This is a genomic window from Phenylobacterium sp. J426 (genome assembly GCF_024699945.1).
Classification (GTDB): domain Bacteria; phylum Pseudomonadota; class Alphaproteobacteria; order Caulobacterales; family Caulobacteraceae; genus Phenylobacterium.
Genome location: NZ_JAJOMY010000003.1, coordinates 56,624 through 109,568 on the forward strand (window position 1 = coordinate 56,624; position 52,945 = coordinate 109,568).

At 67.5% G+C, this 52,945-nt stretch carries 68 protein-coding genes and 5 pseudogenes (1 of these 73 only partly in view); 38 read left to right on the plus strand and 35 right to left on the minus strand.

Going from position 1 to position 52,945, the window contains the following annotated elements; translation table 11 throughout:
- The 8 genes and pseudogenes from virB11 to LRS10_RS23675 form a co-directional block, all read left to right on the plus strand.
- On the plus strand, positions 1–398 hold the end of the coding sequence (gene virB11, locus LRS10_RS23640) for a P-type DNA transfer ATPase VirB11 (protein WP_257839597.1). 610 nt of this gene lie to the left of the window's left edge; the window shows 398 of its 1,008 coding nt (coding positions 611–1,008); the start codon falls outside the window, past its left edge; its stop codon occupies positions 396–398.
- Between the two features lie 58 nt (positions 399–456).
- Positions 457–1,461, plus strand: a pseudogene (locus LRS10_RS23645) (type IV secretory system conjugative DNA transfer family protein); the annotation flags it as partial.
- A gap of 73 nt (positions 1,462–1,534) precedes the next feature.
- The gene (locus tag LRS10_RS23650; RefSeq protein WP_257839598.1) at positions 1,535–2,320 is read left to right on the plus strand and encodes a type IV secretory system conjugative DNA transfer family protein; all 786 of its coding nucleotides are present in this window, start codon (positions 1,535–1,537) and stop codon (positions 2,318–2,320) included.
- Positions 2,260–2,901 (plus strand): annotated as a pseudogene (locus tag LRS10_RS25560) (LPD7 domain-containing protein); the annotation flags it as partial. The gene LRS10_RS23650 and the pseudogene LRS10_RS25560, both read left to right, overlap by 61 nt.
- A gap of 247 nt (positions 2,902–3,148) precedes the next feature.
- Entirely contained in the window at positions 3,149–3,670 is a 522-nt protein-coding gene (locus LRS10_RS23660) for a hypothetical protein (RefSeq protein ID WP_257839600.1), read from the plus strand.
- Positions 3,670–4,119, plus strand: coding sequence for a helix-turn-helix domain-containing protein (locus tag LRS10_RS23665; RefSeq protein WP_257839601.1), 450 nt, complete (start codon positions 3,670–3,672; stop codon positions 4,117–4,119). Before LRS10_RS23660 ends, LRS10_RS23665 begins: the two co-directional genes overlap by 1 nt.
- Positions 4,109–4,600 (plus strand): hypothetical protein, encoded by a 492-nt coding sequence (locus tag LRS10_RS23670; protein ID WP_257839602.1) that lies wholly within the window; start codon positions 4,109–4,111, stop codon positions 4,598–4,600. The genes LRS10_RS23665 and LRS10_RS23670 overlap by 11 nt, the downstream gene beginning before the upstream one ends.
- Before the next feature lie 26 nt (positions 4,601–4,626).
- Complete coding sequence (locus LRS10_RS23675; protein ID WP_257839603.1) at positions 4,627–4,947, plus strand: hypothetical protein; 321 nt, start codon at positions 4,627–4,629, stop codon at positions 4,945–4,947.
- A 174-nt stretch (positions 4,948–5,121) separates the two neighbouring features.
- Here the strand turns inward: LRS10_RS23675 and LRS10_RS23680 are convergent, their stop codons facing one another.
- Both LRS10_RS23680 and LRS10_RS23685 read right to left on the minus strand, forming a co-directional pair.
- Positions 5,122–5,823, minus strand: coding sequence for a relaxase/mobilization nuclease domain-containing protein (locus LRS10_RS23680; protein ID WP_374571462.1), 702 nt, complete (start codon positions 5,821–5,823; stop codon positions 5,122–5,124).
- Positions 5,783–6,697: a MobC family plasmid mobilization relaxosome protein gene (locus LRS10_RS23685; protein ID WP_257839605.1), complete on the minus strand. Its 915-nt coding sequence runs from the start codon at positions 6,695–6,697 to the stop codon at positions 5,783–5,785. Before LRS10_RS23685 ends, LRS10_RS23680 begins: the two co-directional genes overlap by 41 nt.
- Before the next feature lie 484 nt (positions 6,698–7,181).
- Between LRS10_RS23685 and LRS10_RS25565 the strand changes: the two genes are divergently transcribed.
- Entirely contained in the window at positions 7,182–7,400 is a 219-nt protein-coding gene (locus tag LRS10_RS25565) for a MerR family DNA-binding transcriptional regulator (protein ID WP_374571465.1), read from the plus strand.
- Positions 7,313–7,534: a MerR family DNA-binding protein gene (locus LRS10_RS23690; RefSeq protein ID WP_257839606.1), complete on the plus strand. Its 222-nt coding sequence runs from the start codon at positions 7,313–7,315 to the stop codon at positions 7,532–7,534. Before LRS10_RS25565 ends, LRS10_RS23690 begins: the two co-directional genes overlap by 88 nt.
- On the opposite strand, the gene LRS10_RS23695 is transcribed toward LRS10_RS23690, so the two are convergent.
- The 8 genes and pseudogenes from LRS10_RS23695 to LRS10_RS23730 all read right to left on the minus strand — a co-directional run bounded on the left by LRS10_RS23695 (position 7,505) and on the right by LRS10_RS23730 (position 15,095).
- Positions 7,505–8,800 carry a ParB/RepB/Spo0J family partition protein gene (locus LRS10_RS23695; RefSeq protein ID WP_257839607.1) on the minus strand — a complete coding sequence of 432 codons (1,296 nt, stop codon included), beginning with the start codon at positions 8,798–8,800 and terminating at the stop codon, positions 7,505–7,507. The genes LRS10_RS23690 and LRS10_RS23695 overlap by 30 nt on opposite strands.
- Positions 8,801–8,811: 11 nt before the next feature.
- Positions 8,812–9,576, minus strand: a complete 765-nt coding sequence (locus LRS10_RS23700; RefSeq protein WP_257839608.1) for a ParA family protein — start codon at positions 9,574–9,576, stop codon at positions 8,812–8,814.
- The gene (locus tag LRS10_RS23705) at positions 9,573–9,779 is read right to left on the minus strand and encodes a hypothetical protein (protein ID WP_257839609.1); all 207 of its coding nucleotides are present in this window, start codon (positions 9,777–9,779) and stop codon (positions 9,573–9,575) included. The genes LRS10_RS23700 and LRS10_RS23705 overlap by 4 nt, the downstream gene beginning before the upstream one ends.
- Before the next feature lie 83 nt (positions 9,780–9,862).
- Entirely contained in the window at positions 9,863–9,991 is a 129-nt protein-coding gene (locus LRS10_RS23710) for a hypothetical protein (RefSeq protein ID WP_257839610.1), read from the minus strand.
- Positions 9,992–10,056: 65 nt separating this feature from the next.
- The gene (locus tag LRS10_RS23715) at positions 10,057–10,743 is read right to left on the minus strand and encodes an ArdC family protein (protein WP_257839611.1); all 687 of its coding nucleotides are present in this window, start codon (positions 10,741–10,743) and stop codon (positions 10,057–10,059) included.
- A gap of 88 nt (positions 10,744–10,831) precedes the next feature.
- Positions 10,832–11,080, minus strand: a pseudogene (locus LRS10_RS23720) (ArdC-like ssDNA-binding domain-containing protein); the annotation flags it as partial.
- A gap of 368 nt (positions 11,081–11,448) precedes the next feature.
- Positions 11,449–13,506 carry a ParB/RepB/Spo0J family partition protein gene (locus LRS10_RS23725; protein ID WP_257839612.1) on the minus strand — a complete coding sequence of 686 codons (2,058 nt, stop codon included), beginning with the start codon at positions 13,504–13,506 and terminating at the stop codon, positions 11,449–11,451.
- A 482-nt stretch (positions 13,507–13,988) separates the two neighbouring features.
- A complete protein-coding gene (locus LRS10_RS23730) occupies positions 13,989–15,095 on the minus strand; it encodes an IS110 family transposase (protein WP_257835823.1) in 1,107 nt (368 codons plus the stop codon).
- Between the two features lie 174 nt (positions 15,096–15,269).
- Between LRS10_RS23730 and LRS10_RS23735 the strand changes: the two genes are divergently transcribed.
- Positions 15,270–15,476: a hypothetical protein gene (locus tag LRS10_RS23735; protein ID WP_257839613.1), complete on the plus strand. Its 207-nt coding sequence runs from the start codon at positions 15,270–15,272 to the stop codon at positions 15,474–15,476.
- On the opposite strand, the gene LRS10_RS23740 is transcribed toward LRS10_RS23735, so the two are convergent.
- Positions 15,470–15,958, minus strand: coding sequence for a hypothetical protein (locus LRS10_RS23740; RefSeq protein WP_257839614.1), 489 nt, complete (start codon positions 15,956–15,958; stop codon positions 15,470–15,472). The two genes, LRS10_RS23735 and LRS10_RS23740, sit on opposite strands and share 7 nt — an antisense overlap.
- A gap of 166 nt (positions 15,959–16,124) precedes the next feature.
- Between LRS10_RS23740 and LRS10_RS23745 the strand changes: the two genes are divergently transcribed.
- Positions 16,125–16,409, plus strand: coding sequence for a type II toxin-antitoxin system ParD family antitoxin (locus LRS10_RS23745; protein WP_257839615.1), 285 nt, complete (start codon positions 16,125–16,127; stop codon positions 16,407–16,409).
- Positions 16,406–16,777: a type II toxin-antitoxin system RelE/ParE family toxin gene (locus tag LRS10_RS23750; protein ID WP_257839616.1), complete on the plus strand. Its 372-nt coding sequence runs from the start codon at positions 16,406–16,408 to the stop codon at positions 16,775–16,777. The genes LRS10_RS23745 and LRS10_RS23750 overlap by 4 nt, the downstream gene beginning before the upstream one ends.
- A gap of 60 nt (positions 16,778–16,837) precedes the next feature.
- On the opposite strand, the gene LRS10_RS23755 is transcribed toward LRS10_RS23750, so the two are convergent.
- From LRS10_RS23755 to LRS10_RS23795, 9 genes are all read right to left on the minus strand, one after another.
- The gene (locus LRS10_RS23755) at positions 16,838–17,029 is read right to left on the minus strand and encodes a hypothetical protein (protein ID WP_257839617.1); all 192 of its coding nucleotides are present in this window, start codon (positions 17,027–17,029) and stop codon (positions 16,838–16,840) included.
- Between the two features lie 73 nt (positions 17,030–17,102).
- Positions 17,103–17,291 carry a hypothetical protein gene (locus LRS10_RS23760; RefSeq protein ID WP_257839618.1) on the minus strand — a complete coding sequence of 63 codons (189 nt, stop codon included), beginning with the start codon at positions 17,289–17,291 and terminating at the stop codon, positions 17,103–17,105.
- A 72-nt stretch (positions 17,292–17,363) separates the two neighbouring features.
- Positions 17,364–17,615 carry a hypothetical protein gene (locus LRS10_RS23765; RefSeq protein WP_257839619.1) on the minus strand — a complete coding sequence of 84 codons (252 nt, stop codon included), beginning with the start codon at positions 17,613–17,615 and terminating at the stop codon, positions 17,364–17,366.
- Between the two features lie 44 nt (positions 17,616–17,659).
- Positions 17,660–17,821, minus strand: coding sequence for a hypothetical protein (locus LRS10_RS23770; RefSeq protein ID WP_257839620.1), 162 nt, complete (start codon positions 17,819–17,821; stop codon positions 17,660–17,662).
- A gap of 65 nt (positions 17,822–17,886) precedes the next feature.
- Positions 17,887–18,231 (minus strand): single-stranded DNA-binding protein, encoded by a 345-nt coding sequence (locus LRS10_RS23775; RefSeq protein WP_068876520.1) that lies wholly within the window; start codon positions 18,229–18,231, stop codon positions 17,887–17,889.
- 356 nt (positions 18,232–18,587) lie between these two features.
- Complete coding sequence (locus tag LRS10_RS23780; protein WP_257839621.1) at positions 18,588–18,746, minus strand: DUF3768 domain-containing protein; 159 nt, start codon at positions 18,744–18,746, stop codon at positions 18,588–18,590.
- A 658-nt stretch (positions 18,747–19,404) separates the two neighbouring features.
- Positions 19,405–20,856: an IS1182 family transposase gene (locus tag LRS10_RS23785; RefSeq protein ID WP_257839622.1), complete on the minus strand. Its 1,452-nt coding sequence runs from the start codon at positions 20,854–20,856 to the stop codon at positions 19,405–19,407.
- A 491-nt stretch (positions 20,857–21,347) separates the two neighbouring features.
- The gene (locus tag LRS10_RS23790) at positions 21,348–21,599 is read right to left on the minus strand and encodes a GDCCVxC domain-containing (seleno)protein (protein WP_068878768.1); all 252 of its coding nucleotides are present in this window, start codon (positions 21,597–21,599) and stop codon (positions 21,348–21,350) included.
- The gene (locus tag LRS10_RS23795; protein WP_068878769.1) at positions 21,596–22,009 is read right to left on the minus strand and encodes an MFS transporter permease; all 414 of its coding nucleotides are present in this window, start codon (positions 22,007–22,009) and stop codon (positions 21,596–21,598) included. The genes LRS10_RS23790 and LRS10_RS23795 overlap by 4 nt, the downstream gene beginning before the upstream one ends.
- 84 nt (positions 22,010–22,093) lie before the next feature.
- Here LRS10_RS23795 and LRS10_RS23800 point away from each other — a divergent pair, with 84 nt between their 5' ends.
- The 4 genes from LRS10_RS23800 (at position 22,094) to LRS10_RS23815 (ending at position 25,247) form a co-directional block, all read left to right on the plus strand.
- Entirely contained in the window at positions 22,094–22,495 is a 402-nt protein-coding gene (locus tag LRS10_RS23800) for a helix-turn-helix domain-containing protein (RefSeq protein ID WP_257817738.1), read from the plus strand.
- Positions 22,496–22,689: 194 nt separating this feature from the next.
- Positions 22,690–23,397, plus strand: a complete 708-nt coding sequence (locus LRS10_RS23805; RefSeq protein WP_257839623.1) for a hypothetical protein — start codon at positions 22,690–22,692, stop codon at positions 23,395–23,397.
- A gap of 620 nt (positions 23,398–24,017) precedes the next feature.
- Entirely contained in the window at positions 24,018–24,212 is a 195-nt protein-coding gene (locus LRS10_RS23810) for a YdcH family protein (protein WP_257839624.1), read from the plus strand.
- A 57-nt stretch (positions 24,213–24,269) separates the two neighbouring features.
- Complete coding sequence (locus LRS10_RS23815; RefSeq protein ID WP_257839625.1) at positions 24,270–25,247, plus strand: TerC family protein; 978 nt, start codon at positions 24,270–24,272, stop codon at positions 25,245–25,247.
- 118 nt (positions 25,248–25,365) lie between these two features.
- Here the strand turns inward: LRS10_RS23815 and LRS10_RS23820 are convergent, their stop codons facing one another.
- Positions 25,366–25,590, minus strand: a complete 225-nt coding sequence (locus LRS10_RS23820; RefSeq protein ID WP_257839626.1) for a hypothetical protein — start codon at positions 25,588–25,590, stop codon at positions 25,366–25,368.
- 232 nt (positions 25,591–25,822) lie between these two features.
- Between LRS10_RS23820 and LRS10_RS23825 the strand changes: the two genes are divergently transcribed.
- Positions 25,823–26,035, plus strand: coding sequence for a hypothetical protein (locus LRS10_RS23825; RefSeq protein ID WP_257839627.1), 213 nt, complete (start codon positions 25,823–25,825; stop codon positions 26,033–26,035).
- A 152-nt stretch (positions 26,036–26,187) separates the two neighbouring features.
- On the opposite strand, the gene LRS10_RS23830 is transcribed toward LRS10_RS23825, so the two are convergent.
- A complete protein-coding gene (locus LRS10_RS23830) occupies positions 26,188–26,403 on the minus strand; it encodes a hypothetical protein (protein WP_257839628.1) in 216 nt (71 codons plus the stop codon).
- 398 nt (positions 26,404–26,801) lie between these two features.
- Between LRS10_RS23830 and LRS10_RS23835 the strand changes: the two genes are divergently transcribed.
- Positions 26,802–26,996, plus strand: a complete 195-nt coding sequence (locus tag LRS10_RS23835) for a hypothetical protein (RefSeq protein WP_257839629.1) — start codon at positions 26,802–26,804, stop codon at positions 26,994–26,996.
- Here LRS10_RS23835 and LRS10_RS23840 read toward each other — a convergent pair.
- The 10 genes from LRS10_RS23840 to LRS10_RS23885 all read right to left on the minus strand — a co-directional run bounded on the left by LRS10_RS23840 (position 26,963) and on the right by LRS10_RS23885 (position 33,358).
- On the minus strand, positions 26,963–27,676 hold the full coding sequence (locus tag LRS10_RS23840; protein ID WP_257839630.1) for a Crp/Fnr family transcriptional regulator: 714 nt from the start codon (positions 27,674–27,676) through the stop codon (positions 26,963–26,965). The two genes, LRS10_RS23835 and LRS10_RS23840, sit on opposite strands and share 34 nt — an antisense overlap.
- A 352-nt stretch (positions 27,677–28,028) precedes the next feature.
- On the minus strand, positions 28,029–28,526 hold the full coding sequence (locus LRS10_RS23845) for a response regulator (RefSeq protein ID WP_257839631.1): 498 nt from the start codon (positions 28,524–28,526) through the stop codon (positions 28,029–28,031).
- 106 nt (positions 28,527–28,632) lie between these two features.
- A complete protein-coding gene (locus LRS10_RS23850; RefSeq protein ID WP_257839632.1) occupies positions 28,633–28,815 on the minus strand; it encodes a hypothetical protein in 183 nt (60 codons plus the stop codon).
- 215 nt (positions 28,816–29,030) lie between these two features.
- Entirely contained in the window at positions 29,031–29,393 is a 363-nt protein-coding gene (locus LRS10_RS23855; RefSeq protein WP_257839633.1) for a hypothetical protein, read from the minus strand.
- Between the two features lie 84 nt (positions 29,394–29,477).
- Positions 29,478–29,882: a hypothetical protein gene (locus tag LRS10_RS23860; protein ID WP_257839634.1), complete on the minus strand. Its 405-nt coding sequence runs from the start codon at positions 29,880–29,882 to the stop codon at positions 29,478–29,480.
- Positions 29,883–29,890: 8 nt separating this feature from the next.
- Complete coding sequence (locus LRS10_RS23865) at positions 29,891–30,532, minus strand: TniQ family protein (RefSeq protein ID WP_257839635.1); 642 nt, start codon at positions 30,530–30,532, stop codon at positions 29,891–29,893.
- Positions 30,522–31,049: a TniB family NTP-binding protein gene (locus LRS10_RS23870; RefSeq protein WP_374571491.1), complete on the minus strand. Its 528-nt coding sequence runs from the start codon at positions 31,047–31,049 to the stop codon at positions 30,522–30,524. The genes LRS10_RS23865 and LRS10_RS23870 overlap by 11 nt, the downstream gene beginning before the upstream one ends.
- 31 nt (positions 31,050–31,080) lie before the next feature.
- Positions 31,081–31,413, minus strand: coding sequence for a TniB family NTP-binding protein (locus tag LRS10_RS23875; protein WP_257839637.1), 333 nt, complete (start codon positions 31,411–31,413; stop codon positions 31,081–31,083).
- A complete protein-coding gene (locus tag LRS10_RS23880; protein WP_257839638.1) occupies positions 31,413–33,026 on the minus strand; it encodes a Mu transposase C-terminal domain-containing protein in 1,614 nt (537 codons plus the stop codon). Before LRS10_RS23880 ends, LRS10_RS23875 begins: the two co-directional genes overlap by 1 nt.
- Positions 33,023–33,358, minus strand: coding sequence for a hypothetical protein (locus LRS10_RS23885; protein ID WP_257839639.1), 336 nt, complete (start codon positions 33,356–33,358; stop codon positions 33,023–33,025). Before LRS10_RS23885 ends, LRS10_RS23880 begins: the two co-directional genes overlap by 4 nt.
- A gap of 343 nt (positions 33,359–33,701) precedes the next feature.
- Between LRS10_RS23885 and LRS10_RS23890 the strand changes: the two genes are divergently transcribed.
- Positions 33,702–34,316 carry a recombinase family protein gene (locus LRS10_RS23890; protein ID WP_257839640.1) on the plus strand — a complete coding sequence of 205 codons (615 nt, stop codon included), beginning with the start codon at positions 33,702–33,704 and terminating at the stop codon, positions 34,314–34,316.
- 110 nt (positions 34,317–34,426) lie between these two features.
- Here the strand turns inward: LRS10_RS23890 and LRS10_RS23895 are convergent, their stop codons facing one another.
- The gene (locus LRS10_RS23895) at positions 34,427–35,344 is read right to left on the minus strand and encodes a WYL domain-containing protein (protein ID WP_257839641.1); all 918 of its coding nucleotides are present in this window, start codon (positions 35,342–35,344) and stop codon (positions 34,427–34,429) included.
- Positions 35,345–35,448: 104 nt separating this feature from the next.
- On the opposite strand from LRS10_RS23895, the gene LRS10_RS23900 reads away from it, so the two are divergent.
- From LRS10_RS23900 to LRS10_RS23925, 6 genes are read left to right on the plus strand one after another with little or no spacing between them, the layout of a single operon-like run.
- Entirely contained in the window at positions 35,449–35,781 is a 333-nt protein-coding gene (locus LRS10_RS23900; protein ID WP_257839642.1) for a DUF2604 domain-containing protein, read from the plus strand.
- A complete protein-coding gene (locus LRS10_RS23905) occupies positions 35,778–36,323 on the plus strand; it encodes a putative metal-binding protein (RefSeq protein ID WP_257839643.1) in 546 nt (181 codons plus the stop codon). Before LRS10_RS23900 ends, LRS10_RS23905 begins: the two co-directional genes overlap by 4 nt.
- Positions 36,320–36,835: a Mov34/MPN/PAD-1 family protein gene (locus LRS10_RS23910; RefSeq protein WP_257839644.1), complete on the plus strand. Its 516-nt coding sequence runs from the start codon at positions 36,320–36,322 to the stop codon at positions 36,833–36,835. The genes LRS10_RS23905 and LRS10_RS23910 overlap by 4 nt, the downstream gene beginning before the upstream one ends.
- 3 nt (positions 36,836–36,838) lie before the next feature.
- Positions 36,839–37,123, plus strand: coding sequence for an E2 ligase fold family C protein (locus LRS10_RS23915; protein WP_257839645.1), 285 nt, complete (start codon positions 36,839–36,841; stop codon positions 37,121–37,123).
- The gene (locus LRS10_RS23920; protein WP_308238050.1) at positions 37,107–37,910 is read left to right on the plus strand and encodes an E2 ligase fold family C protein; all 804 of its coding nucleotides are present in this window, start codon (positions 37,107–37,109) and stop codon (positions 37,908–37,910) included. The genes LRS10_RS23915 and LRS10_RS23920 overlap by 17 nt, the downstream gene beginning before the upstream one ends.
- The gene (locus LRS10_RS23925; RefSeq protein WP_257839646.1) at positions 37,864–38,400 is read left to right on the plus strand and encodes a hypothetical protein; all 537 of its coding nucleotides are present in this window, start codon (positions 37,864–37,866) and stop codon (positions 38,398–38,400) included. The genes LRS10_RS23920 and LRS10_RS23925 overlap by 47 nt, the downstream gene beginning before the upstream one ends.
- A 50-nt stretch (positions 38,401–38,450) precedes the next feature.
- On the opposite strand, the gene LRS10_RS23930 is transcribed toward LRS10_RS23925, so the two are convergent.
- Positions 38,451–38,903, minus strand: a complete 453-nt coding sequence (locus LRS10_RS23930; RefSeq protein WP_257839647.1) for a hypothetical protein — start codon at positions 38,901–38,903, stop codon at positions 38,451–38,453.
- Positions 38,904–39,141: 238 nt separating this feature from the next.
- On the opposite strand from LRS10_RS23930, the gene LRS10_RS23935 reads away from it, so the two are divergent.
- From LRS10_RS23935 to LRS10_RS23965, 8 genes and pseudogenes are all read left to right on the plus strand, one after another.
- The gene (locus LRS10_RS23935; protein ID WP_257839648.1) at positions 39,142–39,354 is read left to right on the plus strand and encodes a hypothetical protein; all 213 of its coding nucleotides are present in this window, start codon (positions 39,142–39,144) and stop codon (positions 39,352–39,354) included.
- A gap of 28 nt (positions 39,355–39,382) precedes the next feature.
- Positions 39,383–40,111 (plus strand): annotated as a pseudogene (locus LRS10_RS24690) (DNA cytosine methyltransferase); the annotation flags it as partial.
- A gap of 106 nt (positions 40,112–40,217) precedes the next feature.
- The gene (locus tag LRS10_RS24695) at positions 40,218–40,517 is read left to right on the plus strand and encodes a DNA cytosine methyltransferase (RefSeq protein ID WP_308238051.1); all 300 of its coding nucleotides are present in this window, start codon (positions 40,218–40,220) and stop codon (positions 40,515–40,517) included.
- Positions 40,514–41,374 (plus strand): hypothetical protein, encoded by an 861-nt coding sequence (locus LRS10_RS23945; RefSeq protein WP_257839649.1) that lies wholly within the window; start codon positions 40,514–40,516, stop codon positions 41,372–41,374. The genes LRS10_RS24695 and LRS10_RS23945 overlap by 4 nt, the downstream gene beginning before the upstream one ends.
- A complete protein-coding gene (locus LRS10_RS23950) occupies positions 41,367–42,122 on the plus strand; it encodes a GIY-YIG nuclease family protein (protein WP_257839650.1) in 756 nt (251 codons plus the stop codon). The genes LRS10_RS23945 and LRS10_RS23950 overlap by 8 nt, the downstream gene beginning before the upstream one ends.
- A gap of 594 nt (positions 42,123–42,716) precedes the next feature.
- A complete protein-coding gene (locus LRS10_RS25570) occupies positions 42,717–43,037 on the plus strand; it encodes a hemerythrin domain-containing protein (protein ID WP_374571504.1) in 321 nt (106 codons plus the stop codon).
- Complete coding sequence (locus tag LRS10_RS23960) at positions 42,928–43,242, plus strand: hypothetical protein (protein WP_257839652.1); 315 nt, start codon at positions 42,928–42,930, stop codon at positions 43,240–43,242. The genes LRS10_RS25570 and LRS10_RS23960 overlap by 110 nt, the downstream gene beginning before the upstream one ends.
- Entirely contained in the window at positions 43,239–43,988 is a 750-nt protein-coding gene (locus LRS10_RS23965) for a diacylglycerol kinase family protein (protein WP_257839653.1), read from the plus strand. The genes LRS10_RS23960 and LRS10_RS23965 overlap by 4 nt, the downstream gene beginning before the upstream one ends.
- A 658-nt stretch (positions 43,989–44,646) precedes the next feature.
- On the opposite strand, the gene LRS10_RS23970 is transcribed toward LRS10_RS23965, so the two are convergent.
- A complete protein-coding gene (locus LRS10_RS23970; RefSeq protein ID WP_257839654.1) occupies positions 44,647–45,048 on the minus strand; it encodes a Crp/Fnr family transcriptional regulator in 402 nt (133 codons plus the stop codon).
- 876 nt (positions 45,049–45,924) lie between these two features.
- On the opposite strand from LRS10_RS23970, the pseudogene LRS10_RS23975 reads away from it, so the two are divergent.
- From LRS10_RS23975 to LRS10_RS23990, 4 genes and pseudogenes are all read left to right on the plus strand, one after another.
- Positions 45,925–48,591, plus strand: a pseudogene (locus LRS10_RS23975) (CHASE3 domain-containing protein); the annotation flags it as partial.
- A gap of 529 nt (positions 48,592–49,120) precedes the next feature.
- Positions 49,121–49,351, plus strand: coding sequence for a response regulator (locus LRS10_RS23980; RefSeq protein WP_257839682.1), 231 nt, complete (start codon positions 49,121–49,123; stop codon positions 49,349–49,351).
- Between the two features lie 10 nt (positions 49,352–49,361).
- Complete coding sequence (locus LRS10_RS23985) at positions 49,362–50,186, plus strand: protein-glutamate O-methyltransferase CheR (RefSeq protein WP_257839655.1); 825 nt, start codon at positions 49,362–49,364, stop codon at positions 50,184–50,186.
- Entirely contained in the window at positions 50,183–51,934 is a 1,752-nt protein-coding gene (locus tag LRS10_RS23990) for a chemotaxis protein CheB (protein WP_257839656.1), read from the plus strand. The genes LRS10_RS23985 and LRS10_RS23990 overlap by 4 nt, the downstream gene beginning before the upstream one ends.
- Positions 51,935–52,945 lie beyond the last annotated feature (1,011 nt).

Here is a 52,945-nt window from a genome sequence, read left to right on the forward strand (position 1 = left end):
ACCGCAATGTCGTGCACCTCATCTATTCGAAGGATCAGCAAGGCCTCGCAAAGGTCGCCCCGAAGCAGCTCTTGGAGAGCGCCTTGCGCATGCGGCCGGACCGGATCCTGCTGCAGGAGCTGCGGGACGGGACCGCCTTCTTCTACCTGCGCAACGTGAACTCGGGCCATCCCGGGTCCATCACGACGGTGCACGCCGATTCCGCCACCCTCGCCTTCGAGCAACTGACCCTCCTCGTGAAGGAATCCGAGGGCGGCCGCGACCTGGCCCGCGAAGACATTCGCAGCCTCCTCCACCTGCTGGTCGACGTCGTCGTCCAGATGAAGAAGGTCGACGGCCGCTTCCGGATGACGGAGCTCTACTATGACCCGCTTCGCAAGCGCCACGCCGGCCGGTAAGGCCGCCTTCATCGCGGCCGTTACCGCCCTCCTCGTCGCCCTCTGGGCGATGCTGACCATGGTCGGCACGCTGGCGGGGATCGGACGCCTCGGCGCGAACGTGGACTTCACCGCCGTGCCCGGCTGGCTCTGGACCTATCGGACGCATCCCGAGGTGCAGCTTTGGTTCAAGGTCGCCGCCCTGGGCTCCGGCGCCCTCATCCTGGCGCTCGGCGTCGTGGCGGCCGTCCGGATCCGCCGCCCGCTCCACGGCGCGGCGCGCTGGGCCAGCGAGGGCGAGATTGCCCGCGAGGGGCTGCGCGCCAAGAAAGGGATCATCCTTGGCCGCAAAGGCGCTGGCTACCTGACCTTCGGCGGCGCCGAGCATGTGATGCTCTATGCGCCCACCCGCACCGGCAAGGGCGTCGGCGTCGTCATCCCCAACCTCCTGAACTGGCCCGACTCCGTCGTAGTCCTCGACATCAAGAAGGAGAACTGGGAGGCGAGCGCCGGCTTCCGCGCTGCTCACGGCCAGAAGGTCGTGATGTTCGACCCGCTCGACCCGGAAGGCCGCACGGCCCGCTACAACCCCTTGGGCTGGATCGATCGCCGCAACAGCGTCGAGGTCCTGGACGAGCTGCAGAAGCTCGCCACCATGCTCTTCCCCGCCCCCGATAAGTCCGACCCGTTCTGGGCCGAAGCGGCGCGGACCGGGTTCCTCGGCGTGGGCGCCTACGTCGCCGAGACCCCGGACCTGCCCTTCACCATCGGCGAGATCTACCGCCAGCTCACGACCGGCAATCCCAAGGCCAAGTTCCCGGCGCTGATCGACGCCCGCGCCAAGGGCCCGGCCCCGCTTTCGCGCGGCTGCATCAACGCCCTGAACGACTTCTGCGCCTCGTCGGACAACACCTTCGCCGGCGTCCGCCAGACCATCACCTCGCGGATGAACCTCTGGCTCAACCCTCGTGTGGACGCCGCCACCAGCGCCAGCGATTTCGACCTGCGCGAACTGCGCACCAGGCGCACCTCGATCTATCTCGGGGTCACGCCGGACAACATGGCCCGCGTGGCGCCCCTCTATAACCTCTTCTTCCAGCAGCTCGTCGACCTGAACACCCGCGAGCTGCCGGCGAAGGACCGCCACCCCCCTGCAGTTGCTTGTCCTGCTCGACGAATTCGCCCGCCTCGGCCACGCGGCCGTCATCGCCAAGGGCTTCTCCTATGTGGCGGGCTACGGCCTGCGGCTTCTGCCGGTCATCCAGAGCCCGTCGCAGCTGCGGGCGGAGTATGGCCCGGACGTCGCCGACGAGATTATGACCAACTGCGGCGTCGAGGTCGTCTTCACGCCCAAGGAGCTCAAGGTCGCCCAGGACCTCGCCGAGCGCCTGGGCTACTACACCTACGAGGGACGCTCGAAGAGCCGCCCGACCTTCGTCGGCGCCGGCAAGTGGACCACGACGGCCTCCGAACAACGCCGCGCGCTCATGCTCCCCCAGGAGCTGATGCAGATGAGCCGTGACGCCCTGATCGTCCTGCGCGGCGGTATCCCGCCCGTGAGGGGCCGCAAGATCTACTTCTTCAAGAGCGCCGACTTCACCCGGCGCGTCCAGCCTCCGCCCGTTATCCCAGCCTTGCCGGATGTCGGCCGCGGAGGCGCAGCGCCAGCGGGCGAGTCCAGCCGCCTTGACGCGATGGCGGCCGACCTCGCGGCGCTAACCCGTACAGTCGGCGAGATCCACGCCCGCATCGTCCAGCGCCCGCTCACCGAAAGCGAAGCCGCCGGCGAGACGGAGCTGAGCATCGAGGCGATCTCACTCGAGCTGGATTCCGTCGATCTGGGCGACCTTCCGGGCGGCGCCACCGAGGAACAGTCGCAGGAGTGGATCGACCGCTACATCAACTCGGGCCTGCTGCTCGAGACCGAAGCCATCGAACGCTGACCGTAGAGGAGGCCTCCCATGGCCGACGAAACCGACGCTGGCGCCGAACCGACGCCGGCCCCTCCCCGCCCAAGGCCCCCGCGGCGCCCAAGCCTGAGCCGCGGAAGCGCCCCGAAGAGGACGATCGTGATCCCACGGAGAATAGCATCTCCCCGGTCCTGGAACGTGCGCCTAGCCCCGAAGCGCCGCCGACCGCCCAGCGCGCCGGCGCTGAGGCCTCGAAGCCCTCGCCCCGGCCCGCCAACGAGAACCAGCCTGAGCGGTTCTCCGTCGAGCGCGGCGACGTCCCGGACTCGATCAAGCGCCGGTACTATTCCGAGGAGCCGCAGTTCTCGGCCGAGCTCCGCTTCTTCACGGACGCCAAAAGCGACCAGCCGGTGTTCCGGGACGCCGGCGGGAAGCTGACGGCCCGCGACAACAATCCCGAGGTGGTGAGGGATCTTGTCGCCATCGCCGAACACCGCGGCTGGAAGGCGATCGAGGTCCGCGGCGAGGAAGACTTCCGTCGCGCGGTGTGGCTCGAAGCACGCGCCGCCGGCCTGGAGGTCCGCGGCTACAAGCCCACCGAACGCGACCTGCAGGAGCTCGCCCGCCACCAGGACGCCCGCGACGTCAACTCCATCGCCCCCGCACGCGACCGCGCCCGGGCCGCTGACGAGTCACCGGACCAGACGCGCGCGACCGTCGAAGCGCCGGGGGCCGCGGCCAAGCCTTCCAGGATCGACTACGACAAGGGCGTGACGGGCAAGCTGCTCGAGAGCGGCGAAGCGCCCTACAAGCATCGATCCGGCCAGGAGCTCACGCCCTTCGTCCGCGTCGAACAGAAGGATGGCCGCCAGATCGAAGTCTGGGGCGTTGGCCTCCCCGCCGCGCTTCAGCGCTCCGGGCGCCCAGGTCGGCGACGAGATCACCCTGCGTCGCGACGGTGTGGAGCGCGTGTCCCGCACTTTCGAGGTGCGCGACAAGGAGACCGGCGAGATCAATCTTCAGCAGCGCCAAGTGCCCCGCAACCGCTGGACCATAGAGGCCGAGCGGTTCCGCGCCGCCTCGCCGGCCGAAGCCGCGCGAGACCCGGCCCTGCGCGATGCTCAAAGCCGCCTCGCCGTCGTCGCCGCCGTGGTCAAGGACCGCCACCCGGACCCTGCTGTCCAAGAGCGGCTGATCGCAGGCGCGAAGGAGAAGATCGCCGGCCACATCGAGCACGGCGCGCGCTTCGCGCCCGCTCAGGTCCGCGAACCCGTAGCCGACAAAGAGCGGTCGATCCCTGAACGCGCGCCGGCGGCAGAAGCCGTTCGGGGAGCGCAGCCGGAAGTTTCCAAGCCCGGCCCAGAGCGCACGCGGAGCCGTTGATGTCCCACCCCTCGCGGCCCGATGGGCCGACGGGCGAGTTTGTTCGTACAAACTCCCACGGGCCACATCCTTTCGATGTGGCCGTGGGCCGCCGACTCCGCATGGCCCGAAAAGCCCGCAGCTTGAGCCAAGGCCAGCTCGCCGAGAGCATTGGCCTCTCCAGCCATCAGCAGGTGCAGAAGTACGAGCAGGGCGCCAACCGCATCTCGGCCTCGAGCCTCGCCAAGGCGGCGATCTTCCTCGGCGTGCCGATCGACTACTTCTTCGTCGACGTGGAGGGCATGCCCCTGCCCGCCAAAGGCGCGGCCGACCCCATCGCTGAGGAGCTGGCTGCCGACCCCCGCGCCATCGCCCTCTTGCAGGCCTGGCGCAGCCTACCCGCCCCTAAGCGGAACTTCTTCGCCGATCTCATCCGCTCGGCCGCCCAGGAGCCCGGCGATGGCGAATGACCGAGACCTTGCACCGCTGCTCCTCCAGCGCGGCGCTCGCTTCGTCGAGAGCGGCCGTTGGGCGCGCGCCCGCGGCTTCTCAGACGAGCTGGTGCTGTCGCAGCTCTGCTGGGGGCTGGAGTTGGCCCTGAAGGGCTACCTACTGGCCCGGGGCTGTAGCGACGAGCACAACCGCCGCGCCCATCGCCACGATCTCATCAAGGCGAGCCACGCCGCTCAGCAGCTAGGCTTGACCCTCGGGCGCTCGATGGAATGGCTCCTGGCCGACGTGGCGCCCTACGCCCGCCGGCACGCCATTCCTGAGGCGCTGGCCCGCCGCCCGGACCTCCTCGCCCGGCACGACGCCGTGAGCCTTGCTGAAGGTCTCGTTTGCCGCGTGCGCCGCGCCCTCAGGGTCGGCGGCAGCCCCGATACCCCCCTCCCCCACCCTCCTCTTCTACGCCGGCTGAGGCGCCGGGCCGGGCGCGAGGAATCGGCCTAGCCTGCGGCCGATCACGGAGAACCCGCATGACCGAGGCGTCGGACTTCCTACCCAACGCATTCAGCCCTACCGAGGAGCTGGTGGTCGAGAAGGCGCAGTGCCGCGAGTGCGAGACCAAGGTCTTCGAGAATGCCCGAGCCTGGGCCCACAACCACGTCCGTGAGACCGGGCACGTCGGGCTCCTGACCTTCACCTATGACGTCCGAGACGAGAACTGGATGGAACGCCTGGCCTATGAGAGGCAGGCGGAGATCATGCAAGTGAGCCAGGGCGGCTGGCGCAAGGTCATCGAGGAGATTGCAGAGGCCGCGCCACCTCGGCGGCGTAGCCCGCGCGCCAAGCCTTAGCCTTCCCCGGAAAGTCGGCTTCCGCATCGCGCGTGAAGCCGAGCAGCGCCTTATCCTGCGCGGCTTGCGCCGCGCCATAGCCCCGCACGCGCGCCAGGTAGTCGTCACAGGCCGCCTGGAAAGCCGAACGCGTGTCACCCTTCATCCCGCCTCCTCCACGTTTGTACGTCCAAACTAGCGGCCTCGCCCGCGGCCCTTCTCGGGCCCCGGCCGCTCCGGGTCGGCCTGCGGCCTGTTCCGAGCCGCTTGCCGCTCCACCACGATCTGACGCGCCAAGGCCACCTTGCGGCTCACTGGCGGCGGCATCGCACTGACGAACGCCTTCACGTCCTTCGCCAGCGCCTGATCCCTGGGATCGGCCGAAGCGGCGAGCACCTTGGCGGCCGCCTGGTAGGTCGCCCGCACCTGCGCCTGACGCCGCCGCATCTGCTCGTCCCAGGGCTGGGGCTTCGCACCGCCCTGCGCCAGCGCCTCGGCCTCCCGTCGCGCTTCGCGCAGCACCCGAGGCTCGTTCTGGGCCGTGCGTTCGAACCGCTCGCGCGCCTTGCGCACCGCCGTCCGTTCCGGCTTCTGGGTTATCCCTCGAGATCGCCGAGGCGTCGCCTCGGCCTGGATGCCGCGGCCCCCGCAGCTCGCGTGCGATCGCTCGCGCCAGTCGGCCAGGTCTGCCTTTCGGGGATTCAGCCGCTCGCCGTTCACGCCCAGCGCCCGCACGCTCAGATGGATGTGCGGCTGCTCGCCCTTGGCGTCCTGATGGAAGGCGAACACATACGGGAAGGTGTCCCCGAACTCGGCCCGGGCGAAGGCCCGCACCGCGTCTTTCATTCGGTCCGGGTCAGTGCCCACGGGCATGCTGAGCACGACCGACACCGACATGTTGCTGTTGGCTCGGCGGCGGCTGTCCCCCTCCCCCCACCTCGGCCCAGTCGTCCGCCAGCTCCCGCACCGCGCCGCGGCCGTGGATCAGCGCCCCGTCCGACTGCTCAAGATCAAGCTCGCCCTTCCGCGAAATGTATTCCAGGTGCGCAGCCAAGTGCTCGCCGTCCTTCGTCCGGCCGGTGATCTTCACCATCACCTCCGGAGCCTTCTGCACCACCCGGGCGAGCCGCGCCTTGGCGTCCCCGCCCCGGCCGCCGCCCTTCGCAGGCGCGGCGATCACCGGCTCCTTCGGCAAGATCTTTCGCCCGCCCGCCGGCGGCCGCCAGAGCGTGTCGAAGCCGCGGATCGAGCGGAAGTTGCTCACGGCTCGTCCTCCCAATAGTCGAGGTTGCCGCGGAAGGCCCTTGAGGCCCTGCACGTGCGCCCGGATCTCTTCTCGGAACGCCTCGAGCTGCGCGATCTCGGCCGACAGCACAGAGCCCGGCATGACTGCCGTGTTCAGGGCGCGCGTGATCTGGTTGAGGTTCACGCCGATCCGCCGCAGCTCCTCCTGCACACCGTAGAGCGCCAGCTCCTCACGCCGGCCGAACTTCGGTCGGCCGTGAAGCCGCCGCCGCAGGACCGCCAGCGCCCACTCCGTGCGCAAGAGCCCGTCGGCCTCGGCCGCCGTGTCGAGCGCGGCCTGGTCCTCGGCCTTCAGCCGGATTGTCAGCTTGGTCGATGCGCCTCGGGCCGACGCCGGCCGCGTAGGCACGCCCTGCCCCACCGCTTCCGCCACCAGCTCGCGAAGCCGTCTCGACCGGCCGCCGGAGGCGATCGCGTCGAATTTAGCGGCCAGCGCATCGGGGAGCTGGAAGGCGAACATGGCCATGAGGGCAGCGTAGTTTATAAAACTGCCGGCGCAAAGCCTATCCTGCCCTCCCACCCCTACAGACTTCGCCCCATGCCAACACACCTTGGCACGAGTCGGGCTGGGCGCACCCGTCGTTAAGCTTGGATTCCCCCGTTATGGGGCACCATAGGTTGCGAACGCTTCGCAAAACCCTCAAGTAGTCAGCCACCGTAGCAGTACCGAGGACCATGGCGCCGAACCCCCACTGTCACTGGGATGACCTAAGGGGCTTCGCCCCTCGCGCGCGGGACGTGAAGTCTCCGCTTCGCTCCGACCGGCCGGGGGGTATCCCCGACCTTCCTCCCTTCGGTCGTGCAGGCCGGGCGATCCCCCTCCCCCCGGCCGCGTCCCACTTGCTACCCCCAGCCTCGCCGGCGGGCAGGGGTGCAGGGCGGGGCCTGCACCCTGCCTTCCACGAAGGACCTTGCCATTACCGGTAAGGGCACAGCCGGAGACGAACGCCATGCAGATCAGCGAGCTCGCCCGCCGCGCCCAGCTCACCACCCGCCAAGTGCGCCATTACGAACGCGAAGGCCTCATCACCGGCCGGCGCGGCGACAACGGCTATCGCGACTATCCCCCGAGACCGCGGCCGTGGCCCGGCGCATCGGCCACCTGGTCGACCTCGGGTTCACCACGGGCGAGATCCGCACCTTCATCGACCGCATCTCCGAGCCCATGACCAATGCGCCGACGCCCGACGAGCTGCTGCGTCGGCGGGAGCGCCTGACAAGGATCGACGCCACCATAGAGACCCTGCGCGCGACCCGGGCCGAGCTGATGGAGCTATTGGTAAGCGACCACCTGGACGCCTAGACGTCGAAGTAGAGCGTCCGGCCGTCCGGCGAGAGCCACTGCAAGAGGACGTCGTATTTCCAGCTCAGGAGCGCCGCCACGAACCAGAGCGCGCCCAGGACGACGTAGCCCTCCATCGGGTAGGGCGGCTTCAGGAAGAACGCCACGACGAAGAACAGCGCCGTGAGCGCCATGTAGCCCTTGAGGATGACCCTGACGAACGGGCGCAGGAACATAAGCACGAAGAAGACGCCGTACTGAGCGGCCGTCAGACCTCCGCGGACGATCGCATAGCCGATGCTGCGTGCGTTCAACTAGTCGCTCCGGGCCCTCACCAGCCGCACGTTCGCCGCCGGCGTCGGCCTCTATGCTGCCGCCCTCTTCGTACGCGATCAACACCGTCTCAGGATCGGGCCCCGCCTCCAGCAGGAGACGCCCTGCCCGCTTCCCGACCTTCACGTCGAAGCCCGCCAGCGGCCGCGACTTCGTCTGAGACAGGACAGGAGTTTGTACGTCCAAACTCCCCTTCCCCTTGCGACCAGCGCCAGCGGCGGCAGGCGCTCCGAGCGAGCGCTCCGGGACCTCGTCCTGCGCCCTGCCCTTCCCGGCCACAGCAGGGGCCTTCGCGGCCTTCAGCTCGGCCGACAGCGCGCGGGCCTCGGCCGTAGTGATCCCCTCGCCCTTCGCCGCCACCAACGCGGCCGTCCGCTTGGCGTCGCGCTTCCAGGCGCCGGCGAGTTCGTAAAGCGTTCGCACCCCGAGCCTGGGCGCGAGGTCCTGCAACGGCTGCGGCATGTCCTTGACGGCCGCGTACATCGAGATCTGGTCCTTGGGCCGCCCCAGCTTCTCGGCGACCTGCGTCTGCGTCAGGCCAAGATCGAGGAGCCGCTGCACGGCCCCCGCCATTTCAGCCGTGTTCAGGCCCTCGCGCTGATCGTTCTCGATCACCTGGGCGGCAAGGATGTCGGCCTCGCTGGCGTCGCTCGTCGTGATGATCGCCGGGATGGCCTTGAGGCCCGCCAGCAGCGCGGCGCGGTAGCGGCGCGCGCCATAGCGGATCATGTGCCCGCGCTCATCCTTCGGGCGGACCGTGATCGGCTGGAGCAGACTTTTCTCGCGGATCGACGCCGCCAGCGCGTCCAGCTCGCGCTTGTCGAAGGACTGGCGCGGGTTGTTCGGGTCCTCGTAGATGTCGGCGAGCGGCAAGTCCTTCAGCCGCGCGCCCTGGGGCTCGCCGGCCTCCTCGACAAGTCCGCCCACCAGGGCGGCGAAGTTGCTCTCGGCCATAGCGATCCTCTTCAAGCCACGATGGGGGCCGCCATGCGGTCCTTGATGGTGGCGAGCACGCCCCGGAGCTCCCGGGCCGCGTCCTGCGCCGCCGATTTCTTGATGGTCCAGACCGGCGCCTTGGTGCTCAGCGCCTCGGCGTAGCCCTGGCGCTGAGTAATCACGCCCTGGAACATAAGCGAGGTCCCGCCCTGGCTGACGAGCGTCTTCAGGTTCTCGCGCTGACGCGGCGAATTGCTGATAAGTCGCGACGGCAGGAGGCCCAGGAAGCCGATTCGCCGCCCGCCCCGCGCCTGATCCTCCACAAGCTTGACCTGTTTGCGCAGCGTGCCGACGCCTTGCAGCGAATAGTCCTCAAGGTCGATAGGCGAGATCACGTAGTCGGTGACCAGGAGCGCCGCGAAGTTGCGCCCGCCCCAGGTCGGCGGGGTGTCGATGACGCAATAGTCGAACTGGTCCTTGAGCGCCGCGAAGCGCTTGGCCATCGCCGGCACCGCCGTGTTGATGTGCTGCTCGACCGAATGCAGCTTCTCGTCGGCCTTCAGGAGCGTGATGCCGGGAAGGCCCTCGAGCGCCGTGTCCGGCCCAAAGAACAGCGACGAGCTGAGGCCGGCGGTGCGCTCGGCCGCCAGGGTGTAGGAAGCGTTCCCTTGTGGGTCCAGGTCGATGACCAGCACGCGCGCGCCGTGTTCCTCGGCCAGGAACCAGGCCAGGTGCACGGCCAGCATGGTCTTGCCGACGCCGCCCTTCTGGTTGTTGACGACGATCGTCTTCACGATCCCTTTCTCCTACCCGAGTGCGCCGGCCTGCGGTCCGCCAGCTCCGCGTCATCCACCTCGAACCCCGCCGCCTTCAGCGCCCGAAGGACGATCACGCGCAGCGTCACGCCTTCCTTCACCGCCTTGGCGCGGATCTCCTCGCGCAACTGCGTCGGGACCTTCAGGCTCATCATGGTCTCGCCGGCGCCGTTCTCGTCCACGCTCGTTCCTCGCTGATCGTTCGCGCCGCGGCCGACTCAGGCCGCGGCGCGCCGATACAGCATACGCAGAACGTAATGATGTTTCAGCCGTCATCGCCGCGACCCTCCTGATTTTGCCGCCACAGCAGCCAGTCGCCCTCGCTGGGGCGGCCCGGAGCCCGCAGGCATCCGACCAGCGCGAAGGCGAGGACGACGAGGAGGGCGGCGATCATGGCGGGCTCCGGGCGAGTTTGGACGTACAAACAAGGGATGGAGGGGAGGGGAGGGAGGGGGCCGCTCACGCGGCGGCCCCGAGCTGCGCGGCCTCGGCCGTCTGATAGCTTTCCAGGAGGTCCGCCGCCCGCTGGGCGTGGCTCGCGGCCGTGAAGATGAACCGCTTGTCGTCCTTCAGCACCTTCAGCCAGGACGCCAGATAGGCGGCATGGTCCTCGATGTGGTCGGGGCGCAGGCCCAAGAGCGCGCCCACATAGGCCGCGCCGAGCTCGGCCACACATTCTTCCTTCGCATAGCCCTCGTCGCCGAACGCCTTGCGCCCAAAGTCGCGGTCCAGCCGCGACGGATGCCGCGTCCAATGGATCAGCTCATGCGCCAGGGTCGCCGCATGGTGCTCGGCGTCGCGGAAGAGCTCGAACGCCGGCATGTGGATGTCGTCGGCGCTGATCCGGTAGAAGGCGCGGTCGCCGCCGTGCGTCACCTTCGCCGGGATGTTGGCGAAGAACCGATCCGCCGCCTCAAGCCGCTCGGGCAGGGGAGGGGGTTCGGCTTCCGGCGTGCGGTAGCGTTCAGGCAGGCCGTCGATCTGGTCGCAGTTGAACACCGTGTACGCTTTCAGCCACCGCCGCACCTTCGGGCCGTCCGCCTCCCCGCCCTCGTCGCCGCCTTCGGGCTTGTCGTCGCCATGAACGCTCTGACCGGCCTTCACGACCTTGGTCCCGCATTCGCCCTTGCGCACCGCGCCGCTCAAGCTCTGCGCCTGCTGGAAAGTCATCCAGAAGGGGGGAGGAGAAGCCCCGTTCCTGGGCCGAGACCCACAGCATCAGCACATTCACGCCGCGATAGGGCTCGCCGTTGAACCGCAACGGCCGAAGGCTGCATGCCGTGGAGCGCCAGGGCTGTTCCCAAGGGCGGGTCCCGGCCTCCAGGGCGGCCACGATCTTGTCGGTGACGTGCTGGTAGACGTCGAACCGTTCGGCCTCGGCCAGCGCGGCCTTGCGGCTCTTGCCGTTGGGCTTCGACTGAGTTTGGGAGGTGCGGGCTTTGGTCATGGTCTCGGCTCCGTCTCTAGGCTCAGAATACATCATTATGTTTTCCGATCCAATAGATAATGATGTTTTCTTCTCTCGTGTTTGGAAGGGGTTGGCCCTCGCCAACCCGGCTAGGCCGGCGCCAATGAGCCGGGGGTAGCAAGCGGGGTGCGCAGGCGGGGGAGGGGGATCGCCCGGCCTGCACGACCGAAGGGAGGAAGGTTGGGGAGACCCTCGCCTGCGGCCGAAGGCTTCACGCCCCGGGCGCGAGGGGCGACGCCCCTTAGCTCACCTGGAAGAAGACGTGCGGTCCGCAGGGCCGCGCCGCTTCCGGCAGTTTGACGTACAAATCCGCCGCGAGTTTGGATGTACAAACTTCGGGGAAGGGGAGGGCCGGAACGCCGTCGGCGCTCCGGCCGCAAGCCCTACTCGGCGGCCACCGGGAAATCGGCCTCTTCACCAGTATCGGCGTCCGGGTCGTCGAACCCATCGGCCTCGTAGGCCGTGCCGTCGCCGTCCTCACCTTCGGGGCCGTCGCGCTCGTCGTTCTCGTATGCGGGTGCTTCGTCCTCGGGCGCCGGCTCGGGGATCGCGGTCACCGGGCGCAGCATGTCGGGAAGCCAACCCTTGCCCGCCATCCGCTTCTCGGCCTCGGCGGCAAGCGCGGCCTTCTTGAAGCCTGCGATGTTCTCCGCCGCCTGGGCCGTGGACACCTCGGAGACGGCGGTCAGGATCGTGGGCTTGGAGACGCGGGAGAAGAAGCTCTCCGCCGTCGCCTCCCACCATTCGGCCATGTTGAGGTCCAGCGCCTGGGCGAGCTGGTCCGCGGCCCTAAGCCTCGGATTGTCGGCCCGGTCGTGCGGGAGCTTCAGCGCGTTGACGAGCTGCGAGGCGGCGTAGGCGAGAAGGTCTAAAAGCTGATCCTGGCTGCGCTCCATGAGCCACGACCACAAGCCGCCGCTGCCGGTCGGCAGGAGAAGGGTCATCCGCCCGCGCGCCGAGGTGAGCGCCTGTCCGGCCTTCGACGCCGCATAGCCTTGGCAATGCCGTTGGGGATGATTGGTCAGGGTGTCCGCGTCCTGCTCGAAGGTGTGCGGCTTCGAGTAGCTGACGCATCCGTAGTGGGTCTGGATCAGCAGCGCGTGGGTGACCGCCACCAAGGCCACGTCCGGCCGGGTCAGCAGCGCCGCCCGCAGCGCCGCCGTGCGATGAGCCGATAGGTCCAGCACCAGCTTGTCGGATAGCGCGCCTGCCGCCTTCCTTGCCTTGTCCTTCGTCGGGTAGGGATTGCCCCGGCTCCCGCTGTCCGCACCGCCCTCCAGCTTGCGCAGCGCCTTGGTGTCCGCGCCGGGCTTGGCGCAGCCCCGCTCGACGCGAAGTCGCCCGTCCGAGCCCACGGTGACGAACGCCCCGCAAAGCGCCTTCACCTCGTCGGGGTAGTGCTCGCCGCCGGAGCTTTCGAGGTCGGCCAGCCGTTCCTCGATCTGGCTCATACGCTCGGCGCCCTCGTCGGTTTCGCCGTCGCCCTCGGCTTCGAGCTTCTCGTACTCCCCCGTCAGCGCCTCGATCTCGGCCTGGACTTCGGGGCTGGGCGGCAGCGGCGTCGGATAGGCGCGGCCGTACTGCTGCGACAGGGAATAGTCGAAGGACAGCGCCACCTCGACCCAGGCCCAACCTTCGCCGCGCACCTGCTCGGCCTCGATGTCCAGCTTCTCGGCCGCCAGCTTCTCCGACAAAGCCACGTCGCTGATGAAGCCTGCATCGTCCGCCTGGGCGAAGAGGTCCTGCGCGACCACGCCACCTGAGGCCCGGTAGGCGTCGACGCCGACGAATTTCGCCAGCGGGTCCGTTTCGGAATTGACGGCGCCGCCGACGATGCGTTGCTTAAGCTGCCAGGGCGAGCGGCTGTGGGCCGGGAAGTCGAAATAGGCCGCCTCCTGGGCCGCGTGCTCTTCGGTGAGGGTGAAGACCGCCATCTGGTCCAGGGTCAGCTCGTCCTGCCGGAAGAGGTCCATGAGGCGAGGGGAGACGGTCGCGAGCTTCAGCCGCCGCTCCACGATCCGCGGCGAGACGGAGAACCGCTCCGCGATCTCCGCCACGGTCTTGCCGGTCTGGCTGAGCGCATGGAACGCCGCGAACTGGTCGGCCGGATGCGGCGGCACCCGCACGTTGTTCTCGGCGATGCTTTCCTCAAGCGCGCTCGCCTCGTCCTCGCAGACGGCGCAGGGCACGGGGAAGGTCTTCTTGATTGCCTTTCGTTCAGCCAGCGCGTTCAGCGCCCGCCAGCGCCGTCCGCCCACATGGACCTCATAGAGGCCCGTGGGCTTGCCGTCCTCGTCGTGCTGGGCGGTCACCCTGAGGTTCTGCAGGATGGTCTTGGTCGCCCCGATGTGGGCCACCAGATCGTCAATGAAGACCTCGCCCTGGCGCATGTTGCGGGGCGACAGAACCAGCTTGTTCAGGGGGATAGCTTGGACGTTCATCGTCTTGTCTCCGGTTAAGAGCAGGGGATGCCTTGCGCATCACCCCTGCCCGCCGGCGAGGCTGGGGGTAGCAAGCGGGGGGCGGCCGAGGGGGAGGGGGATCACCCGGCCTGCACGACCGAAGGGAGGAAGGTCGGGGACACCCCCTCGGACGGTCGCAGCGGAGCGGAGACTTCATCCCCGGCGCGCGAGGGGCGAAGCCCCTACGATGTCCTTTTGCAAGTGGGTAGACGTGCGAACCCCCTCCGCGCCGCAGGCGCGGAGATCCCGGTTGTCGGAGTCCTGTTGGGTCGAGGGCGGGATGGCGAAGGCGACGGTCGATCAAACTACGATGCGCGGGTTGGGTACCGCATGAACGCGTGTCGTCGCGGGCAGCCTCGTACTAAGCACGGGCGTCAGCCGATGGCTGGCCCAAGGGGCTCTCGAGGATCACCCTGACCTCCACCCCGCCCCCGGCCGAACAGGCCGGCGGGGCTACGCGCTCAAGGCGCCGCCGGCTTGACCTGCTGTCCGATCGCCCAGACGAAGCCCGCCAGTTCGCGGGCGATGGCGGTCACCACCACGGTGGGCCTCTTCCCCGAACGAGTGAGCTTGCGGTACCGCTCGCAGAGCCGGACCTGCGCCTTCCAGGCGATGTCGCGCACCGGCTTCGGCAGGCGCACCAGCACCTCAACCTTCTCGCCGGCGACGCGCGGCGGATAGCGGTAGCTCCAGGCCGCCTCCACGAGCATGCGTCGGGCCTCGCTGTTGCCGGTCTTGGTGATGCCGCCGCGGTAGACGTGATCGCCGCTGGATCGCTCGGACGGAACCAGGCCGAGATAAGCCATCAGCTGGCTCGGGCTCTCGAAGCGGCCGAGGTCGCCGATGCCGGCCACAAAGGTGACGGCTGAGATCATCTCCAGGCCCCGCAGGCCGCGCAGCGCCTGCACCACCGGCCCCATCGACCAGGTGGGCAGCAACGCTTCGATCCGGGCGACGAGCTGGTCGCGCCGATCCTGGGCGGTGAAGATCGCCTCGACGTAGTCCTGGAAGACGATCTGGTGCACCGGCTGCTCGAACACCTGCTCGGCAAGCCAGACCCGGTGGCGTTGCGTCCACGGCTTGCCCTTCGGGTAGATCCGGCCATGTCGCAGCAGGAACGACAGGAGCTGCTGGCGGGCTCTCATCAGGGCTCCGACCGCGGCCAGCCGGGCCCGCACCAGGTCGCGCATGGCCTCGTGAACCGGGTCCGGAACCCAGACGCGCGTCAGGTCGCCCGAGCGGTGCAGGATGGCCAGCTTCTGGGAGTCGCGCCGATCCGTCTTCACCCGGTCGCCCGGCTTGCGCGGGATCAGCGACGGCGCGACCACCATGCAGCCGTGGCCGAGCTCGATGAGCTGCCGGTAGATGACGTAGCCGCAGCCACCGGCCTCGTAGCAGAACTCCAGCGGGCTGCCGTCCTTGGCCAAGCGCCTGGCCAGCTTGCCGACGTCCGTCGGCGTGTTGGGGATCTCGCCGAGAAAGCGCACCGCGCCGTCGCGGCCCTCCTCGGCGATGCTGACCGCAATGCTGAGCTTATGAACGTCTAGACCGATGTAGACCGTGCCCATGCCTTCCTCCGATGGTGCTGCATCGGATCAGGATGCGGCGCCTGACGGCCAGCCGGGTCCAGCGCCGGCGGGAAGGACATACGGACTTAGCCTCCACCCCGCTAAGGACCTTGGCCGGCGCCAAACGCCGGCCGCGATCCTGAGCGAGGCTGCGCCGACAAGACGGAGGCGAGCATGCCCAAGGCCCTGACCGTCGAGCTCCACGACGCCCGCCTGGCCCAGGTGGATCACCTGGCCGCGAAGCTGCAGATGTCGCCGGAGGAAGTCGTAAGCCTCGCGCTCAACCTGGTCATCGGCGAGTGGAAGGAACAATGGCCCGAGCTGGAGGCGTTCGAGCCGCCTGGAGGGTCAGCCGCAGCGCCGGGCTGCGCGCGTCACTGACCGGCCAGCGGCCCCAGCATCCGCACCAGGTCGTCGTAACCGCCCTGCAGCAGGGCGTAGGAGGCTCCCTCGCTGTCGTGCGGGCCGATGATCCGTATGCCCATCTGCACCTTGGCGAGCGCGTCCGAAAGTGTCGTGCAGGGCAGCCGCGAAATCCGTTCGGACGCGGCCTCGGCCGTCTCCCACAGGCCCGGCACACGCCGGTCGATGCCGATCATCTCAAGGGCGCCGGCGTCGCCAGCCGCCGCAGCGGCGCGATAATCGAGCGAACCGGTGCGGCGCTGGAGGGCCGTCTCCAGGTCTGACCAGCGCCGCGTCAGGAGGGCGATCAGATCTCGCTCGCCGTTCCAGGCCTTTGCCAGCTGCGCCACGCTCCGCGGCCCGGCCCCGGCCGCGGCCCCGGCGATCGCCGGTGTCGCCGCGGCGGCCGTGAGGAGGGCTCGGCGGGAAGCTGGAAGGCGAGGGCGGCGTGCGTCGGCCATGGTGATGACTCCATCTGCCGATGAAGAATACGTCATTATGTTTTCTCGTCCAGAACATAATGATGTTTTACGGTGTCACGTCAGCGGCTCGCGGCCACGCCGAAGCCGACGAATTGCCAAAGATTGGCAGTCCCCCTATCCTCGAAGGATCAGGAGCTTCGACGTCATGCCCACGCGCCACATCAACCTGACCGACCACCTGGACAGCTTCGTCGAGGTCGCGGTCGGGTCCGGCCGATATCAGAACGCCAGCGAGGTCGTGCGCGAGGGCCTGCGCTTGTTGGAGCGCCAGCAACAAGAAGACGAACAGAAGCTCGAGGCGCTGCGCGCGGCCGTGCGGGTCGGCGAAGACGCCTATGCGCGCGGCGAGTTCGTCGAACTCGCGGGCGACGAGATCGGTCCCTACATCGCTAGCCTGGGGCGCACCGCCCGTCAGCGGAAGCGTGCGTGACGCGGAAGGTCCGGCTGACTCCGGCGGCCGAACAGGACATCGCAGACCTTCTGGATCGGAGCGCCGATCAGTTCGGCGACGCCGGCCGTGAGCGCTATGAACACCTGCTCGGGACCGCGCTCCGCGCCCTGGCCGAAGGCCATCCCAACGGCAGCCGCGAACGCCCGGAGCTCGGTCCTGGTCTCTTCGCCTACCACCTTCGCCACAGCCGCGGCAGGGCCCGGCAAGGCGGGGGCCGGGCCGTGGGCCGACCGCGACACTTCCTCATCTATCGTCACCCGTCCCACGACCTGGTCCTGGTCCTGCGCGTCCTCTACGACGCGATGGACCTCGCACGTCATGTCGAAGATGATCCGCGCGGGCCATGACGGTGAGGGCGTAGAGCGCCTAGCGCGGGCGTCTGCATGTGTTTGGCCCGCGCGCTTCGTCTAACGCGGCGCGAACCCCGCGTCCGCCAGCGCGGACCGCAGCGTGATCCAAGCTTCGTAGATCAGGTCCGCTTCCCGCTCATCACCGGCATGGCGTCGCGCCGTGTCCCGGTCGGCACGCTTGACGAACTGCGCCAGCGCCAAGGCCTCGTCGGGGTTCAGGGTCAGCGAGAGGTTCACCGGCTCTGGCATGTGGGCTCCTTGGGTCCAGCTTCATCGTGCGCGCCGGGCGCCGTCAAGCGCATCCGACAACGGCCGCCCGGCGTCAGACGGGCCGGGCGAGCTGGACGAGTTCGCCCGCCGAGCGCGCCAGCGCGCGGCCGTGGGGAGTCTGGTCGCCGCCGGTGCGGGCGATCTGTTGGGCGAGCTGGGCCACGAAGGCCGAGAGCGCCGGTGCGGTCTCCAGGAGCGGCCGGGCGAAGTCCAGCGCCTCGCGCGTGACCTCGTCGGCCATGGCGGGGGGACTGAAGCGCGGCGGCCAGGATCAGTTCGACCGCCTCGATCTGCCGTTCGGTGAGCGCGTCGGTCATTGTTCGATCACCCCTTCGATAGGATCGAGCGCGATGCGCGCCACCACGAAGATGTCGATCAAGAGCTGCGCGGGGTTCGGCTCGCTCTGAGGGTCGGCCATGAACCGGACGGTGAGCTCCTCGATGTGCTGCAGCGTCTCCAGCATGGACGCCGAATTGGCCACAAGGTCCCGGGCTTGGGCGGCGGCTTCCTGGAACTCGTCGTCATCGGCGCGGCGGTGCTCCGTCGCCTCGTCGATCTCGCGCACGAGGCGCGCAACCGCGTCACGAGCGGGCCGGGGATCCAACGCCGTCATCCGCGTGCGCCCCTGGGGCGGCAGACCAGGCGGCGCACTCGCACCTTACAATCGAAGCTGTCCACCAGCACCCATCGGCCACGTCGGCCGCGCTCGTAGACATTGACGGTCGGCTCTCGGGTCTGGTCCACCCGCAGGCCCTCGAAGGTTCTGCGCACCGCGCGCCTCCGCTTGAGGAAGAGGGGAGGCGGCGCGCGACAAGCGCGCCGCCGGCTCAAGCGCCCTACTCGGCGAGCGGGCTGTGGAACTCGATCTCCGCGTTGCGATCCAGCACGATCTCGGCCTGGGTGCGGTCGGTCTGCTCGCCGTCCTTGCGCCACTTGCGGTAGGTCATCCGCCCGCTCAGCGCCACGGTGCGGCCCTTCTTGGCGTTCCGCTCCAGCATGTCCACCAGCCCCTCCGAGAAGGCGACCACGCGGTGCCAGGTCACGTCATCGACCCATTCGCCGGAGCTGTTGCGATAGCCGTCATTGGTGGCGACCGAGAATGCGGCGACCTTGGCGCCGGCGTTCGTGCTGCGGATTTCGACGTCGCCGCCGATGTTTCCCACAAGGCTGATGCGGTTCATTGGGTGACTCCTTCAGGGGTTTCCGACAGTCAGAAGAATACGTCATTATGTTTTTCTCGACCAGAAGATAATGATGTTTACGCGCAGAAATTGTGTGGGGCGTTTGGCGTTTGTATGTCCAAACTCGGCCGCAGCGCCTCCGCTGACGACGCCCATGGCGTGCTGTCTGGTCGCTTTGGGGCCGCCGACGAAGGCGCACTGGAAAGCGCATCCTAAGCGCGAGCGGGGAGGGCGGCTTCGCCGCCCCAGAACCCCACCGGGCGCGCCGCTCAGCGCGGCTCCGGCGTCCGGCTCCTGCTTGTTGGGGAGCCGATCCGGCCGCCGGTCCCCGTGGATTTCTGGGAAACCGGCCACCCTCAATACTCAGAGGCGAGCAAGAGGGTCAGCACGCGCCGGGTGAGTTCGGCGCTCCACTTGACCGGCGAGTGTTCGTCCCGTTCGGGGTGGTAGTAGTCGATCTTCCAGAACAACCGCTCGCCCCACAGGGTGAAGGCCCCGAAGTCGCGCTCCCCCATAGGGATCGTTGTCCTCGCTGAAGTCACTGAAGCCGGCGACCGCTTCCACCAGCGCGCGCCGTTTCTCAGGATCGTCGCCGACCAGCACCGCCACGCCGTGCGTCGTGAACCAGGCGGCGTTGACGGATTGAGGGTCGGTGCGGGCGAGGTCGTTCAGGCGGGCGGTCTCGGCCGCTCGCTCGTCGTCGTTTCGGAACATGGCGGTTCTCCTTCGGGGGGCCGATGCGTCGCGCATCGCCCCTGCCTGCCGGCGAGGCTGGGGGTAGCAGAGGGATGACCGGGGCCGGGGAGGGGGATCACCCGGCCTGCACGCCCGAAGGGAGGAAGGTTGGGGAGACCCCGGGCCGGGTCTTCCCGGCGCGAGGGGCGAAGCCCCTTAGACCCATCTGCAACAGGTCCGGTTCCTAATACCCGATACCCGCGACGGGTCGCTGCCGACGCGGCAGAAGCGGCCAAGCTCGTTATGGACCGCAGAGCCTTCCTTAGCAGACCGCCGACGAACGCAAGTCAGGAAAGGGGAGGGGCGCCTCCGTCCCGTTCCGCGGGTCCGCGCTTGGCGCGATGGAGGCCCCCCAACCACGAAATGGGGGCGTTGCGGGGCAGGCTGTGCCAAAACTCGCCGGCCGCCCTGGCGTGGACGCCGCATCGAGCCGGCCGTTTAGGCCGACGGTGTCAGGCGCGCCGGACCGAAGACATTCACCGCGTGGATGATGTTGAAGGCCAGGATGGAGAGCGCTGCCTCTGCCTTTACTGCTCTGAGGCCGCGGGTAAGGAACCGACCACCTCCCGACATTCGCTTGATCGTGCCGAACGGGTGCTCAACCGTGCATCGGCGCGTCACCATCAGGCTTGGATTGGCGTAGATCCTCGCCTCCATGCGATCGAGCGCCGCCTGGTCGAACAGGCGATGGATCGTCCGTTGGGCGCCCGCTGTGCATCTCGGCTTCAGGCGGCAGTCCCTGCAGGCGGTCGTTCGATATCGGATGGCGCGATTGCGGGTGTGTTTGCCGGAGGGCTTCATCGTCTGACCCGCCGGGCAGCGGATGGTGTCTGACGCCTCATCAAATGCGAACTGGGTCGGCCGAAAGAAGTCGGTGTTCATCGCGCCGCGCTTGATCGGCGCCGCGACCTCGATTCGATCGTGCTCGCACGCCGCTATCGCCTGGGCGTTCGAGTAGCCGCCGTCCGCCAGAACAGTCAGGCGGTCGACCTGCAGCACTTCCATCGTCGCCAGCGACATTGGGTGCAGGAGTTGGCTGTCGTTCGCTTCGTTGGCGACGTCGTGGTGGACGATCAGACCGCTATCTACGTCCACGACGCTTTGCATGTTGTAGTAGGGCATCTTGGGTGAGTGGGCGTAGCCCATCGGCCTCGCGTCGGGCTCGCCGAAGACCAGCACCTTTTCGGCGCGTTCCACCAAGATTTCTTGCCGGCGCGCCAGCCGATCCTTCCGCCGGCTCAACGCGGCGATCGCGTCAGTGAAGGCCTGCCGGTGAACCGGTTGGTCGTCGAAGCCCTGGGTCACGGCTTCGTCCATGGCGTCGAGCCGGTCCAAGTAGTAGGCGATCTCCTTCTCGGTATGTGCGACGTCGCGAGCCAGCCGCTCGGCGCCGGCGATGTTCTTCGGGCTGGCGACGGCCCGCATCTTCGTCCCGTCCAGCGCCACCATCCGGCCGGTGATGAGCCCGCCGTCGAGGCAGAACTGGATGAATGCCGCGCTCGCCGCAACGATGGCCTCGGGGTTGTCGTGCCGGAAGGCGGCGATGGTGCGATAGTCCGGCGCGAGCTGCTTCATGAGCCACAGCGCTTCAAGGTCGCGGATGCAGGCCCGCTCGAGGTGCCTGGAAGAGCGAACCTGGTTGAGATAGCCCCAGACATACAGCCGAAGCATGTCCCCGGGATGGTAGCCGGGCCGGCCGGTCGCCGCCGCGACGGTGCGAGCAAAGCCGAGTTCTGCGAGGTCGAGACTACCAACGAACGCGTCGACAACTCGCACCAGGGATTCGGGAGCGACATAGTCATCGATGCAGGGAGGCAGCAGGCTTACCTGTGTCCGATCTGTTCCTTCCAAGAAGCTCACGAGAACCCTCACGGCAGTTTCGTAGCTCATTGATTCTACTGTGATTTGGTCGCCAATTCCACTTGGCAAGGCCGAGGTCCACTCGGCGGCAGGTTTCGACGCGGGGCCTGACGGCGGGAGCGTAGCGGGTATTCAGCCGATTGGTCGCTATGGCCGCCCGAACTTGCCCCATAGACGCTCGCTGCCCCACCAGAGGACCACGAAGCCTATGAGGGTTGCGCCCCCGAGGAAGCTCCAACCGTGTGGGCCAAACGGTGCCCGCGCCTGCGGCGTAGGCGACCACCAAGCCTGCCATCGCCAGGAGGTAGGGGCCCGTCACGCGGCAGTGGATGCGGCCGCACCGCCGGGCGTTCAGCAGACAGGCGAAGCCCATCCAGACCAGCATGCCCGCCCAGACGGCTGCGCGAAGCGTGGGCTCCAGCAGGAGGGCTGCGAGCATCGCTGCGCCGGGGAGCGCCCAGAGCGCGATGAAGGCGCGCGTGTCGCTGGCCCAATCTTTGGCACCGCCAACCGCGTCGCACTTACCCATCGCGGCCGCCGCTGCAGCAGGCGGCGGCCCCACCGCTGGCCCCTGCTTCTTGGATGGGCGGACAGGGCACGTCCGCGTAAGAGCAGAAGACGCAGCAGTCGCCCGGCTTGGGCTTGAGGACGACGCCGCAGCCCTGGCAGTCGTAGAAGTACTGGCAGGCGTCGGTCGGCATGGTCTCGGTCGCCTGGTGGCCGCAGTGCGGACAGGTGAGCGTAGAGCGGAGCTCAATCTGCACGTCGCTCATCCGCGGGCGCTCCGGATCAGCGCCAGGGCCCAGGGCTCGACGATAGGCTGCCAGATCAGAGCAAGCAGAACGAGGACGGTGGCCGCACCGAGCATGGCGATCCCCAGCCGTGATGGCGCAGCGCAGCTGCTATCGACCCGGCACGTCCGCGCCCGGCGCCAGGTGACGACCCAGCCCACGCTGATCAAGGCCAGCGCCCCGAGCGTAAACCAGGTGCGCTGACCGGCGACCCAGCCCAGACCGCCCAGCCCAAGGCCAGCCAGCGCCAACGACATCGGTAGGACGCAGCATGCGGCCCAGGCGAAGACCGCTCCGGCCGCAGCGGCGACCGCCGCCCAGTTCAAGGCGGTCTCGGCGGGCTTGCCGCCCTGTCCTTCCCGTCGGACTCGAAGCCCGCTGCTTGCCGTCACGCCGTCGTCTCCTGGTGCAATGACGACTAGGATGCCATCTGTAGCGACTACAGACTCAAGCCCTAATCGAAAGCCGCGCTCCCCATGGCCGACCAGGCGATCCAGATCGGCGAGCTCTCACGCCGCACGGGCTGCAACATCGAGACGATCCGCTACTACGAGCGGATCGGCCTGATGCCGGCCCCGCCCCGGCGCGGCCGCTATCGCAGCTACGGTGGCGACGACGTGGGCCGCCTGGGCTTCGTGCGTCGGGCGCGGGAGCTGGGCTTCACGCTGGACGAGGTTCGCGCGTTGCTGGCGCTCGCCGCCGGCGGCCAGGCGTCCTGCGCGGAGGTCAGGGATCTCGCGGCCTCGCACCTGCAGGACGTGCGTGCGCGCATCGCCGACCTCAAGCGAATGGAGCGGGTCCTCGCCGGCTCGGTACGGGCCTGCGAGGCCGGTCAGGACCCAGGCTGCCCGCTGATCCACGCGCTGTACGCCGCGTAAGCGACGGCGACGCGGCCGGCGCCGCTCGCCATCGGTTTTTGCACAGCCTGGGGGGCGCCCCCCGCAGAGGGGGTAGGCGGAGACGCCCGTGGCTCCGTCTCAGGGGGAGGCTTCCCCCTAAAATCGCCGAATCCGGCATACCTTCAGCGCCGTCCATTTGCGATATGAACCCATTCGGCCGCGGGGGAAGCACGATGTTCGAACTTGAGTCCGGCGTGGCCGCCGTCACGCTGGCGGATCCCGTCTGGCGCGGCCAACGCATCGTTTGGAAGGACCCCGCCACCTGGCGTCCGATCCTCAAGGGCTGGCTTGCGGCCCGTGCGCGCCCGGACGGGCTGCAGCGGCTGGCCGCCGTAGGAGAGCAGGACCTCTGCTGGGACGACAGCGATTGGCTCGACCTTCTCGCCGAGGAATTGACCACGTCGGTCGAGGCCGTCCAGGCGGAGCTGGCGAACGCTTTCGACGGCGTATCCTTACGCACCTACCACGGTTGTCGGGTTCCCGACGCGGGCGTGTTTTACCGCGAAGGGCTGAAGATCAACGATCCGGAGGCGCTGGCGGAGCAAGCCCGTCGCATCGTCGCCGGATCGGACGATCTCGCGTGGATGCGCCCCGACCTCGAGCAGATGATCGCCGAGTTCGACGACCGAAATCGGGACGAGGGGCGCGTTTACCTGTGCGCGGACGACCGGCCGCAGCTCGACGATATCGGGCATTACCTGCTCTATGGCAGCGAGTGGATTCAATGCCTGTTGGGCTGGGGGCGCCCATCGGGCGCTGCGCCAATACAGCGTTCCCACCATGGTAGAGGTAGATCTGCCTTTCCGATGGGCGACCTGGGCCACGCGGGAGGCGTTCGCACGCCATCTGCTGCAGGAGTGGACGCGGCTGACCGCCAATGAACCGTCCTGGTCGCCGGCGTTGGACTTCTCCATCGTGCTCCACATCGATGTGCCCGCGACCTGCATCGTCGGCCATTACCATCCGTCGGAGCTGAAGGACCCATTCCACGGCAAGCTTCGCCGTCTCACTGCGAATGTGCGATGCCCGGCCTGCGCAGATCAGGCACACGCCGCTCAGCCTGGATAAGTTATTGTAATTGCTAGGATATTTCCGATAAGATATATTGGGCGCGAACCGCGTGTAGCCGAATTCTACGCTCCGGCTGTCGCTGACTCAATAAGCTGCGACTCCGGCCTTGATTGGCGGTTCTCGCCGCTTTTCGGCGCAGATTGCGGCTTCCTGACTCCAAATCTGCGACGAGCCAGCCACTCAGCATCTCGCGGGGTCGGCGCCTCTTGTCGCTTGGCGAGATGGATCGAGGCTCCCGCTCATTCCGCCGTCTTGTCGGCCGCCTCTTGCGGAACCGGATTCGGGCGCCAATGTGTAGCTCGCGGGACCGGGCCCCTCTGACGATCGATGGCGATCGTGATGTCGGACCGCACAGGTGCGCCTGGGGTCCGTGTCGCTCTCCCCCAAGCCCCCATGGGCCCCGGGCGCGCCTCCAAACGGAGGAGCACACATGATCGACCACAAAGTCTGGCGCTTGCGGAACCGGCATCGGGAGCTGGAGCGGATGATCCGCGACGAACAGCGCAGGCCCGAGCCGAACGCGGCGCTCATCCAGGACCTGAAGCGGCGCAAGCTGCAGGTGAAGGACGAGCTGTTCATGGCCGAAGCCGGTCTCGTGCCGGCCTCCATCCGCCCCAGCTACTGACGAAAGCCCGGGAGGCGCGCCCGCGCGGCGCGTCCTCCCTTCGCTCCCGGATCCAAGATGTTCGACCCCCTCTCGGCGGCCGTGCTCGGCCAGCCGCTTTGGATGTGGCTGGCGTTCGCCGGCCTCGTCGTCACCCTGCTCGCCCTCGACCTGGGCGTGCTCCACCGCGACAACCACGAGATCGGGGTGCGCGAGAGCCTGCTGCTCTCGGGCGGCTACCTGGCGCTCGGCCTGGGCTTCGGCGCCTGGGTGTGGAGCCAACTCGGCGCGCAGGCCGGCGTCGAGTACGTCACCGGCTTCCTGATCGAGAAGAGCCTGGCGCTCGACAACGTCTTCGTCATCGCGACGATCTTCGCGGCCTTCGCCGTGCCCCGCGCCTACCAGCACCGCGTGCTGTTCTGGGGCGTGCTGGGGGTGATCGTGCTGCGCGGCGTGATGATCGGCTTCGGCGCGGCGCTGGTCGCCAGTTTCTCGTGGGTGCTGTGGATCTTTGCCGCCTTCCTGATCGTGATGGGGGTGAAGATGTTCTTCGCCGACGGGACGCCCAAGGACCCGCACGAGAGCCCCGTCTATCGCTGGCTGGCCGGGCATATCCGGCTGACCGACCGCTTCCATGGCCATCGCTTCTTCGTGAAGCAGCCCGGCCGCGACGGGCAGCTGGTCTGGTTCGCGACACCACTATTCATGGCGCTGGTTATGGTGGAGCTGGCGGACGTGGTGTTCGCGGTGGACTCGGTGCCCGCGATCTTCTCGATCACCACCGACCCCTACATCGTGTACACCTCCAACATCTTCGCGATCCTGGGCCTGCGGGCGCTGTACTTCGCCCTGGCGGCGGTGGTGGCGCGGTTCGCCTATCTGAAGCAGGCGCTGGCGGCGCTCTTGGTATTCATCGGCGGCAAGGTGTTCTTCGCCGAAGCCATGGGCTGGGAGAAGTTCCCGGCGCCCGTCTCGCTGGCCGTCACCGCGGCGCTGCTGGCGAGCGGCATCGGCTGGTCGCTGTGGAAGACGCGCGGACCAGGTGTCCGCCACTGAGTATTGTCCGCCGCGCAGTAACACCGGGCTCCGAACTCTGACGCACGTGCGAGAGCGGACCCTCGCAGGTCCGCTCTCAACCTAAGCGGAAGTGGGCTTCGCCTCCCCCGCGTGTGACCTAGTTCAGCTTCCGCTCCTCCGCATCACGGAACGGTTTGCTTGGCGCGGCCGGCTCCCCATCGAATATCCAGACCTGGCGGTCAGCCTGCCATAGCTCGGCAGCCTGGCCCTCGCGCTGAGCTTCGGCCCACGCCATCGCCTCGCGATCATTCTCGGCTTCGAACGCATCGCTTCCGGCAAAACGCCCCGCGGCGTCGACCAAGTACAAGCGGTAGGCGGACACAGATTACCTCCGTCGAAGAAGGGCGGCTCCCGCTGGCGCGCCCTCACTTTGGGGCAGCTATCACCGGCGGCAGGGTGCGGTTGTCAGGAACCCGACAGCGTGATGGCGACATCGAAGCCGCACCCCAAACCGTCCGAGGGCTCGGCCGCCGCCAAGCTTCCTTCTGTCGCTGTCGAGCCCCGTGCGGGCCCCGCGCGCCCGACCTATATTGCTGACTTTCGGGGGATTTCCGATGCGGACGTTTAGAGCCTATCTTCTTGATCCCTCTGGCCGGATCACCTGGGGCGAGTGGATCGAAGCCCGGGATCTTCCCGAAGCGGAGGCGAAGGCGCGCGAACTGTGCGATGCCGGCTCGCCGATCGTCGAATTGTGGGAGGGCGTGAAACCGCTGTCCCAGGTGCCGTGTAACGAAGACGCTCCGCCACGGCGGCTGGTCAACTCCTAAGCTCTCCGGTCCGGCCGTCTGCGCGACGCCCGATTGCGGCCGCCGCCAGCGAACCTCGTGAGATCATCGCGCCCTTCCCTTGCCGGAACGGGCAGCGCGTGCGGCGCCTCCGCTGGCCTTCGCCTGGTTGAACGCGTCCGCCGTCTCGCCGGTTAATTGGCCAGCTTCAGTTCGAAGATCCGCACCAATCTGTCCCCGCGCCACAGCTCCCGGCGTTGGGCGCTGTCCTTGTGCTGCACCAACGCGATCGCGGCGTCGTCATCTAGCGCTTCGATGTCTTCACGCGCTTGGATACGACCAGAGAGCGTCGTGTAATAGAGCCGATAGAGCTTTTGCGGGCCGGTCTGCGGAGCTCTATCTCCGCTCAAGACGTCTCCAGCTCACCACGCGGGCGAACGACCGCTTCCGCAGGCGTGACTTCGCCGATCCGGTCCCCATCGAGCCAAACCTCGGCGGAGGCGCAGCTCGGATGCTGATGGAGCCATCTTGCGGCCGCGCTCAGGGCGCCCTCACGGTCCGGGGCCGCGATGAAGTGAACGACCGGGATGGCGCCATCCTGCCGGACGCCGCAGACGGTATAGAGTTGTTCGTCCCGCAAGTTCGCCATGAACTCACTTTACCCAGTCTCGACCCATCTTGTTGTCGTGTTGCCGACAAGGTGGCCACTCTTCCCGCGGCATTCAGCCTTCCCTGGCCTATCAAAACGCAACAATTGTGGGGAGGTGGTCGTTCAACCCGCGCCTGATGCAATGGAAGGGACCTGCCGATGGCGGACACACGGGCCTATGACAAGCCGCTCGAGGTCGAGGTGGTGGATGGGGAGGTTGTCGTCCGCGCCACAGATGGGCCGATGGGCATTTCTCTCACGCCTGACGCGGCTGCGGCGACCGCCCAGGAACTCGCGCGGGCTGCCGACCTCGCAGCCGATCACGCCTCGCAGACGGGCGCGTTTCGGGACTGAATCTCTCGCCGTGAAAAGGCGAGCGTTTCGCGACAGCTGCAGGCGGCCTCTTCCAGTCGTTCATAGTCGACAACTTCAAGCGGACCGCGGCCGCTGCGGATGAGGCCGGCGCGCTGAAGCGCCGAGACCGACGCCGCGATGGTTGTGCGCTGCACGCCCAGCAATTGGGCCAGAGCTTCCTGCGTGATGGGCAACTGTAACGAGCGGCTCTTGTCGCAGGCGTCCACCAGGGTCCGCGCCAATCGATTGTCGACGGTATGGAGCGCGTTGCAGGCGACATTCTGGCGCGCCTCCGCCAAGAGCGTCTCCATGTATTTGTGAACGGCGGTCCTCAGGCCGGGGCTCGCCTCGTGCAGGGCGCGGTATACGGCTGCGGGGCATTGCCACACCTTGCCGCCGATCTGCACCATAGCGCGGCAATGGTTCTGCCGGCTGCCGCAGGCTTCGAATATGCCGACGGCGCCTTCAGCGCCCAATAGGGCGACGTTGACCCCCTCGCCTGCGACCGTCTCCACTCCCAGCACCAGCACCGCGGTGAGTGGAAACTGCACAAGTTCGACGTCTTCACCTGAGCGTTGCAGCACCTGCCCGCGCTCGAGCTGGGCCGCAGCGCCCCGCCCCCTGAACTGCTCCCAGACTTTCGCTTCCACGCTCGCGAGCAGCGCGTTCGATGTCGGCATGATTGGTACGATCGTCCCACTCTGACGCCGCCCCCGGCGCTTTTGGGTAGCTCTACCCCCGTCGGGCGAACGGCGCTGTAGTCTTCCCGACAGCGTTTGATCATCTGACGATTTCGCGTCGTTCTTTCCAAGGTCCGCGGAGAGAAAACGATGTTCTTCCGCCCTTAGGGCGCAACGCCCAACCGTGGGGGAAGGTTGGTGTCGGCCTGGATGTCAGCAACGGCCATGAGGCGGCAGCTGGCGGACCCAGGGCCGGTTGTCTGGAGGGGATCCCCGCGCCAGGCACGCGACGCCGAGCTCTGGCTCAGGCGTTTGGACGGCGATCTCTAGGCATATCTTCGCGGAACTGACCCTAGCTGGCGCCGTTTTCGCCGACGAGCGCGTGAAGCTCCGTTGCGAGTTGCGCAACGGTGAAAGGCTTCTCGACGAACTTCGCCGCGGGCACGCCGTTGGCCTCGACCAACGCGCCGCTGGTCTCACCGCTCACGAACACCACTGGTAACCCCGGTTCGATGGTCCTTCCGAACCGCGCCACATCGAAGCCGGTGACGCCTCGGCCGAGGTTCACGTCGACGATCATGCAGGTGAAGTCTTGCCCGCCACGAAGGACGGCGAAGGCTTCATCGTCCCTCTGGACGCAGACAGGTTCGAAGCTCTCGGCTTCGAGTATATCGGAGAGCAGCTCGCAGACGTGCTGCTCGTCGTCGACAACGAGGATGGCGTGTCGGGATGGGGAATCGGTGCGGGCTCGGTCATCAAGAGGCGGCGGATCAGATGAGGCACAAACAGCCCGCCCCAGAGCTATGTTCCTGCTGTAGGCCGCCGGATGCGGTCCGGCAAGGTCCTCCATATCGGGAAGCCGGCGGCGGCGGGCCGGGTGCTTCCGTCCGCTGTGGCGGCGCCCACCATGGCAAACGCATTCCGCGACGACGGAGATGACCGCTGCCGCAGGCGACCTACTTCGGGTTCCGTTCGCTCCGACGCTGCCTTGCTTGCTCGACTTGCAAGAGCGGCTTCTGTGTTGCGAGGCTACGCCAGATTTCAGCGATCTTCAGGAAGTCAGCACGCTCTGAAGCATTGCGCGCGAACTTCGCCAGCCGCTCTGCCTCTTCAGCACGCTCAAGATACTCGTTCTGCATTGCGCTCCCCCTGCTCGGGGTGAGCAGCACGTGACTGTTTGCACGTTAAAGTCGGATCAGGCCGTATAGTGCGGTGATCGTCCTACAGCCATCCCTAGCCACGCGAGAGGGGCCAACCCCGCGCTATTGCTCAGGATGCTCACCAACGCTTTCGAAGCACGGTCAGTTGCCGGCGCCTTTGAGCGCCCCTGCATTGTCGATGTTCCCAAGTACTCTCAGGCAGCGCGCGCGATGTGCGCTTCGCCCATGTGGATCAGGATTGCGGTGTAGACGATGTCGCTGATCACCATGTCGCGTTCGTCCGCCAATTCCCGGACGCGGCCGACGACAGGCTGCACCAGCGCGAGCGTCACGGACGGCGAAGATGTCGGACCGGTCAGCAGGTACTTCCGGAAGCCGTCAGCCTCTTCGTCCAGGAACCGCTCAAGGACGGCAGCGTAGTGGTCGGCCACGGTCTTGCCGGCGAGCCTGGCCTCGCCTTTCATACGCTTGTGCGCCCAGCGGGGCAGACGCATCGACAGGTTCGTCCGCTGGACGTACTGCGGGGCCGCGTCGCTCTGGCCGATCTCGTGTTCCATCGATCCCATCGACCTCCAACTCGCAAATCAGAGAATCGCCCATGGCGGACTCCCCGTCCAGTCGGTTGTCAACGCGAGGATTCGTCATGCAAAGCCGGAGAACGCCGCGACAGTGGCGGCGGCCCGCCACCGGGCCTCGCTGTGAGGCGACCAATGCTCCGCCCGAGCGCCCATGAGGTGGAACGACGTCACGGGCAACGCCAGCGCGACCAGGATGAGCGGATCGAGCGAGGCGTACGTGAGGGCGCGTTGGCGCGCCTTGGGCACGCTGAGCCTGGCGCACTCTTCCACCCATTGGGCCAGCGCGGGATCGGGTGTGGGCGGACAGCCGGGCGCGCCCACGATCCTCATGGCCGCGCGAACGTGGGAGAGCCGAGCCGGGGTGGAAATCTCGTAGGCGGCTGCGGTTGGCAGTTCGGGTGAGCCGCCGCGCGTGGAGACCTGCCCCCACCGCATTTCCAGGCCCGAGATCAGAGGTCCCCGCCCCATGCAGATGTTCATCTGGGTGCAAGGGCGTCGACCACGTCGAGCACTTCGAGGGTCCAGACGCGGAGGAGGTCCTGCGCAGCGGGCGAGCGCGACCCGATCAGCGCGGCGGCCGCTTCGCCGAGACGCAGCTCCTCCGGCTGCATGCGGGCGATGTTCAGGTCCAGGGGTTCGGAAGCGTGGGTCCAGCCCTCATTCGTCGGGTCGCCGACTAGATCCACGCCGGCTTGGCCGTGGGGCACGAGGGGCTCCCGATGCGTCGGACAGCAGGTCGCCAAAGGGTGTGTCCAGTTCACCCGCACGTGGGGCGGGCGCTCCATCGCCGCGTCTTCTTCCAGGCAGGACCGACAGACAGTCCAAGGGAGCGGGACCGGCATCCCTGCCGGCGCGGCCGATCTGAGGAACGCTGGGTGCACCATCCCCTCTAGGTCGGCGATGCTGCGGCCCGTGCGCGCCGCGACATGGGCGAGCACGACCCGATCCGGGTTGCGATCAGGCTCGTGGATCGACACCCCTATCTCCCAGCCGACCTCGTGCAGGGAGAGCAGCTGTCGATGCGCGATCCGCACCAGCCAGGACGACAGCACCTCGCCGGGCACGGGCTCTACAAGCGGAAGGGCCAGGGTCGGCGCAATGGGAGCCTCAAAGCCCATGTTCCACCTGCTCGCGCTGAGCCACGATCTGTTCGAGCAGGCCGATCATGATGCATTCGGTTCCTGTCCGGATGGCCTCCTTCGCGGCCTTCTCCAGGAGCGCGAACATCGCGCCCATGTTGCCGGCGAGCACATGGAGGGTGTTCATTAGGGCCTTGTCGACCTTGGTTGGCTTGCGGAGCGGCAGGTGCGCCACGCGCTCTCGGACGAGCTCGACGACCCACCGCTCCTTCTTTGCCCACCGAGGCAGGCCGACGATCTCGAAGCGTTGTGCGAGGTGCTCGTCGGCCTTGATCAGCGCCCTCGCCTCGCCGCTGCCAAAGCCCGCGACCGCGATTGACAGCTCGTTCGACAGGTACTTCAGGGTGTTCAGCACGACCTGCTGGGCGGCCGGCCGTTGATCGAGGATGTGCTGCATCTCGTCGATGATCAGCAGACGTACGGTGCGGGCCTCCATGTGGCGGACCACCATGGCGCGCAGGCGCGGGACGGTGACGTCCGGCATCGGCGCCTGCATGCCGCGTAGGATCTCCAGGTAGAGCCGCTTTTCATCGACGGTCGGCGGGCGCCTGGATGGCCACAACCGAGCCCGGCTCGATCTCCTGCCGCGCCTCCTCCTCCAGATAGAGGTCGAGGAAACGGCGGATGATCCGGGTTTTGCCGCTGTTGGGCGGCGCGTAGACCAGAAGGGAGGGCATGCGGACCCGTTTGGGCATCCGCACCAGCTCCAGAAGCCGGTCCACGACCGCCTCGCCGGGCGGATACGGCAGCCAGGCATCCGATTCGATCGCCCGCAGACGGTCTGCATCATCAGCCGTGGCGAGGTGGCGGATGCTGGGGTCTAGGTGGTCGAAAGCCCCGCAAGTGTCGATCTGGGCCATCAGAACGCTCCTCCCCAGCTGTCGTTGGTCTCGGCGGGCGGCTGTGTGGCCTTGCGCGCGTCGGCGAGCCGCTCCTGCATGCGCCGGGCGCGCTGCGAGGTCTTGGCGCTGGCGGCGAGCTCGGCTTCGATCTCCGCCATGGCGCGCCGGGCCAGAAGGCCCTGCGCGGGCCCGCGTTCCCCACGCGTCGCGCGCGCCATCGCACGGTAGAGCGCCAAGGTGGGCGCGCGCCCTGGTTCGTGTGCGAACCGGTAAGGGGCGATGACGTAGCGGCCATGCTCCAGTCGCACCCAGACCTTGGACAGGTCGCGGGGGTCGAACTTGACCTCCACCTTCCCTTTGCGCTCAGCGTAGGCGAGCTTCAGCTCCTCACAGGCATAGTCCTGCCCGAACAAGCGGATGCCGTGGCGGGTGATCTGACGAACAGAGGACGGCAGCATGTCGAGCCGGAAGGCCTCCGGGTCATCGGGCATGCGCGGCGTCTTGCCGGCCGTCGCCTCCTCCCAGGCCTGCAGCGGCGTCTTGCCGAGCGCGGAGTGGACCGTGTTGTGGTAGACGCCGAGGATCTGCTTGGCGAACCAGTCGTCGAGCTCGGCCAGGGTGAGCCTCGCCGAACCTACGCTGTCGTAGTCGCCGCGGGCGCTCGGGCTTGAGTGGGTTGCGCCGGGCAGCATGCGGCAGGCGCCCATCATGGTCCCGATCATCCGCTCGATGTGGCCGCCCCAATGCGGGCGGCCGGCGGGCCTCAGGAAAGTCTCGACGCCCTGGTTCTTCAGGCCGCGTACGAAGACGTCGGCGCGGAACTCCGCCGCCCGGTCGCTGTGGACCAGCCGCGGAAGGCCGCGTGCCGGCCAGGGGTAGCCGTAGCCGCGGGCGCTGAGCCAGGGACCCTTGTCGGCCACAGCGAAGGAGATGGCGATCGCCGCGCGCAGCAACGAAGGCGGCTCGAGCGAGACGTAGTAGCCAACGATCATTCGAGTGGCGACGTCGAAGACCAGCGTCAGCCAGGCGCGCCCGATGGGCTTGCGATGCTGGCTGTCGACAATGATCACGTCAGCCAAGGTGTGGTCGATCTCGAACACCGCCCAAGGCTCGGTCACCAGGAAGCGGCCATGGCGGGGCGTCGCAGCTTCCGCCGCCTTGCGCCCGTAGCGACGGGCTTCGACCTTGGCGCGCTTGAGCTTGTGCAGGCGGCGGATCACCGCTGCCCGGGCGGGTGGCGCAAGGCCTTCGGCTTCGCAGTCGGCGGCGATCTTGCCGACGGTGTCGAGCATCGAGGGCTTCGCCGGGGTGAGATAGTAGTGCAGCAGGCGCTGCAGGATGATCGTCTCGACGCGCGGGTGCAGACGCGAGCGTCCTTTCGGGAAGCCGCGCTTGTGCTGGGCCAGCGCCCGCACGGTGACCTCCCCTGCTCCGCTGACCCGCCGCAGATCGCGGTAGATGGTCGCGCGGTGGACGCCTGCCACTTCGGCGGCGAAGTCGATGTCGACCGATCTGCGGTCCGGCATCGTCACCAGGTCCTGGATGGCCTGGGCTCGCCCGGCGAGTTCGTCGAAGCGCTGCTGCGAGATCGTGTCGATGGGCGCCACACGGGCTTCGTCGCCTGCGGTCATGGCGCGCCCTCGCCTTGCGCCTGCTCCTCGGGGAAGAACAGGGAGAAGCCGACGATCTGGCGGGTGCGCTCATCAATGGCGGTGATCAGCCAGCCCCGCCGGCTGGCATCTGCGGTGTAATCCATCGGCTCGACGTCGATGCGGATCGGCAGCTCGTCTTCGGCGTCCGCATCAGGCGCGGCCCCTCCGCTGTACGGCGGCTGCGCGACGACCTCGTCGAGCAGTTGCGAGACGGCTTCGAAGAGTTCGGGAGACAGGTCCTCGATCTGCCCGATCGGAGGATCTTCGGCGCGGGAAATGTCGGCTTCGATGTTTGGGAAATGCGTGGTCATCGGCTTGCCCTTCTGTGGACTGCCGATGAGCTGGACTCCGAACCGTCAACTTCGCAACTGGCGAACTGCCAGCAAGCAAGTCGCCAACCGCCTGCCCAATTAACAGCAGTTTCTAGATAGAACAAATACTTATACAGGACCGCCAGTATCACTTTGTTGTGAGATAATGGATTCTTGTCTTTTGACAGCTCGCGGGCGGTGGCGGCTGTCACTATCCGCACCGAACACAACCTGATGCGACACTGATTTCGATACGTTCTATAGTGACAGCCTGGCGTCGCCGCTATGGCCAACTGTCACGTGTCACGAAGACGATCGTTTGTGAGACACCTGGAGAACGCGGATGCTGGTCGGCTACATGCGGGTCTCGAAGTCGGACGGCTCGCAGACGCTCAATCTCCAGCAGGACGCCCTGCGGCTCGCCGGCGTTGACGACCGCGCCATCTATGACGACCTGGCCTCCGGTCGGGCCGACGACCGACCCGGACTGCACGCCTGCCTCAAGGCCCTGCGCCCCGGCGACACCCTGGTGATCTGGAAGCTCGACAGGCTCGGGCGCAACCTGCGCCACCTGATCAACACCGTGCAGGACCTCGCGGCGAAGGATGTGGGCCTACGGGTGCTCACCGGCCACGGCGCCGCCATCGACACCACCACGGCGCCCGGCAAGCTGGTGTTCGCGATCTTCGCGGCCTTGGCGGAGTTCGAGCGGGAGCTGATCTCCGAGCGGACGCGGGCCGGCATCGCGGCCGCGCGGGCGCGCGGGCGCTCAGGCGGCCGCAAGTCGAAGATGACCGCCGCCAAGGTCCGGCTCGCGCAGGCCGCCATGGGCAAGCCCGAGACAAGCGTCGCGGCGCTTTGCCGCGAACTCGGCGTCAGCCGCCAAACGCTCTATCGTCACGTCGGACCGAACGGCGAACTGCGCAAGGATGGCCATCAGGCGCTGAGCCGCAACTGACCTCACACGATGCGCCTGCCGCGGGGCTCGTCGAACGCGGTTCACCCCATTCGTCGCCATGAACGTCGGGCGAACGTAACGTGGCCGAGTCAGCAGCCCCCCCTAGCGGGTCAGTTCACCAGATTCTGGCTTGCCTGCGCGATGAGCGCGGCCGCCGCTTCTTGCACCTCAGCGCGACGGGCCAGAACCTCGGGACGGTTCAGCAACACCAACTGCAACCGCTTTGGCGGAAGGTCGGACGTCTGGATGTCGAGATTGAGCTGGCTTTCGAGATAGTACGAGGAGCAGATCGAGGTGGTGACGTTCAGCCTTCCCTGCCGCATCAGGTAGTCACGTTCGATCGCTTGGCGCATCGGCGCCGAAAGTTCCGGGTTGACGCCAAGCTTGAGGGTCACCTGCTCCGTCCACTCCAGGTCCCATTCCGGAGAGACGCTGGTACGGACCGGCTCGTCGACCTGCGAGAGACGCCCAATAACGAAGTCGCGGAAGCTGGATGTTCGAAGGCAGAATGCCCGGACGTGCCAGCGCTGCCCATCGAAGCCGAGCGCGTGTGGTGCGATCGTGCGCACGCTGGGCGCCTCGTCCGAGAACGACAGATAAGACGTGGCGAGCTGCAGGCGGCCGTGGATGCATCTGATCAGCTGACGCAGAAGATCCGGGTCGTAGTGCCTACGAAGGCGCGGCGGCCCCGCGAACGCCGGCGCTCGGCCAATCCAGGACTCGCCCGCAGCAAGGCCGCCCGTCTCGATGGAGCGAAGCTGCGCGAGGTAGGCATCCGCCGAGATGTCGCCGAACGCGGGCTTGAAGTCAGCGCCCGCGACATAGGTCTTCGCCACCTTGTCGTACGCCAGATTGCCCGGTGCGACCTCGTTGTAGCGCGCAATGTCCTGGGAGGCTTGCGGCTGGCTGATCCCAAAGAACTCCATGAGGGCTGCGCGATTAATCCGCCCCTCCCAGTACAGGCGAAGCTCGATGAATCTCAGGCGGCGCTGGACGCTCCAGCTCAGCCGGCTGTGATCCGCATCCATGTGAGGCCTTTCTGTCGCACGTATAGTCTCTTGACCCATTCAGTTAGACAACCCATATAGTTTATAAACCCATAAGGGCTGGGTGCTTTTCAGGAGACTCTTACGTGAGCACGAACGAAACAACGGCGAAGGAGAAGCCGGACAGCGACAAGGGCGGTCCCGGCAGCGGCCATGGCGGCGGCCAGGACAAGAAGGTGGACCTGCTGATCATCGTCAGCGGCGATGAGGTCGAGGTGAAGGCGAAGCTCGACGATGAACTGAGCGAGGTGGTCGAGACGGCTCTCAAGAAGACCGAGCACAAGGGTCGCCCGGTGACCGACTGGGATTTGCGCACGGAAAGCGGCGAAGTCCTGGACCTCAACCGCACTGTCAGGTCCTACAGCCTGCAGGACGGCGCTATTCTGTCCCTGACGCTGAAGGCCGGGGTCGCTGGGTGAACGACCAGGTCGTCGATCCAGCCGTCTCTCGGGCCAAGTTCGAGCGCGAGCTTGAGCAGTTCCGCCGACTTGAGGCCATGCACCGCCAACGCGGCTGGTGGCTCATGTCGGCGGAATTCCCGATCGTGCAGATCGCCTTCTTCGTTCCTAATGTCCGTCCGGCCACGGTGGCTGTCTGCGCCAGGTTCGATTTCACCAACTATGACTTGTGGCCGCCGTCGGTGACCTTCGTGGACTTCCATACCGGCAAGCCGCTCACCCACGAGGAGGTCGGCCTGCAGTTCCATCGAGCGCTCCCGGACGGCACCGTGGCGGCCATGCTGCAGGGGCATCCGGGCAAGCCGGCGTTCCTGTGCCTGCCAGGCGTACGCGAGTACCACGAGCACCCCGCTCACACGGGCGACAGCTGGCTGCTGCACCGCGGCCGCGGCGAAGGGGGATTGCTGTTCCTGGTCGACAAGATTTCCACCTACGGGTCAGAGCCCGCTGTTCTGCAGGTGCAGATGCGGGTCGGCCTCCAGCAGGGATATGCGCCGCTTTGACCGTTAGCCTGACCATAGTTGAGCGCGTCGTAGCGCCGCGCAGCGTCATCGAGGAGACCCAAGCTCACCTGCGCTCCGCCGGCGTGATGGGGTTGGAGGGCATGGCCCTCTGGGCGGGCGCGCTCGAAGACAATGTTTTCCACATCCGCGCGGCGATCGTTCCGCAGCAGCAGGGCCACCGAACAGAACACGGGTTGGCTGTCTCAGTGCCCGGCGCCGAACTCCACCGCATCAACATGTGGTTGCACCGCAACCGGATGCGGCTGATCGCCCAAATCCACAGTCACCCGACCGAAGCCTTCCACAGCGACACGGACGACCGCTACGCCATCGCGACGGCCTTGGGCTCGCTGTCCATCGTGGTGCCCGACTTCGCTGTCCGGCCCTTCAGGCTCGACGACTGCGCCGCCTACCGCCTTTCACCGCGCCCCTGGTGGCACTTCTCCGACCAACCTCACTGGCGCGCTCTCGGCTACCCCGAGCTTTCCCGCACGCTTCAGATCGCGGCCTGAGCCGTGGCGATCGCGAACTTCTTCGATCGCACGCTCTTGAGCGCCGCTCAGGCGCTGCAGGGTTTCAACCCGCAAGAGATCCGCACCCGGCTCGCAGGACTGGCCGTGGAGCTAGCCTTCGATGCGTCGGCGACAACCCGCGCTGAAGGCCGGGCAGCGCTGGACATGGCAGCTCGGCTGCTGGCGCGCCTGTATCCCACCTTGCGGCTCACCCCGTTAGGACTCGGCGGCCGCGGCGCACGGCACTGTTCTGGCCGGGCTGGCCAGGGCGATCAACCCGAGCATTGATCTGCCCAAGACGGGGCGCTCCGCCGTCACCCTGGTCTTCGGCGACACGGCTGTGCGCCGGCGCAATCCAGTCATTTATGCGGGATCAGATGGGTGGCTGGCCAAGGCGTCCGAGAACGGTCCGCAAGGGATCGGCGAAACGGACCTGCCCTATGGTGCGGGAGCGGCGGCGTGTCTGGCCGCTGCAAACGTCTTCCGGGCACTCTTCGCCGACGCCCTTCCCAATCCTCGACTCGACAGCGATGCGGTGCTGTCGACATTCGACTTCTCGACCGGCGCTACGGCCACCCAGGGTCCGGCGACGACGGGCCTGGATCTCGGAGGCGCCCCGATTGTCGGCCTCGGCGCTATCGGCAACGGTGTGATCTGGGCGCTGGCGCGTGACCCCGGCCCGGTTGGCGCCGTGCATTTGGTCGACCACGAGGCGGTGGAACTGACCAATCTCCAGCGCTACGTGCTCAGCACACAGGCGGATGTCGGCCGCGTGAAAGTGGAAGTCGCGCGAACCGCCTTGCTGGCAGGCGCCAGCCGACTCGAACCACTGACGTTCCTGACGCGCTGGGACGACTATGTGGTCGGGCGTGGCCATCCCTCCTTCGACCGCGTGGTGGTCGGCCTCGACTCGGCGGCGGATCGCATCGCGGTGCAGGCTGCCCTTCCCCGACGGGGTTCTGAACGCCTGGACCCAGGCGGGCGATCTGGGCGTCTCGCGCCACGACTTCCTTGGCGAGGACGCCTGCTTGGCCTGCCTCTACATGCCGACCCAGGCCGCCCCGAACCGGGATGAAGAGATCGCGACGGCGCTCGCGCTTCCTCTCGAGCAACCCATCCTGCTCGATATCCGCGAGCGGCTTGTGAATGGGCAGCCAGTGGGTGAGCCGTTCGTGCGGCAGGCCGCCGAGCGGCTCGGTGTCGCCCCGGAGGTGCTCCTGCCGTTCGCCCAGGAGCCGCTGAACCAGTTCTACGCCAAGGCCGTCTGTGGCGGGCAGGTCCTGCGTCCGACTGCTCGGCCACCCGTCGAAGCCCCCCTCGCGTTCCAGTCCGCCATGGCGGGCGTGCTGCTGGCCGCAGACTTCGTGGTGGAGTCTGGCGGCCTTCGGCAGGTCGCGCTGCCGACGAAGACGACGCTGGATCTTACCCGGCCGCTCGGCCGGCGGCTCGGCGTAAGGATCCGCAAGGCCGACGCGGCAGCTCCTGCGCGCTGCCTCTGCCAAGACGCGGATTTCCGCGCGGCCTACGAACGTCGCTATGGCGCCACCAAGCCGGATGAGGCCTGAAATCTGGCTCGTGTGTTTCGTCCGCGCCAAGCCGGCCGGCGACATGCCGGCTAGCGGCTCCGGTCTCGTCCGAACTGGCGAGCCGGATCTGGCGAATGTTCTCGCAGCGCGAATTCCGCAAAGCGATGGAGATCGTAGTCTGTGCGCCCAAAGAGCCGCACCAATCCCCCCTCGATCATGTCAACGCCCGCCCCTGCTTTCCTAGCCAGGTTCAGAACGGCGTGCGCCAACTCGCGCGGCAAGTAGAGCACCACAAGAGGAAAGGCCTCCGCGTGCCGCCCACCGAAGCCTCCGGCGTTGCAGCTGCTCACCGGAAGCGCGCCCAGCGCTGATAGCGCCAGCACTGCGGAAATGACGCCCACATCGAGGCCCCAAAGGTCGTCCTCCGGGAGCTCGGCGTCCTCGAGTTCCTCCGCGTAAGCTTCAGCCTCTTCATCAAGGTCGTCGGCCTTGGCGAACCGATCGAAAAGCGCGCGCTCGCGCTGCACGGCATCAGCGACCACGCCCCAGGAGACGCCGCGGAGGTCGCGGTACTGCTGGTTGCCCTGCAGCCCAATCTCCTCCCCTGATCGGCCTCGGTCTCGCTAATGGTGGCGAGCGCATCGAGGTCGAGCTCTTGATCGTCAGGCGCATGGTAGGTGCGACCGGCTCTCATCGTAGTCCCAGCTTGACTATGAACCCCGGATATGGAACAAAACCGCAACCCTCGACCGGGCGCCGATATGGCGCCACTCTGGCGTCATGAGCTTCGATTCGAAAACCAGCAACGTTCGGCCACTGGACCGCATCAACCTGCGCTTGTCAGCCGCAACGTTCGCCGCTGTAGATGAATGTCGCGCGGCACGGCCCGGCTCGGTGTCTCGAAACACTTGGATCGCCGAGGCGATCGAAGAGAAGCTCGCGCGGGACGCGAGCGCCGGAGCGCAAGCAGAAGGCCAGCGCCGCAATGCCTAGCTTCTATGAGTTCTTCGCCGGCGGAGGCATGGCCCGCGCCGGGCTGGGCGATGGTTGGACGTGTTTGTTCGCGAACGACTTCGACTACAAGAAGGGCCTCACCTATCAGGACAACTGGGGCACCGGCGGCGAACTGAAGATCGGGGATGTCGGCAAGCTGAAAGCCTCCGAGTTGCCGGGCACGGCGGACCTCGTGTGGGGCTCGTTCCCATGCCAGGACCTGTCGCTCGCCGGCGGCGGCGCCGGCCTGAAGGGCGAACGCTCGGGGACCTTCTACCCGTTTTGGAAGGTGGTGAAGGCCCTGATCGCCGAAGACCGCGCGCCTAAGATCATCGCGCTCGAGAATGTTTGCGGGACCCTCACCTCCCACGGCGGCAAGGACTTCGAAGCCATCTGCAAGACCTTCGCCGACGCGGGCTATCGGTACGGCGCCTTGGTGATCAACGCCGCACTTTTCGTGCCGCAGTCGCGCCCGCGCCTGTTTGTCGTCGGCGTGCACAGGGACGTCGAGATCGATCCTGCCCTGATCTCCAGTGGCCCGGTCGAGCCCTTCCACACCGCGGGCCTGCGTCGCGCCTTCGAGCGTGTTGGGAAGCCGGCGCTTAAGAACATGATCTGGTGGAACGTGCCGCCTCCGCCCCGGCGCAACAACACGTTCGCCGACCTGATCGAAGAGAATCCCACCAGCGTCGCTTGGCATACCGCCGCCGAGACCCGGCAGCTCCTGGCGATGATGTCGTCGGTGAACCACGACAAGGTCACGGCCGCCAAGCGCGCGGGCCGCAAGATGGTCGGCGGCGTCTACAAGCGCACGCGCCACGACGAGAATGGGGACAAGGTCCAGCGCGCCGAGGTCCGCTTCGATGACGTCGCCGGCTGCCTGCGTACGCCTGCCGGGGGGGTCGAGCCGCCAGGTCATTATCGTCGTCGACGGCGAGAACGTTCGCAGCCGCCTGATTTCCGCGCGCGAGACAGCTCGCCTGATGGGGCTGCCGGACGAGTACCGGCTGCCAAAGAACTACAACGAGGCCTATCACCTAACCGGCGATGGCGTGGCGGTGGACGTCGTCCGCCACTTGGCGCATCACATCTTCGAGCCGCTGCTGGGCATCGGCCAGGAGGCGACCTGCGCCGAGGCTGACGACGAGGCGGCTGCCGCGTGAGCGTCATCCCCTGCGAACAGGATGTGCGGCTTCGCGCCGAAATCGACCGTTTCGCAGACGCGCTGAAGACCCAGGCCCATCTGCTCGGCGAGCACGGTCTCGATGAGGCGAGCTTCTACGACTCGCCGATCTTCCGCGGCGCGATCGAGAAGCTACGCGGTGAGTTCTCCGCCACGCTCCGCGGCAAGCGCGAGTTCATCCAGCACGTCCTCAATCATCTGGAGGACGGCGGGTTCATCCAAGGCTGGGACAAGGCCAAGCGCGGCGCACGGAACGACTACTACGTGCGGCTTAACAGCGGCCGGACGGCGGTGATCGACCAGAAGGGCTGCCTTGATGGCGCCAACACCAACATCTTCGAGAGGCCGCCCGAGGCCGACGAGTTCGTCACCTGGAGCCTGTGCACCAACACCGGCGCCGATCCGCGGCGCAACGCCTGGTCCGGCATCCACACACGCCTAAGCGCCGAGATGCTCAGCCGCAATCAGCGGGTGGACGGCGTGGTGATCTGGGACATGATCTGCGGCACCTTCGGCCGCCCCTGCCCCAAGCTCCAACGAACTGACATGACGGGTCGCATGACGATCGTCGGCCCATTCCGCACGCCACCGCCCTGCGTCTACGTCCTGCCCGCGCAAATTCCTTCCCCGCGAGTTCCGCACGCGGCCGCCCAGGGCCTGGACAGCGTCGAGTTGCTCAGCGCCTTCCACCGAGCCTTCCGGGGCCTTGCCGACGAGGTTCACTACGTCGACTTCGACGTTCGAGAGAGCGGAGAGGATCTGTTGCGGCGGACCACGATCCGGCGCGCCGGCATAGTCCAGCACGCTTCGGAGTGGACGGCCAACCGGCGTGTCTAGCTCTGAGCCCAGCCTGTTCGGAAGCAATCCGGATCACGTCCGCCGCCCGCCGTTCGAGACGGACGATCTGCGCAGCAACCTTCAACGCTTCTTGGACTCGCCCTTCGAAGGCGATCCTTCGGGCGCTCGTCCGCCGGTCGGCAACTATCGATGGGGCGTCTACGCCTTCTTCGACTACGACGGCGAGCCGATCTATGTCGGCCAGACGAACGAGCAGCTACGCACCCGCATCCGTCGCCACCTGACAAATCAGCGGACTGACGCGGTCGCCATGTCAGTGCTGGACCCGTTCGAGGTGTTCGAGATCGAGGTCTGGCCCCTGCCACAGTTTCAGACGGTTAGCGCCAAGGACAAGGTGTCGGCCCAGCCGGCTAAGGCCCACCTGGACGGCTTAGAGCGGCTGATCACCGCTCAGGCGATCGCGAACTCTCGCTTCAAGGCCATCCTGAACGAGAAGGACCCGCCGCCCGGAGCCTTGCAGGTTGAGGCGCCGCCATCTTTCCGGGACCGCATTGTCTCGCCTCGCGTCCATGAGCTGCGGGCTCATCCCGACTTCCGCATTGCGCGGCGCGCCCTGATCATCTCGCGCCTGGCGCAGGTGATCTCCGAGCGCCAGGTCAAGGGCGGACTGCGGCGCGTACTCCTCACCCAAGCGAAGCGCCTCCAATGGCTGGCTGGCCGCCGGTATGAGGCGACGGGTGGGGCTGCCTCCGTACCAACAGAGGCCGAGCCGGAGGATGAAGAATGAGCGACGGCCGCTAAGCCGCGGTGCTAACATTCTTCTCCCGGGATTGAACACCGGAGCCAATCTGCCGCTGAAGCCATCAGGCGAACGTCACTTAGACGCAGCGTGAGCGGTGATCTCGCAGTCCAGTTCCTTGATGAGGTACTTGCCCCGCTCCAGAGTAACGAGGTTGGTGGCGGTGAGCCCCCAATTGACCCCTGATCGCAGAGTCGCCCCGCTCCGCTGACACCTCGCGTCCGCCGAAGACCTGGTGGGCGATCGATGCCAGCAGCCGCAGCAGGCCACGAGAAGGCCGGCCCAGTACTTCCAGCCGAGGAATACGGATCTCGAAGCCTGCGCCGCCACGGAGCCGCCTCCCGTCTTCACGTCGGAACGAGCCGAGCGGTTCCTTCGCCCGGCCCAGCCAAATCCGGAGGCGAATGCAACTGAAGTCCGCGTTGGCGACGATGCCAACTCCTGCGAGCCAGGGCAGACCCTTTGCATCGCGTGCGATCCAACGCAGCCGCCGCAGGGTCCGGCGCGCCGCCAGGTCCCGCGGTCGCACCGGGAACGCCGCGGCCAAGCGCCCGTTCCTTCGCAGACTGGTTGGAGGGCAAGATGGCCAAATCAGACAAACCCGATGCGATCGCGCTTCTGAAGGCGGATCACCGCAAGGTGGAGGAACTGTTCGCCGAGTTTGAAGGCGCCAAGGGCGATGGCAAGAAGCGCAAGCTCGCTGAGCAGATCTGCCTCGAGCTGACCGTCCACACCAAGATTGAAGAGGACATCTTCTATCCCGCCTGCAAGGGCAAGATTGAAGAGGACCTGCTTGGGGGAGGCCTATGTCGAGCACGACAGCGCCAAGGTGCTCATCGCCGAAATCGAAGCCGGCGGTCCGGACGACGAATTCTACGACGCCAAGGTGAAGGTGCTCTCTGAGATGATCGAGCACCACGTCGAGGAAGAGGAGAAGCGTTCGGAGGGGATGTTCGCGCAGGCCCGCGCGGCCGGCCTGGATATGGACGCGCTCGGCGAGGCCATGGCCTCCCGTAAGACCGAACTGATGGCCGAGTACAAAGCCACCGGACTTCCCACGCCTGAGACGCCCACCCTCGACAACACGAGCCTCGGGCCCACGGCGTGAGCGAACCTGGCGGAGAGGACGCAGAGGGCCCGGACCTGCGGTCCCGCACAATCGGCCTCCTTCTGAACACCGCCAGCGGTAGCTGCCGGGCCGAGTCACGTCAGGAACTGGAGGAAATTCTCTCCCAGGCGGGATTGCAGGCCTCGCACACCTGGTGCGGCGGCGGCGAGGAAATCCAGGCCGCACTGGCGGCTGTCCACAGCGGCGAGGTCGACCTGCTCGTTGTCCTCGGAGGGGATGGGACAATCCGCGCAGCGGCCGAAGCGTGCGCCAATCGCCAGGCGCTCCTGATCCCATTGCCCGGCGGCACCATGAACATGCTGCCCCGCGCCCTCTATGGCGACGCCAGCTGGCAAGAGGCTCTGCGCGCAACGCTGGCCGCACCACGTTTGCGGCCCGTCCATGGCGGCAAGGTTGGAGACGACCGCTTCTTCATCGCGGCGATCCTCGGCGCGCCATCCTTGTGGGCGGAGGCGCGCGAGGCCGTTCGCGAGGGAGACATCTCCGAGGCCGCTCGCCGCAGCGTGGAAGCCCTGTCGCATGCGTTCTCGGAAAAGGTCCGTTACGAAGTCGACGGGCGCAATCACGGGGCCGTCGAGGCGGTGTCGCTCCTGTGTCCGCTGAATTCGGCGGCGCTCCCCGACGAGGAAGAGGTGTTCGAGGTGGCGGCCATCGACCCCGGCGGCCCTCTGGATGCGGTGCGGATGGCGCTGACCAGGGATCCTGCGGAGCTGGCGCGAGGATGAGGCCGTGCGGTGCAGCCGAGGGCGCTCCGTTGAACTTCACTCGGACGAACCGATCCCGGCGATCCTAGATGGCGAGACCTTCTCGTTTGGCTTGAGCGTGAAAGTCGAGTTCGCGGCCCGCTCCATCGCCGCCGTCGTTCCTGACCGTCCAGGTGCTGCAAGGCCTGTAGCCTGACGCTCTACTCACAAGCGACCCTCCGAGCGTAAGACGTCCTGATGCTCGGGCGGCGGAAGCGGTGAATAAATGGGGTGTAAAGCTAGGGGCTGCGCGCCTGGTGGGACGCCGGCTGCCCATTCAGGGCCTGCCAGGGCTCTCCAGCCTTGTGGATGCCGATCTCTGGGGTCGCCATCGTAGCGGTCATCCGCCGCGCGATCGCCATCCCCCTGGGCGCCGGTTGCGATCGTGCGATGGCCAGGGGCCCAATACGCCGCGCTGGATCGGCATCGCGAACGCCTCGGAGCTGAGCGCCGCGTAGTTTTACGCCGATGTCCGAAGCCTCCGGATCGCCTAGCGTCCGAGGCGAGCCTACGGCGTGCGGCGAGAGCCAGCCGAGGCTCCGACCCCGCGCCGTTCCCGCGATGGCGCGGGGTCCCTCTGCGGCGCGCCCGCACTGCCCGAGGCCGCGCGTCCCCGTCTTGCCCGACGCGCGGGAGGACGTCACCGCGCAAACGTGAAATGGGCAGACGTAAAATGGGACGTGGCGGCCAAGCGTTCAGGGTCAAGCAGGGTCACGTAGCCGAGCCGCAGGGCGATCAGTCCGTCGCGCCGCAACTGCTGCAGGACGCGTTCGGTATGGGGGATGCTGAGGCCGAGGACGTCGGACAGCATGGCCTGGGTCAAGGGCAGTAAGATTGTGGCCCCGGCCGTCAGGCCGCCCCGCCCCGCCCTCTCATGCAGGTCGAGCAGCAGATGGCCCACGCGCTCGAGGGCGGTGAGGCGGCCCAACCGCAGGATCTGATGGCTGGCCCACCGGCGATCCTCCCGGGCCGACTGGCGCAGGAGGGCGGCCAGACCGGCGTCAAGGCCGGTGCTGCCGTCGAGATCGGTGGCGTCGCCCAAGGGCGACGCGCACACCCGTGTAACGGCCAACAGCTCCCCCGCCCCGCCATCGTCAACGTGCAGCGCGCCGCAAAGATCGCCCGGGGCGTAGAGGCGCAGGACCTGCCGACGTCCATCGGATAAGGTGATCGCCTGCGCCGCCCATCCGAACGTGAGCCGCCAGAGGCGATCGCCAGCTGCATCGGATGCCCCGATGACCTCCCCGACCTGATAGTGAACGTCGGGCGCAGGCGAAAAAAGCGCGCTCCGGTGCGTTCTCGATCTTCACCGGCGCGCTCCTGGCTCCGCGCCTGTGTAGCTGAAGCGGATCTCCGTCGTCCGCCACAAAGGTTAAGCGGTCGAAGAGCCCCCGGCCGACCCTCACCTGGTCGAGCAGGCAGCCCGCCGAGGCCGCCAGTGCGATCTGGCCGTTGTTGGTCGTCATGTGCCTCGCCCAGCGGAGGGAACCGGCTCCAGTCCCGGCGGTGGAATTGCCACTGCGGGCGTCTGGGCCGCAGCGTCGGAAGCTGGCCCATCGGAGCTCGACCAACTTCGATGGGCCATTTTCCGACTCGCGATGGCCATGGCGATATCCGAGACGACAAGTTCCAGCTCCGAGTGCTGATCCTCGTCCCCCCACGCGCACAGCTGGCCCGTGAAGGCGTGAAGACCTCCATCAGATCGCGAGAGCCCAACAGTCGCCTCGGCAAGGCCCTCGATGACGAGCGCTTCACGCGCTGCGCCGGACCGGTTCAAGGCGCTGACGCCTCGGTCCAGCCATCCGGTTCCCAGTGAGGGGTTGCGGCGCGTGCGCCAAGCCGATCCGCTGGTCGGCGCTTGATCGCAGGGCGGCACAGCCGCTAGGCAGATCGCCTCCTCCCGCTCCACAGGATCCTCATGCCGCAGCCTCGCTCCCGCCCGGCGCAAGCTCATCGCTCGGCCGCTGACATCTGGACCGGGCTGGGCCTTGCGGCCGCCCTCATCTTCTTCGTCGTCAGCGGCGCTCTGGCCTACGCCAACATCCAGACGCTGCGCGCGAACAACGCGAAGATCACCCAGACCCACGACGTGATCGTGGCGCTCGACGCCATCCTGTCGACGCTGCTGGACGCGGAGACGGGGCAGCGGGGCTATCTGCTCACCGGCGAGGAGCCGTACCTGGCGCCTTACCAGCGCGCCACCTCGGAGGTCGGGAAACGCGTGGACGCGCTTGCCGGTCTGACGCGTGACAACCCGGTGCAGCAGACAAACGCTGCGCAACTGCGCCTGCATGTGAACGCAAAGCTGCACGAACTGCGCAGGGCCATCGACGCGCGCCGGACAGGCGGCCCCTCGGAGGCGCTCGCCATCGTGGCCTCGGACCGGGGCAAGGCCGAGATGGATGCAATCCGCAGCCGCGTGCAGGTCATGCGCGCTGAAGAGAGCCGGCTGCGTCAACTGCGGCTGGCGGAGATGGGGGCCGCTTCGACCGCCGCGGTTATCAGCGGGATCGTCTCCGCCCTCGTCGGCGCGGGGCTCGCGGTGGCCGTCGCCCTGCTCGTCCGGCGCAACGTCCAGGCCCGGGCGCGCCAGGAGTGGCTGCAGTCGGGCCAGGTGGGACTGACGGATGCGATGATGGGCGACAAGTCGGTCGAGGAACTTTCCGACGCCATCCTCGCGTTCCTGAGCCGCTACCTCGGCTTCCAGGCCGGCGCGCTGTTCAAGGGCGACGCCGGCGGCTTCGTGCGGACCGCGACGCTGGGCGTGCCCGCCGACGCCGACGTGCCCCTCGCCTTCAAACCCAAGGAAGGCCTTCTGGGCCAGGTCGCCGCAGACCCGCGCGCCATCGTGCTGGCGGACATTCCCGATGGCTACCTCACGCTGGGCTCGGCCTTCGGACAGGACAAGCCGCGCCACCTGATCATCCTGCCGACCCTGGCCGATGGCGTGGTCAACGGTGTGATGGAACTGGGTTTCCTGCGCGAGGTGGACCCGCTGACCCGGCAGCTCCTCGACCAATCCGCCGCCGCCATGGGGGTGGCGCTGCGCTCGGCCAAGTACCGCAACGAGCTCCAGAACGCGCTCGAGGAGACGCAGCGACAGGCCGAGGAGCTGCAGGTGCAGAGCGAAGAGCTCCGCGTCTCCAACGAAGAGCTCGAGGAACAGGGTCGTGCGCTGAAGGAGTCCCAGGTCCGTCTGGAACAGCAGCAGGTCGAACTCGAACAGACCAACAGCCAACTCGAAGAGCAGGCCCAGACCCTGGAAACGCAGCGCGGGCAGTTGGAGCGGGTGGCGGCCGACCTGCGCCAGAAGGCCGGCGAGCTCGAGCAGGCGAGCCGCTACAAGTCCGACTTCCTGGCCAACATGAGCCACGAGCTTCGCACGCCCCTCAACTCGCTGCTCATTCTGTCAAAATTGCTGGCGGACAACCCGGAGGGAAACCTGTCGGACACCCAGGTGGAATACGCCCGGACGATCGAGTCGTCGGGCAACGACCTCCTGCTGCTGATCAACGACATCCTGGACCTGTCGAAGATCGAGGCCGGCCACTTGCGTATCCAGCCGGAAAGCGTCCCGCTGCGCCGGCTGGCCGCTGACCTGAAGCAGGTGTTCGCGCCGGTGGCCGAGGCGCAGGGCCTCGGGTTCGAAATCGAGATCGGCGAAGGCGTTGCGCCGACCTTGGAGACCGACCGCCAGCGCTTGGAGCAGATCCTCAAGAACCTGCTCTCCAACGCCTTCAAGTTCACCGAGGCGGGCCGGGTGAAGCTTGCGGTCGCCGCGTCCGGCGCAGACCGCGTGGCGTTCGCCGTGACGGACACCGGCATCGGCATCTCGCCGGAACAGCAGGCGAGCATCTTCGAAGCCTTCCGACAGGCCGACGGCACGATCAGCCGCCGGTACGGCGGTACCGGCCTCGGTCTCTCCATCTCCCGGGAACTGACCCGCCTGCTCGGCGGCGAGATCCGGCTCGAGAGCGAACCCGGGGTCGGCAGCACCTTCACCTTGACCCTCCCGCTCGTGCACGACGCCGCCGGGATCGCGGTCCCTGCGCCTGAGTTGGCGCCGGCGGGCGCCCCGGACCCTGCGCCCGCCCCGCCTCAGCGCCGCACGCCCGTCACGGCGGACCTCGAGGACGACCGCGACGCCTTGACGACGGCCCGGCGCCTGCTGCTGGTGATCGAGGACGATCCCGCCTTCGCCGCCATCGTCCGGGACCTGTCACGGGAGCTGGGGTTCCAGTGCATCGTCGCGAACACCGCGCAACAGGCCTTGAACCTAGCGCGACAGCACCCGCCGAACGCCATCGTGCTCGACGTCGGGCTGCCGGACCAGTCGGGCCTCACCGTCCTCGATCGCCTCAAGCAGGACGACCAAACCCGGCACATCCCCATCCACGTCGTCTCGGCCGCCGATCACACCCAGACGGCGCTCGCCCTGGGCGCGGTCGGCTATCTGGTGAAGCCGGTCCGCCGCGAGCAGCTCGCCGACGTGCTGCGGGGCTTGGAATCGAAACTGACCCGCGGGGTGCGGCGCGTGCTCGTCGTGGAGGACGACCCCGTGCAGCGCGAGGCGGTGCGCGCCCTGCTGTCGTCGAGCGACGTGGAGACGGTGGGCGTCGGCACGGCCGCCGACTGCCTGGCGCAGCTGAAGGGCGAGACCTTCGACTGCATGGTGCTCGATCTCACGCTGCCGGACGCGTCCGGCTACTCGCTCCTGGAAACCCTCAGCGAGGGGGAGCACGCCTTCCCGCCCGTCATCGTCTACACCGGCCACGACCTTTCCCCCGATGAGGAACAGCGGCTGCGCCGCTATTCCAACTCGATCATCATCAAGGGCGCGAAGTCCCCGGAACGCCTGCTCGACGAGGTGTCGCTCTTCCTCCACCAGGTCGTCGCCGAGCTGCCGCCCGAGCAGCAGAAGATGATCCGCAAGGCGCGCAGCCGGGATGCGGTGCTGGAAGGCCGGCGGATCCTGATCGTCGAGGACGACGTACGGAACGTCTTCTCCCTCACAGGCATCCTCGAACCGCGCGGCGCAGTGGTCCAGATCGCGCGGAACGGGCAGGGAGGCGATCGAGGCGCTGCGGGAGGCCGACGCCAATCCCGCCCGCGCCGTGGACCTTGTGCTGATGGACGTGATGATGCCGGTGAAGGACGGGCTCGCGGCCACCCAGGAGATCCGCGGCGATCCCCGCTGGCGCGATTTGCCCATCGTGATGCTCACCGCCAAGGCGATGCCGGACGACCAAGCGCGCTGCCTTGCCGCGGGCGCGAACGACTACATAGCCAAGCCCATAGACGTGGACAAGCTCCTCTCGCTGGTCCGGGTGTGGATGCCGCGATGAGCTGCCGCCGATGACCGACAGCGTCGAGGACCTGGAGATCCAGCTGCTGCTGGAGGCGCTCTACGGCCGCTATCACTACGACTTCCGGAACTACGCCCGCGCCTCGATCAAGCGCCGGATCACCCAGGCCCGCCAGAACCTGGGCTTCGCGAGCGTCTCGGCCCTGCAGGCCAGCCTGCTGCACGATCCGGCCACCCTCGGGCGGCTGCTCGGCTATCTCACCGTCCAGGTGAGCGAGATGTTCCGTGACCCGTCCTACTTCCGCGCCCTGCGCGAGAAGGTCCTGCCCCACCTGCGCACCTATCCCTCGCTGAAGGTCTGGGTGGCGGGCTGCAGCCACGGTGAGGAGCTCTATTCGCTGGCGGTCCTCTTCCATGAGGAAGGCCTGCACGATCGGACGCTGTTCTACGCCACCGACATCAACCCCGAGGCGCTCCGCGCGGCCGAGGCCGGCGTCTACCCGCTCGACCAGATGCGCAAGTTCACCGAGAATCATCAGAAGTCGGGCGCGAAGACCTCCCTTTCGGACTACTATGTCGCCGACTACGGCCGCGCGATCTTCGACAAGACGCTCCGCAGCCAAGTCGTCTTCTCGGACCACAGCCTGGCGACCGACGCCGTCTTTGCTGAGATGCACCTGATTTCCTGCCGAAACGTCCTCATCTACTTCGACCGTCCGCTGCAGGACCGGGTGCTGGGCCTCTTCCGGGACTCCCTGGCGCGGCAGGGCTTCCTGGGCCTGGGGGCCAAGGAAAGCCTCCGCTTCTCCACTCATGCCGAAGCCTTCGCCGCGTTCGTCGGGGAGGAGAAAATTTACCGGAAGCGCGAGCCATGAATTCCCCCTGCCACCGGGCGGTAGCGATCGGCGGATCGGCGGGGGCGGTGCAAGCCCTGCTGCAGATCCTTCCCGCCCTGCCGCCCACCTTCCCCGCCCCCGTCCTCGTCGTGGTGCATGTGCCGCCCGACCGGGAGAATGCGCTTGTGCCCCTGCTCGCCGACCGTTGCCGCCTTGAGGTCAAGGAGGCCGAGGACAAGGAGCCGGCGCGTCCAGGCGTGGTGTATTTCGCGCCTTCGGACTATCACCTTCTTGTGGAGGCGGATGGTTCGCTCTCCCTGTCGTCGGACGAGCTCGTGCGCCACTCCCGCCCCTCCATCGACGTGCTGTTCGAAAGCGCCGCCGACGCGCTCGGTCCCGGGCTCGCCGCCATCGTGCTCACAGGGGCCAACGAAGATGGCGCCCACGGCCTCCGCGCCGTCGTCGACGCCGGCGGGACGGCGATCCTGGAGGATCCCGCAACGGCGGCGGCGCCCCACGATGCCGCAGGCCGCACGCCAGGCTGCGCCGGAAGCCGCAGTCATGGGCCTCACGGGCATCGCCGCCTATCTGTTGAACCTGAGAACACCATGACCGCCGCAGACGAGCCGATCAACATCCTGCTCGTCGACGACCTCGACGAGAACCTGCTGGCCCTCGAGGCGCTGCTGCAGCAAGAGGGGCTGTCCTGCCTGAAGGCCCGGTCCGGCGAGGCGGCGCTGGAGATGCTGCTCGTCCAGGACGTCGCCCTGGCGCTGCTGGACGTGCAGATGCCGGGCATGGACGGTTTCCAGCTGGCCGAACTCATGCGCGGCGCCGAGCGTTCGCGGCACATCCCGATCATCTTCGTGACAGCCGGCAGCGCCGATGGCCAGCGCCGCTTTCGCGGCTATGAGGCCGGAGCGGTCGACTTCATCCAGAAGCCGATCGAGGCCGACGTGCTGCGCAGCAAGGCCAACGTCTTCTTCGACCTCTATCGGCAGCGGCGCCAGATCATCGCCCAGCGCGACGCCCTGGAGGCCTCCGCCGAGCGACTGAGGACGGTCAACCGTCACAAGAACGAATTCCTGGCCGTGCTCGGCCACGAGCTCCGCAACCCCATCATGGCGTTGACCGCCGGCCTGCACTTCCTGAAGCGCCGCAAAGACCCGGAAGCGGCCGCCGAGATCCAGGCCCAGATGGAGCGGCAGGTGGCGCACCTCACGCGCCTCGTCGACGACCTCCTGGACATCTCACGGATCGACCAGGGCAAGCTCGCGCTGAAGCGCGAGCCGGTGTCGCTGCAGACCATCCTCGACTTCGCCGTGGAGGCGAGCCGTCCGCAGATCGATGCCGCAGGCCATACGCTCGCCATCGAGACGCTCGATACGCCCACCTCGGTGCATGGCGACAGAACCCGGCTCGCCCAGGTCGTCAGCAACCTGCTCAACAACGCGGCCAAGTACACGCCCGCCGGCGGACGCCTCGCTCTGGGCGTCCGGGTCGCCGATGGCGTCGCCGAGATCGAGATCTCCGACAACGGCATCGGCATCCCTGAGGCCATGCAGGCGGAGATCTTCGAACTCTTCGCCCAGGTGAAGAGCCCCACGGAACGCGCGCAGGAAGGCCTCGGCATTGGCCTCGCCCTCGTCAAGGAGCTCGTGGAACTCCACGGCGGCACGGTCCGGCTGAAGCACAGCGCGCCCGGTCAAGGCAGCACCTTCGCCGTGCGCCTGCCCGTGCTCGTCGCCCCGATCGAAGAGCGGGCGGCGGCCGACGTCGAAGCCTGACGGCGGCTCCGCAGACCGCGTCCAGCCAGGACCGCCCGCTTTCGGGGTGCGCGACGCCATGTCGCCATGCGCCCTCTCGTAGGGCAGGCTGACGGCGGACGGCGGACAGGGCTGTCCGACGTCAAACCCTCGCGCCGCGCTTCGCTTCGGCTCACCTGGAGATTGTTAACGCTCTTCGGTCATGGCGCGTATCGCACGCAGCTCCATGAGCTTGCACCGGCGGCGGGTTCCGGAACGGGCCGAGCGGTCCTTCGCTCGGCCCACCAACCCGGAAGCCAATGCGGCTGATCGCCTTGGCGATGATGCCAAACCCTCGCGGGCCAGGGCGAGCCCTTTGCATCGGCCAGATTTTGCCGGACCGATCGCCGTCCCGCAAGGGCGGCAGGCGGCTAAGGTTCACGCGTCTGCGTGAGGCCCCAAGCTTGGCTTCACCTGGCGCCCCCTCCGCCAGAACCACGGAGCGCCGAAAAAGCCTGTATCGTCGTGGAGTCGACCCTCTTCGGGCTGGAGGTGACATAAGGACGTCAACGCGATGACGACAGACCACCCCCGCCCCAACTTGGAGGCGTGCCTTCGGAAGGCCGCCGAGTACGAGCATTTGGCCTTGCAGGTCCGGATACCGTTGCACCGCCAAAGATACCTCGAACTCGCGAGCGGCTGGCGCGACCTGGCCGCGGCGATGCAGGCCAGCGGCAGGAAGCCGCCCGTCTGATCCTTGCCCGATGGAACGCGGCCAGAGCGGCGCGAAGCCCGCCGCGTCAGCCTCGCGCCGCTGCGGACAGTCTGGCCGTGAGCATCTACGCCAGGGACGAGAGGCGGCGCTTCAGCCTCCTTCGAGACCGGATGGCCCACAGGCTCGCGCCCCGCGCTCGTCAAACCGAGCTCGTTCAACACCTCGGGTCACCGGGTCTCCTCTGATCGATGAGGCCGGCGAGTTTCGGCAGATGTTCGCATCGACGGAGATCGAGCATCGGCGACACCTCGCGCAGATCGCGGATGACACCCGCGCAG

Excerpts from the sequence above, each read along its gene's own strand:
- LRS10_RS23895 (WP_257839641.1), bottom strand. The coding sequence starts at position 35,344 with ATGGATGCGGATCACAGCCGGCTGAGCTGGAGCGTCCAGCGCCGCCTG.
- LRS10_RS23990 (WP_257839656.1), top strand. The coding sequence starts at position 50,183 with ATGAATTCCCCCTGCCACCGGGCGGTAGCGATCGGCGGATCGGCGGGG.
- LRS10_RS25570 (WP_374571504.1), top strand. The coding sequence starts at position 42,717 with ATGGCCAAATCAGACAAACCCGATGCGATCGCGCTTCTGAAGGCGGAT.
- LRS10_RS23780 (WP_257839621.1), bottom strand. The coding sequence starts at position 18,746 with ATGGGGGAGCGCGACTTCGGGGCCTTCACCCTGTGGGGCGAGCGGTTG.
- LRS10_RS25565 (WP_374571465.1), top strand. The coding sequence starts at position 7,182 with ATGCAGATCAGCGAGCTCGCCCGCCGCGCCCAGCTCACCACCCGCCAA.
- LRS10_RS23860 (WP_257839634.1), bottom strand. The coding sequence starts at position 29,882 with ATGGGGCGGGGACCTCTGATCTCGGGCCTGGAAATGCGGTGGGGGCAG.
- LRS10_RS23735 (WP_257839613.1), top strand. The coding sequence starts at position 15,270 with ATGCCCAAGGCCCTGACCGTCGAGCTCCACGACGCCCGCCTGGCCCAG.
- LRS10_RS23695 (WP_257839607.1), bottom strand. The coding sequence starts at position 8,800 with ATGGCCGAGAGCAACTTCGCCGCCCTGGTGGGCGGACTTGTCGAGGAG.
- LRS10_RS23870 (WP_374571491.1), bottom strand. The coding sequence starts at position 31,049 with ATGCAGGCGCCGATGCCGGACGTCACCGTCCCGCGCCTGCGCGCCATG.
- LRS10_RS23845 (WP_257839631.1), bottom strand. The coding sequence starts at position 28,526 with ATGGAGGACCTTGCCGGACCGCATCCGGCGGCCTACAGCAGGAACATA.
- LRS10_RS23790 (WP_068878768.1), bottom strand. The coding sequence starts at position 21,599 with ATGAGCGACGTGCAGATTGAGCTCCGCTCTACGCTCACCTGTCCGCAC.
- LRS10_RS23730 (WP_257835823.1), bottom strand. The coding sequence starts at position 15,095 with ATGGGCACGGTCTACATCGGTCTAGACGTTCATAAGCTCAGCATTGCG.
- LRS10_RS23760 (WP_257839618.1), bottom strand. The coding sequence starts at position 17,291 with ATGGCCGACGAGGTCACGCGCGAGGCGCTGGACTTCGCCCGGCCGCTC.
- LRS10_RS23885 (WP_257839639.1), bottom strand. The coding sequence starts at position 33,358 with ATGACCACGCATTTCCCAAACATCGAAGCCGACATTTCCCGCGCCGAA.
- LRS10_RS23855 (WP_257839633.1), bottom strand. The coding sequence starts at position 29,393 with ATGGAACACGAGATCGGCCAGAGCGACGCGGCCCCGCAGTACGTCCAG.
- LRS10_RS23800 (WP_257817738.1), top strand. The coding sequence starts at position 22,094 with ATGGCCGACCAGGCGATCCAGATCGGCGAGCTCTCACGCCGCACGGGC.
- LRS10_RS23755 (WP_257839617.1), bottom strand. The coding sequence starts at position 17,029 with ATGCCAGAGCCGGTGAACCTCTCGCTGACCCTGAACCCCGACGAGGCC.
- LRS10_RS23665 (WP_257839601.1), top strand. The coding sequence starts at position 3,670 with ATGTCCCACCCCTCGCGGCCCGATGGGCCGACGGGCGAGTTTGTTCGT.
- LRS10_RS24695 (WP_308238051.1), top strand. The coding sequence starts at position 40,218 with ATGACGTCGCCGGCTGCCTGCGTACGCCTGCCGGGGGGGTCGAGCCGC.
- LRS10_RS23865 (WP_257839635.1), bottom strand. The coding sequence starts at position 30,532 with ATGGGCTTTGAGGCTCCCATTGCGCCGACCCTGGCCCTTCCGCTTGTA.
- LRS10_RS23835 (WP_257839629.1), top strand. The coding sequence starts at position 26,802 with ATGGCGGACACACGGGCCTATGACAAGCCGCTCGAGGTCGAGGTGGTG.
- LRS10_RS23880 (WP_257839638.1), bottom strand. The coding sequence starts at position 33,026 with ATGACCGCAGGCGACGAAGCCCGTGTGGCGCCCATCGACACGATCTCG.
- LRS10_RS23685 (WP_257839605.1), bottom strand. The coding sequence starts at position 6,697 with ATGGCCATGTTCGCCTTCCAGCTCCCCGATGCGCTGGCCGCTAAATTC.
- LRS10_RS23680 (WP_374571462.1), bottom strand. The coding sequence starts at position 5,823 with ATGTCGGTGTCGGTCGTGCTCAGCATGCCCGTGGGCACTGACCCGGAC.
- LRS10_RS23745 (WP_257839615.1), top strand. The coding sequence starts at position 16,125 with ATGCCCACGCGCCACATCAACCTGACCGACCACCTGGACAGCTTCGTC.
- LRS10_RS23785 (WP_257839622.1), bottom strand. The coding sequence starts at position 20,856 with ATGAGCTACGAAACTGCCGTGAGGGTTCTCGTGAGCTTCTTGGAAGGA.
- LRS10_RS23825 (WP_257839627.1), top strand. The coding sequence starts at position 25,823 with ATGCGGACGTTTAGAGCCTATCTTCTTGATCCCTCTGGCCGGATCACC.
- LRS10_RS23675 (WP_257839603.1), top strand. The coding sequence starts at position 4,627 with ATGACCGAGGCGTCGGACTTCCTACCCAACGCATTCAGCCCTACCGAG.
- LRS10_RS23810 (WP_257839624.1), top strand. The coding sequence starts at position 24,018 with ATGATCGACCACAAAGTCTGGCGCTTGCGGAACCGGCATCGGGAGCTG.
- LRS10_RS23935 (WP_257839648.1), top strand. The coding sequence starts at position 39,142 with ATGAGCTTCGATTCGAAAACCAGCAACGTTCGGCCACTGGACCGCATC.
- LRS10_RS23740 (WP_257839614.1), bottom strand. The coding sequence starts at position 15,958 with ATGGCCGACGCACGCCGCCCTCGCCTTCCAGCTTCCCGCCGAGCCCTC.
- LRS10_RS23815 (WP_257839625.1), top strand. The coding sequence starts at position 24,270 with ATGTTCGACCCCCTCTCGGCGGCCGTGCTCGGCCAGCCGCTTTGGATG.
- LRS10_RS23890 (WP_257839640.1), top strand. The coding sequence starts at position 33,702 with ATGCTGGTCGGCTACATGCGGGTCTCGAAGTCGGACGGCTCGCAGACG.
- LRS10_RS23840 (WP_257839630.1), bottom strand. The coding sequence starts at position 27,676 with ATGCCGACATCGAACGCGCTGCTCGCGAGCGTGGAAGCGAAAGTCTGG.
- LRS10_RS23875 (WP_257839637.1), bottom strand. The coding sequence starts at position 31,413 with ATGGCCCAGATCGACACTTGCGGGGCTTTCGACCACCTAGACCCCAGC.
- LRS10_RS23775 (WP_068876520.1), bottom strand. The coding sequence starts at position 18,231 with ATGAACCGCATCAGCCTTGTGGGAAACATCGGCGGCGACGTCGAAATC.
- LRS10_RS23670 (WP_257839602.1), top strand. The coding sequence starts at position 4,109 with ATGGCGAATGACCGAGACCTTGCACCGCTGCTCCTCCAGCGCGGCGCT.
- LRS10_RS23985 (WP_257839655.1), top strand. The coding sequence starts at position 49,362 with ATGACCGACAGCGTCGAGGACCTGGAGATCCAGCTGCTGCTGGAGGCG.
- LRS10_RS23710 (WP_257839610.1), bottom strand. The coding sequence starts at position 9,991 with ATGATCGCCGCCCTCCTCGTCGTCCTCGCCTTCGCGCTGGTCGGATGC.
- LRS10_RS23850 (WP_257839632.1), bottom strand. The coding sequence starts at position 28,815 with ATGCAGAACGAGTATCTTGAGCGTGCTGAAGAGGCAGAGCGGCTGGCG.
- LRS10_RS23805 (WP_257839623.1), top strand. The coding sequence starts at position 22,690 with ATGTTCGAACTTGAGTCCGGCGTGGCCGCCGTCACGCTGGCGGATCCC.
- LRS10_RS23725 (WP_257839612.1), bottom strand. The coding sequence starts at position 13,506 with ATGAACGTCCAAGCTATCCCCCTGAACAAGCTGGTTCTGTCGCCCCGC.
- LRS10_RS23660 (WP_257839600.1), top strand. The coding sequence starts at position 3,149 with ATGGCCGCCAGATCGAAGTCTGGGGCGTTGGCCTCCCCGCCGCGCTTC.